The sequence below is a fragment of the Tsukamurella asaccharolytica genome, assembly GCF_007858435.1.
Classification (GTDB): Bacteria; Actinomycetota; Actinomycetes; order Mycobacteriales; family Mycobacteriaceae; genus Tsukamurella; species Tsukamurella asaccharolytica.
This window is the reverse complement of the sequence record NZ_VIGW01000006.1, coordinates 112,695-168,005: the sequence shown is the minus strand read 5'-3', so window position 1 is coordinate 168,005 and position 55,311 is coordinate 112,695. Positions and strand designations below refer to the sequence as shown.

The following is a 55,311-nucleotide window of genomic DNA, read 5'->3' as shown; positions in this document are numbered from 1 at the left end:
CCGGTCCGTGACCCACGCCCGTCGCCGCCGAATCGAACCCGACGGCATGCGTTCGGACCATCATCGCACGCCCCGCCATCGGCGTCCCGAGCACCGATCCTTCGTCCCCGCCCGCCCCGGTCGACCTGCGTTAGGGTAAGGAACGTGGTCCCGAATCAAGTAGTGATCTCGCCGTTGACCCTCGCCGCGATGTTCGTCGTGGTGACAGTCGAAACCGGCCGGGAGGACCACGTCCACGAGTCGCTCGGCGCCCTCTCCGGGCTCACCCGCTCGGTCGCCTTCCGGTATCCGGACAAGCACCTGTCGCTCACGACGTCCTTCGGCTCCGACGCCTGGGACCGGCTGTTCTCCGGTCCGAAGCCGAAGTCGCTGCACCCGTTCATCCCGCTCGACGGTCCGCGGCACAGCGCGCCGTCGACCCCGGGCGACATCCTCCTGCACGTCAAGGCGAGCACTCTCGACATGTGCTTCGAGCTGTCGTGGCGCATCCTGGACGCGTTCGGCGACGCGGTCACCGTGGTCGACGAGGTCCACGGCTTCCGGTTCTTCGACGGCCGGGACCTCCTCGGTTTCGTGGACGGCACCGAGAACCCCGGGGGCGCCGCGGCGGTGGCCGCGACCGCGGTCGGCGACGAGGATCCCGCCTTCGCCGGCGGCAGCTACGTGCACGTGCAGAAGTATCTGCACGACATGTCCGCCTGGCGGGCGCTCTCGGTCGAGGAGCAGGAGCGCGTGATCGGGCGCAGCAAGCTCGAGGACATCGAGATGGCCGACGACGTGAAGCCGGCGAACTCGCACATCGCGCTCAACGTGATCGAGGACGAGAACGGCGAACAACTGCAGATCCTGCGGCAGAACATGCCCTTCGGCGAGCTCGGCAAGGGCGAGTTCGGCACCTACTTCATCGGGTACTCCCGCGACCCCGGCGTCACCGAACAGATGCTGCGCAACATGTTCATCGGCGACCCGCCGGGCAACACCGACCGGATCCTCGACTTCTCCACCGCGCACACCGGCTGTCTGTTCTTCACGCCGACGGGCGACTGGCTCGACGCCCCGCCCGACCTCCCCACCGCCGACGGCGCACCGTCGGCCGAACCGACCGGAACCACCACCCCCGCCCCCGCCGACGGCTCGCTCGGCATCGGCAGCCTGAAGGAAGGTACGTCATGAACAACCTGCACCGTCACCTCGCACCGGTCACCCCCGAGGCCTGGGAGGAGATCGAGACCGAGGCCTCCCGCACGTTCAAGCGGAACATCGCCGGCCGCCGCGTCGTCGACGTGACCGGCCCCGACGGGCCCGAGGCCGCCGCGGTCGGCACGGGCCGCCTGCTGCCCGTCGACGGCCCCGCGGAGGGCGTCCAGGCGCAGCTGCGCGAGAGCCGGCCGCTGGTGCGGCTGCGCGTACCCTTCACCGTCTCCCGCGACGCCGTCGACTCCGTGGAGCGCGGCGCGCAGGACGCCGACTGGGATCCGGTGAAGGCCGCGGCGAAGCAGCTGGCCTACGCCGAGGATCGTGCCGTCTTCGAGGGCTACGCCGCCGCATCGATCGCGGGCCTGCGGGCCTCCTCGTCGAACAAGGCCATCGCGCTGCCGAGCGACCCGGTCGATGTGCCCGACGCCGTCGCGGGCGCACTCGAGGACCTGCGGCTCGCGGGCGTCGACGGGCCGTACTCGGTGCTGCTCTCCGCCGACGTCTACACCTCGATCAGCGAGACCACCGACCACGGCTACCCCATCCGTGAACAGCTCAAGCGGCTGGTGGACGGCGAGATCATCTGGGCGCCCGCGATCGACGCCGGCTTCGTGCTCACCACCCGCGGCGGGGACTACGAGTTGCGGCTCGGCACCGACGTGGAGATCGGCTACCTGAGCCACGACGCGACCACGGTGCAGTTGTATCTGCAGGAGACGTTCACCTTCCTGGCCTACACCGCGGAAGCGTCGGTCCCGCTGACCTCCTGACGGAGCGGGCCGACGGAACGAAGACCGAGCAAAAAAGGATAAGGAGCGACAGCAATGAGTGATACGAAGGACAACGACCTGTCCGGCCTCGCCGAGACGCCGGCCGAGGCCGCCGCGGAGGCGAAGGAGGCCGAACTGGAGGCCCGCGAGGCCGTCGGTTCCGACTTCGACGATGACGACGACGCCGTGATCGAGGAGGAAGAGGGCATCGAGTAGGACCCGCTCGCGGGTGACCCGGTGAACCGACCCCCTAGACCAGGGTGTCGCGGAAGAGCTGGATGACGTCGTCGAGGGCCCGGCGGGTGGGCTGGCCGGGCTCGTCGATGAGGTGCTCGGTGAGGACCGAGTGGGGCGGGGTCACGGCGTCCGGGTTGGCGTCGGCCTTGTCGAGCTCGACGGCGATGAAGCCGTCGCCGAGGCGCTCGCGCAGGAAGTCGAAGCGCTCGCCGGGCACCATGACGTCGCCCCGGAAACGCAGGCCCATGACCTTGAGGCCCTGCTTCGCGCATCGCCCCGCGACGGTGTCGAGGTCCTGCGGGGAGATGTCGATGGTGCGGCCGGTGCCGGGGAGGGGCCGGAACGGCAGCGACGGCTGGCTGAGCACCGGGGCGAGCATCACGTCGTCGACGGCCATGCCGAGCGCGAAGCCGCCGGTGAAGCACATGCCGACCGCGCCGACGCCCTTGCCGCCGCAGCGCTCGTGCTCCTGGCGGGCAAGGGCGCGCAGCCAGATCACTACGGGCGAGGACTTTCCCGTGGCGAGGATGGTGAACTCGCGGCTCACGCACAGGTGCGCGGCGAGCGTGGCCATGCTCTTCGCGGTGCTCGCGTAGCCGATGGCCTTCGGGTTGGCGGCGTCCAGGCCGGGCGTGCCGAACAGGTGCGGCAGCACGGCGGTGAAACCGGCGTCGACGACTTTCCGGGCGAAGTCGAGGACCTTCGGGGTGATGCCGGGGATCTCGGCGATGACGATGACCGCCGGGCCCGATCCCTTCCGGTACACGTCGTGGGTCACGTCGGCGTCGGTGAACGACTCCTTCGTGAAGTCGGTGAGGTTGGCGGCGGCCTCCGCTGTCAGATCCACCGCACCATCGTGCCCGAAAGTCAGATCAACCGCTGCGCAACGGCGTTCTGCGCGGCGGCCCGATCGTCGGCCGCGACGGGACCCTTCCGTCACACCGCCGCGCGCGGAAGGGTCGGCCGGGCCGGGGCGTAGACGGCGCCGGCGACGGCCCGGGCGACCGCCTTCGCCACGTCGCGCACACCGGCCTCGTCGCGCCAGACGACGATGCGGCCACCGTCGACCTCGAAGGTGCCCCGCACCCGGAACTGGACCCGCAGCGGGCCGTAGACGAGGGCGGTGACCCGCTCGGTGACCGCCCCCGCGCGGCCGATCTGCTCTGATGTCAGCAGGACCGCCTGCATCGCGACGCGGGTGCGCGCGTGCCAGCGGAAGTGCCGCGCGATCGCGGCCCGTCCGCGCAGCGGCCGCCCGCCCGTCCGCCGGTAGACGACCTTCTTCGCCAGCAGGTGCTCGGCGATGTCATAGTCACCGCTGCCCAGGGCGTCGACGAAGCGCTCCGCGACGTCCTGCGGCGACCACAACGGGGCGTTGTTCACGGTATCGATGGTGCCGATGGGGCGTGGACTCCGCGCGAACTGGACATGACGTCACGGCGAAGCTTCGATTTCGCTCCTGAGCGGCCCGTTCGGTAGACTGTGCGGCGACCTTCTCGGCGAGGGCGGCCCCGGCCGCCGTGATCGACGCGAACGGCACTTCTCCCGCGGAATCCGTGTGGCGCGGTGCGGACCGCCTCGGCAACGCCGGGGCCGCACCACCGCACCTGAAGGAGTCTCATGTCCGAGACCAACAAGCTCGTCGCCACCGTCCGCACCGAGTTCGGCAAGGGCGCCGCCCGCCGCGCCCGCCGCGACGGCCTCGTGCCCGTCGTCCTCTACGGCCACGGCACCGATCCGCAGCATTTCACGGTCGTCGCCCGCGACTTCGCCGCCATCCTGCGTAAGGACGGCACCAACGCCGTCCTGCACCTGGACATCGACGGCAAGGAGCAGCTCGCGCTGACCAAGCAGGTCGTCGTGCACCCGCTGCGCAACTACATCGAGCACACCGACCTTCTGGTCATCAAGAAGGGCGAGAAGGTCACCGTGTCGGTGCCCGTCATCGTCGAGGGTGACCCCGCGCCCGGCACCCAGATCGCCCAGGATCTCAACGAGGTCGAGATCGAGGCGGACGCGCTGAACATCCCCGAGAACATCGTGGTGAACGTGCACAACTTCGAGATCGGCACCCAGGTCACCGCCGGCGAGCTCACGGTTCCCGCCGGTGTCGAGGTGCTCACCGACGCCGAGGCGCTCATCGTCAACATCACCGAGGTCCTCGCCGCGGACGTCGAGTCCGAGGCCGACCCGGACACGGAGGAGACCGAGGGCGAGTCCGAGGGTGACAAGGCCGACGAGTCCGAGTCCGAGTAGTTCGATGACCGACCGGCCACTGATCGTCGTGGGGCTGGGTAACCCCGGCGAGAAGTACGCCGGGACCCGGCACAACATCGGCTTCGACGTGGTCGACGAGCTCGCATCGCGCGCCCGCACCTCCTTCTCCCGGCACAAGAAGTCGGGGGCGGAGGTCGCGGGCGCGCGGCTCGTCGGCCGCCAGGTCCACCTGGCGAAGCCGCAGTCCTTCATGAACCTGTCCGGCCAGCCCGTCGCAGCGCTGGCCCGGTTCTACTCGGTGGAACCCACCGACGTGATCGCCGTGCACGACGAACTGGACATCGACTTCGGCCTGGTCCGGCTCAAGCGCGGCGGCGGGGAGGGCGGGCACAACGGCCTGCGCTCGCTCACCCAGCACCTGGGCACCAAGGACTACCTGCGGGTGCGCGCGGGGATCGGCCGCCCACCGGGCCGCCAGGACCCCGCGGACTACGTGCTCAAGCCCTTCGCCAAGACGGAGAAGCCCGAGGTGCCGCTGCTGGTCACGAACGCGGCGGACGCCGTCGAGCTGTTGATCCGCGACGGCCTCGAGGCGGCGCAGAACACGGTGCACGCCTGGTGATCACCTTCCGACGGGTCACGCGCGAGGACTTCCCCCTCCTCGCGGCGTGGCTCGCCGAGCCGCACAACCAGCGATGGTGGCACCACGAGACCTCCCCCGAAGCGATCGAACGCGACTTCGGGCCATCGGTCGACGGGGCCGAGCCCTCACTCGACTTCCTCGCGCTGGGCGCCGGGAGCGGAGCGAGCGGACCCGATCAGCTGGGCGCCGGGAGCGGAGCGAGCGGGCCCGATCAGCTGGGCGCCGGTGCCGGGGTCCCCTTCGGGCTGATCCAGCGGCAGCGCTGGATCGACTACGCGGACGAGGCCGAGACCGAGGCGGTCGCCTCCGTCGTCGACCTCGGGCCGGCGGATTACGGCATCGACTACCTGATCGGTTCACTGTCGGAGACCGGGCGGGGCCTGGGGACGGCGATGATCGCGTCGATGTGCTCGGTGATCTTCTCCGAGCTCGGCGGCGAGCGCGTCGTGGTCGCCGTCGCGGCGGGCAACCGCCGCTCCTGGCGCGCGCTGGAGCGCGCCGGCTTCGTCCTCGTCGGCCACGTGGACGTCCCGCCCGACAACCCCGTCGACCCGCCGGAGCACGTGGTGTACGCGCTTTCGCGCCCCGCCTGACCACGACACGATCTACCTGCGGATACGGGTACACTGGCTCCCCGTGAGTTCCATAGCCGACGAGGTTTCCCGCCGCCGCACCTTCGCCATCATCAGCCACCCCGACGCGGGCAAGTCGACGATGACGGAGGCCCTGGCGCTGCACGCCCGGGTGATCAACGAGGCCGGCGCGATCCACGGCAAGGCCGGCCGCAAGTCGACGGTCTCCGACTGGATGGAGATGGAGAAGGCGCGCGGCATCTCCGTCAGCTCGACGGCGCTGCAGTTCAATTACACCTCCTCCACTGCCGCCGAGGACGACGAGCCGACGGTGATCAACCTCGTCGACACCCCCGGCCACGCCGACTTCTCCGAGGACACCTACCGGGTGCTCACGGCGGTCGACGCGGCCGTGATGCTCATCGACGCCGCGAAGGGCCTGGAGCCGCAGACGCTCAAGCTCTTCCAGGTCTGCCGGCACCGCGGTATCCCCGTGATCACCGTCATCAACAAGTGGGACCGGCCCGGCCGCACGCCGCTGGAGCTGCTCGACGAGATCTCCGAGCGCATCGGCCTGACGCCCACTCCCCTGTTCTGGCCCGTCGGGATCGCGGGCGACTTCCGCGGCCTGCGCGACGTGCGCAAGGACGAGTACGTGCACTTCACCCGCACGGCCGGTGGCGCGAAGATCGCTCCCGAGGAACATCTTTCGACCGACGCCGCGCTCGACCGCGAGGGCGACGTGTGGGCCGAAGCGGTCGAGGAGACGGAGCTGATGACCGAGATGGGGCAGGGCCACGACCAGGAGCTGTTCCTGGCGGGCCAGACCTCGCCGGTGATTTTCACCTCGGCGATCCTCAATTTCGGTGTGCGGCAGCTGCTCGAGGCCCTCGTCGAGCTGGCGCCCGCGCCGCACTCGCGCACCGCGATCGACGACTCCGAGCGCGAGGTGACCGATCCGTTCAGCGCCGTGGTCTTCAAGGTGCAGGCGGGTATGGACGCCGCGCACCGGGATCGCCTGGCCTTCATGCGGATCGTCTCCGGCGAGTTCGAGCGCGGCATGGTGGTCCAGCACGCGCAGACCGGCAAGCCCTTCGCGACCAAGTACGCGATGACCGTGGTCGGTCGCGACCGCGAGACCGTCGAGACCGCCTACCCCGGCGACGTTGTGGGTCTGGTCAACGCCAACGCGCTCGCCCCCGGCGACACCCTGTACGACGGCGCGACCGTCCAGTTCCCGCCGATCCCCTCGTTCGCGCCGGAGCACTTCGCGGTGGTCCGCGCGGACTCGGCGGGCAAGTACAAGCAGTTCCGCAAGGGTATCGAGCAGCTCGGCACCGAGGGCGTGGTCCAGTTGCTGCGCAACGACGTCCGCGGCGACGCCTCCCCTGTGATGGCCGCCGTGGGCCCGATGCAGTTCGAGGTGGTGGTCGCCCGCATGAAGACGGAGTTCAACGTCGACGTGCAGGTCGAGCACCTGGGCTACTCGGTCGCGCGGCGCACCGACGCCGCCAGCGCGGACGAGCTCAACCGGCAGCGCGGCGTCGAGGTCTTCGAGCGCAACGACGGCGCGCTGCTGGCCCTGTTCTCGGACAAGTGGCGGCTGCAGTACATCGCGAAGGAGCACCCGTCGCTCACGCTCGAGCCCCTGGTCGCCGCGGCCGACTGAGTGCGTCGCGAGCGCCACAGAGCTACCAGGTCGGCCGACTCGGCGCTCAGACGCGGGCGCGCTGGGGCACCTCGCGGGCGAGGAGCAGGGCGACGACCCCGAGCAGGGTACCGGTGATCCTGCGCTGCCACTCCGCCCACGACGGGCGTCGCGCGATGAGCGCCGCCACCGTGCCCGCGGCGACCACGATCGCGCCGTTGACCAGCATCGACACCGTGATCTGCGCGCCGCCGAGGAGTAGGCCCTGCGCCGCGGTGTACCCGCGCCCGGGGTCGATGAACTGCGGGATCAGCGCGAGGTACATGATCGCCGCCTTGGGATTGAGCAGGTTGGTGAGCAGGCCCATGCGGAAGAGCTTCCCAGCGGAATCACGCGGCAAGCCGGCGGTCTCGAACAGTCCGCGGCCACCGGGGCGCAACGCCTGCCAGGCGAGGTAGCCGAGGTACAGCGCACCCGCGGCCTTGAAGCCCACGAACAGCCACGGCACCGCCACGAAGACCACGGCGAGCCCGACATTGGCGACGACGAGGTAGACGACGAATCCCACCCCGGTGCCGGCCAGCGAGATCAGTCCCGCTGCGCGGCCCTGGCTGATGCTGCGCGAGACGAGGTAGATCATGTTCGGCCCGGGCGTGAGCACCATCGCCAACGCCGTCACCACCATTCCCGCCACCGCGGTCCACGAAACGATCATGGACTCGATCCTGGCGGCGTGGCGGCGCCGGGTACACAGCCAGTCGAGGGTGACTGGCGTGCTCGCGACGGCCCGTGGCGGCGCGACGAGGGCCGCGTGCCGACAGCGCTGGTACCGGAGGGCCCGGTCACCGTCGAACCCGATCCGAGCGCGCCCGGCTGCGGCTGACCCGCTTCGCCTCTCCCTAGCGGGACGTGCAGCGCCCTCGCGTGTCGTGCACTCCCTACGTCCATGGACAGGGGGAGGTGGCCGCCCCTATAGGGGCGCCACGAGCGCAGCGGGCGCCACGAGCGCAGCGAGTGCTGCGAGCGCGGGAGGCGAGGATCAGGGGGCGAGGAGGGCCTCGATCTCGCGCTCGTCGACGTCGTCCATCGACGCGGGCGAGAACTTCGGGTCGCGGGTCTTGTCGATGAGGACCGCGCGGATGCCCTCGACGAAGTCGGGGCGACGGAGGAGGCGGGCGCCCACGACGGACTCCGCGGCGAGGCACTGGGCGAGCGTGCGGCTGCGGGACTCCTGAATGAGGCCGAAGGTGACGAAGACCGAGGTGGGGCAGGCCGTGGACAGCTGCTCGCGGGCGGTGTCCGCCCAGGCGCCGGACGTCGCGGCGAGGCCGGCGAGGATCTCGGTGACCGAGTCCCGGCCGAAGACGTCGGCGATCGCCTCGATCGGCAGCGTCGACGCGGGGGCCCGATCGCCGAAGCGGGCGAGGACGCCGTCCAGCTCGTCGCCCGCGAGGAGGGCGGCCGTGACGTCCGGCATGGCCGACGACGGCACGAAGTGCGTCGCGAGCCCGACGGCCAGCGCGTCGCCGGCGCCGACGCGCGCGGCCGTCATCCCCATGTATTCGCCGAAGCCCTGCGGCAGGCGGCCGAGGATGTACGTGGCGCCCACATCGGGAAGGAAGCCGATCGCGACCTCGGGCATGGCGATGAGGGCCTTCTCCGAGACGACCCGGTGCGAGCCGTGGATCGAGACGCCCACGCCGCCGCCCATGTCCACGCCGTCGATGAGGGCGATCACGGGCTTGGGGAACTCCGCGAGGCGCAGGTTCATCGCGTATTCGTCGCGGAAGAACGGGGTGAAGTCCTCCCCCGCCACCACCTGGTCGCGGATGGCGCGGACGTCGCCGCCGGCGCAGTACGCCTTGGGCGACGACGAGGTGAGGAGGACCCGCGTCACGGCGTCGTCGGTCTCCCACTCCCGTAGGGCCGCATCGATCGCGTGCACCATGTCCGTGGTCAGCGCGTTGAGCGCCTTCGGACGGTTCAGCTCGATGTGGCCGGTGCCCCCGGCCACGGTGGTGACGATCTCGGCGTCGCTCACAGACCACTCCTCCAAACGATTGGTCGCACATCCAACTAAATCAGTATGGCAGGCGCCCGCGTAACCTGGACGCGCGATGGCGAATCTTCTCGGCGCGGACGCGCTGCACCTCGAGTACCCGACCAAGACGGTCTTCGATTCGGTGTCCCTCGGCGTGGGCGAGGGCGACCGGATCGGCATCGTCGGCCGTAACGGCGACGGCAAGTCAAGCCTACTCGGCCTGCTGGCCGGCACCCGCGAGCCCGATTCGGGCCGCGTGACCCGACGGGGCGGCGTCCGGGTGGGCGTGCTCACCCAGACCGACCTCTTCGACGACGAGGACACGGTCGGGCACGCGGTCGTCGGCGACACCCCCGAGCACGTCTGGGCGGGCGACCCGATGGTGCGCGACATCCTCGCCGGCCTGCTCACCGACCTGCCCTGGGACGCCCGGCTCGGCGAGCTCTCCGGCGGGCAGCGGCGGCGCGTGCAGTTGGCGCAGCTCCTCGCCGGCGAACACGACGTGCTCATCCTGGACGAGCCCACCAACCACCTCGACGTCGAGGCCATCGAGTGGCTCGCCGGCCACCTCAAGACCCGCTGGCCCGCCAACCAGGGCGGCCTGCTCATGGTGACCCACGACCGGTGGATCCTCGACGAGGTCTGCACCGCCACCTGGGAGGTGCACGACCGCATCGTCGAGCCCTTCGAGGGCGGTTACGCCGCGTACATCCTGCAGCGCGTGGAGCGCGACCGGCAGGCCGCGTCGATCGAACAGAAGCGGCAGAACCTCGCGCGCAAGGAGCTGGCCTGGCTGCGCCGCGGCGCCCCCGCCCGCACCAGCAAGCCCAAGTTCCGCATCGACGCGGCGAACGCGCTCATCTCCGACGTCCCCGAGATCCGCGACAAGACCGAGCTGCAGTCGCTCGCCGTCTCGCGACTCGGCAAGGACGTCGTCGACATCCTCGACGTGGGCGTCGCGTACGGCGACAAGCAGGTGCTCAGCGACATCGAATGGCGCATCGCCCCCGGCGAGCGCACGGGCATCCTCGGCGTCAACGGCGCCGGCAAATCGACGCTCCTCGGGCTGATCGACGGGGCCGTGCAGCCGACGACCGGCACCGTCAAGCGCGGCAAGACCGTCAAGGTGCAGACGCTGACGCAGCGGCTCGACGAGCTCGAGCAGCACTGGGACGACCCCGTGCGGGTGGTGCTGGCGAACCTCGCCACCAGCTTCACCGTGGGCAGCGGGTCCAAGGCGCAGGACCTGACCCCGTCGCAGCTGCTGGAGCGGCTGGGCTTCGCGAGCGCGCAGCTCTCGACGCCGGTCAAGGACCTCTCCGGCGGGCAGAAGCGGCGGCTGCAGCTGCTTCTCATCCTGCTGGACTCGCCGAACGTGTTGATCCTCGACGAGCCGACCAACGACCTGGACACCGACATGCTGGCCGCGATGGAGGACCTGCTCGACTCGTGGCCCGGCACGCTCATCGTGGTCAGCCACGACCGCTACTTCCTCGAGCGCGTCACCGACCAGCAGTACGCCATCCTGGACCGGCGCCTGCGGCACCTGCCGGGCGGCGTCGACGAGTACCTCGCCCTGCGGCGCGCCCAGCACGGCGCGGGAACCGGTTCCGCCCGTGCGGATTCGACGGTGACCGGCGGCGGCGAGGCCGGACTCAGCGGCGCGGAGCTGCGCGCGGCGCAGAAGGAGGTCACGGCCGTCGAGCGCCGGATGACCAAGCTGACGGAGCAGGTCGAGAAGGCGAAGCTCGCCCTGGCTGAGCACGACCAGGGCGACTACGCCGGCCTCGCGGAGGAGATGAAGAAGATCGCCGCGCTGGAGGACGAACTGGCCGAGCAGGAGCTGCGCTGGTTGGAGCTCTCGGAGGCGCTGGAGTAGGCGCCCGCTAGGGCACGACGGTGGCGCCGGGCACCGGGCCGGAGGCCACGCGCACCGTCCGGCAGACGCCGGCGCCGGCGAGTTCGGTGCCCACGTCGACGGCGTCGTCGGCGCTCGCGCAGAGGAAGGCGCAGGTGGGGCCGCTCCCGGAGACGATGCCGGCCAGCGCCCCCGCCTCGATGCCGGCCCGCAGCGTGCGCCGCAGGCCGGGCTGCAGCGAGAGCGCGGCAGCCTGCAGGTCGTTCGCGAGCAGCGGCGCCAGGCGGTGGGGATCGCCGGAGGCCACGGCGGCGAGCAGCGCGTCCGGGCTGCCGGCGCGCGGCGGGTCGCCGACCTCGCGGAGCCGGTCGAGCTCGCGATACACCGCGGGGGTACTGAGCCCCTCGCGCGCGAGCGCCAGGGTCCAGTGGAACTCACCGCGGGCGAGCGCGGGGATCAGCCGCTCGCCTCGGCCGGTGCCGAGCGCGGTGTGGCCGTGGAGCGAGAACGGGACGTCGGAGCCGAGCGTCGCGGCCACCTCGTCGAGCTCGTCGCGGCCGACGTCGAGGCCCCAGAGGGTGGCGGCGCCGAGCAGCGCGGCGGCCGCGTCCGCGGAGCCGCCCGCCATGCCGCCGGCCACGGGGATGCCCTTCGCGATGTCGATCTGCAGGTACGGGTCCCTGCCGTACCGCTCCGCGAGCGCGGCCACGGCCCGCGCGGCCAAGTTCGTGGCATCGGTCGGCACGTCGCGCACGCCCTCGCCGGTCACCCGCACCGTCAACGCATCGGACGGCGTGAGGGTCACGTCGTCGTGCAGCGAGAGCGCCTGGAAGACCGTGACCAGCTCGTGGAAGCCGTCGGGCCGGAGGTCACCCACCCCGAGGTGAAGGTTCACCTTGGCGGGCGCCCGCACGGTCAGGGAGGTCGGAACCACGGAAAGCACGCGGTCCAGACTACGGTGCCGGGGCCGCAGGACGGGTGGCGGCGAGCGTCGCGAACTGCTCGACGGACAGCTTCTCCCCCCGCTCGCGGGGATCGATACCGGCCGCCACCAGGAGTTCCTCCGCAGCGGCGGGCGATCCCGCCCAGCGCGCGAGAGCGGCGCGCAGGGTCTTGCGGCGCTGCGCGAAGGCGGCGTCGACGGCGGCCCACAGGCGGTCACGGTCCACGTCGGGCCGGCCGTCGGGGCCGTGCAGGTCGATCCGCACCAGGCCGGACTCGACGTTGGGCTCGGGCCAGAAGACGGCCCGCCCGACGGTGCCGGCCTTGCGTACCCGCCCGTAGTAGGCCGCCTTGACCGACGGGACGCCGTAGACGCGCGAGCCCGGGGCCGCGGCGAGCCGGTCGGCCACCTCGAGCTGCACCATCACCAGCACGGTGCGCAGCGTCGGGACCTCGGCGAGCAGGTGCAGCAACACCGGCACCGAGACGTTGTACGGGAGGTTCGCGACGAGCACCGTCGGGGATCCCGCGACGGACACCTGCGCACCGGAGACCGTGAGCGCGTCCTCGCCGATCACGGTGAGGTTCTCGGCGAGCTCGGGCGCGCGCTCGGCCACCGTCTTCGGAAGTTGTTCCGCGAGAACGGGATCGATCTCGATGGCCGTGACGGATGCGGCGACGTCGAGCAGCGCGAGCGTGAGCGAGCCTAGGCCCGGGCCGACCTCGAGCGCGATGTCGTCGGGACGCACGTCGGCCGCGGCGACGATCTTGCGGACCGTGTTCGGATCGTGCACGAAGTTCTGCCCCAGCGTCTTCGTGGGACGAACGGACAACTGCCCGGCCAGCGCGCGGATCTCCGCGGGGCCGAGCAGTCGTGCCTGATTCTTGAATTCGGCGCCGGTCACAGGAGGTGACTCTACTGCGACTACTCCGAGTTGCCGGAGAGCCCGAGGCGCGCCGAGCAGGACGGCCACGCGCCCCAGCCCTGCGCCTTGAGCGTCTTGCGGGCGATCTCGATCTGCTCCTCGCGGGTCGCGAGGTCGGCGCGCGGGGCGTACTTGCCGCCGCCGTGGCGCAGCCAGGTGCCGTAGTCGAACTGGACGCCGCCGTAGAAGCCGTTGCCCGTGTTGATCGACCAGTTGCCGGTGGACTCGCACATCACGAGCCGATCCCAGACGGAGCCCGGAGCGACGTACGGCGCGCCCGGAGCGGTGCCGACCGCGGTGACGCCGGCGACGCCCGGGTCGATGACCTTGGCGCCGACCTTCTCGCGGGAGACGACCTTGCCGTCCACCACGTTCTCGCGGTACTGGACCTCCTGCGTACCCGGCTTGCCCGGGTCGGTGACCTGGGTCTTGCCGTTGGTCAGCTTCGGGTCGTCGACCTTCTTCGGCGGAGCGGTGTACGGCTCGGTGACCGTGACGGTGGACGTCCGGTTCCGGCTGACCGCGATGGTCATGCCGGGGGTGACGGGGGTGTTGGCACTCGGCTTGACGGAGTCCTGCTGGATCAGCGGGGTGCCCAGCTTCGCGAGGTACTCGCCGACGGTGCGGCCGGCTGCGGTGGCGGCGACCCTGCCGCCCGCGTCGACCACGGTGGTCGCGATCGGCGTGACCACCGAAACCGCGGCGCCGTCGAGCGGGACCTGCGCGTCGAGCGGGACGGAGACGAAGTTCCGCGCGTCGCCGAGGCCGGCCGAGGCGAGCGCGGCGCCCATCGTCAGGTCGGTGGTCTTGACGGTGCGGACCGTGCCGTTGACGTTGACCGCGACGTCGCGGGCGTGCTGCACGGTGATGGGCTGGCCGGGCTTGACGGACTCGCCGAGTCCGGGGCTCACCCGGTCGGCGGCGTCGGCCTCGACACCGGCGGAGCCGAGGATCGACTTCACCGAGCGGCTCATCGTGGAGACCTCGTGGGTCTGCCCGTCGACGGTGACGGTGAAGTCCTGGTACAGCGCCGCGGCGGTGCCGCCGGTGGCCATGAGGGCGACCAGCATGGCGCCAGTGACGGCGCGAACGGGGGTGTTCTCGAGCTTGGCAGACAGGCCCGTGAGAACGCCGGAGCTGCCGTCGTCGTCCTTGGCCTGCGCAGCGGGGGCCTCGTCGGCGTCGCCCTGCGGGTGCTCCGCGGCGTACTGCTGCTCCGCGGCGAGGGCCAGGCCCTCGGCCTCCGCGACGGCGTCGTCGCCGTAGACCTCGGCCTCGAGGTCGATGATCTCGCGGTCCGCCTCGGGGTCGAGCGGAGTGCCGGGGAACCGGGCGAAGACCTGGGTCACGTCGAACTCGGCGGTCCGCTCCCCGGTGGCGCCGAAGGCACCCGCGCGCGGATGCGTGGTGTTCTGATCCACCGTGGTGGTGGTGTCGTCTGCGTCGAGCTCAGGCACTGGTGACTATCCCTACGGAGGCTGCGATGGACTGCCGGTCGGGCGACGTTTCGGTCGCCGTTGCATCACAGTACGGTAACGGAGAAGTGGGTGGCGTGCCAGTTTCCGTTCATTTCGCTGCAGAGAATGTGGCGCCGAACACACGGTCGGCCGTCGTCGTGGTGGCGGCGGCGAGCTCCTCCGCCGCGACTCCGCGCAGGTCAGCGAGGTATCGGGCGGTGTAGGGGATGCAGTACGACTCGTTGGGGGTACCGCGGTACGGATGGGGCGTGAGGAACGGCGCGTCGGTCTCGACGAGCAGTTGACTGTCCGGAACGAGACGCGCCGCCTCCTGCAGTTCGGTGGCGTTGGTGAACGTGACGGTGCCCGAGAAGCTCAGCACGTAGCCGCGGTCCACGCACTCGCGTGCCATCGCCGCGTCGCCGGAGAAGCAGTGGAAGATCACCGTCTCCGGGGCGCCGAACCGCTCGAGATCCTGCAGGATGTCGGCGTCCGCCTCGCGGTTGTGGATCATCAGCGGCTTGCCGAGCCGCTTTGCCAGGTCGATGTGCCATTCGAAGGCGGCGTGCTGCTGCGCCGGCGTCGCCACGTCCTCCCGCTTGCCGAGCCAGTACCAGTCCAGACCCGTCTCCCCGATCGCCACGCAGCGCGGGTCGGCGGCCAGGCGCTCGAGCTCCGCCGGCGCACCGTCGGTCTCGAGCTGGTGCGCGTCGGTCGGGTGCAGGGCCACGGCGGCGAAGACCCGGTCGTCCCAGCGGCTGGCCTCGATGACGAACCGCGCCTGGTCCAGATCGCAGGCGACGGTGACCACGCGGTCGACGCCGACGGACGCCGAGCGGTCGACCAGCTCCCGCACGGCCTCGGGCGTGCGGGCGCGGCAGCCGTCGAGATGCGTGTGCGCGTCGACGAGGCCGGGCAGCGGCGCGGGCAGCGGAGGCGGCGGCTTCTTCTTCCCCATGATCTCCATTGTCCCGGTGCCGCCGCGCGCCCTGCGCCCGGGACCGTGCTTAATACTTCGTTAAGCAGCCGCGAAGACGCACCTGGTGTACTCGTGCGGTGTCCGACCGAGGAGAACGCATGAAGAAGTCCGTCCAGGCCTGTGCCGTCGTCGCCGGCGTCGCCGTACTCGCGGCCTGCAACACCACCGGCGGGGAGCCCGTCGCCGCGTCCTCGTCGGGGGCGCCCGCCGCGTCGTCGCCGGCGTCGACCCGCGCCTCCGCCGGCCCGACGGTGCCGGTCCCCGCCGGCCTGGACTTCGGCGCCTACCCGTCGCGGGCCCGCACGATCACGACCTCCGAGAACCGGTCGTGGGTCGTCGAGGGCAACCGGATGGGCGATGAGGCGCTGATCCAGGCGAACGAGGTCGACCCGCGCCTGATCATCGGCGGCGCGGGCCTACGCTCCTTCCCCGTGCTCGACGGCGACGGCCTCCGTAGCCGCGTGCCCGACGCGACCGCCACCGCCTTCCACGAGAACACCATGCGCGTGGGTATGACCACCACCCGCGGCGATGCCCTCGACAAGCCCACCGTCGCGGTACGCATCGGCCTCTACCGCTTCGACTCCCCCGAGGCCGCGAAGAAGGCCGTCGACGCGATCCGCACCGCCACGGCGTCCGCGCGCAAGGTCCGCGTCACGGCCGACGGTGCGCCCGACGTGGTCGCGACCGAGTTCAAGCCCGGCACCGTCGACGCCTACGTCGCGCAAGGCGCGTTCGTCGTGAACGTCAGCGGCACCGGCCCGACCACCGACCAGGGCGCGCAGTTCGTGACCAAGGCCTACGGCCTGGAACTGCCGAAGCTCAAGGCCTTCACCCCGACCCCCGTCGACCGGATTCGCACGCTCGACCTCGACCGGGACGGCATCCTTTCGCGGACCCTCCCGGCGGCGGGCGAGCTGGATCCGACCGCCCAGGAGAACTGGTACACCTGGAATGGTCAGTTGCACCGGATCCAGGACATCACCAAGACCGAGACCTATCTCGCCGCGGGCATCGACCTGATCGGCAACACGGGGAGCGGCAGCGTCGTCTACCGCACGCGCGACGCGGCGGCCGCGACCACGATGGTGCAGACGATCGCGGGCAAGAACCCCGCCGTCGCCGGAATTCCCCAGCTGCCCTCGGTGAAGTGCATGACCGGCGGCGACCTCACGTACTGCTGGATCCCCGTCGGGCGCTACGTCGCCTCGGTCTACGACACCAACGCCGCCCTCGCGCGGCAGAAGGCCGCCGCCCAGTTCTCGATCCTCGCGACCACGCCGTAGCCCCGCCGCGGCTACTCGGCCTCGGGCTCGACGTACCGCGGGAAGACGCCCTGCGGTTTGGGCAGCGCGGTGCCCGCGGCGAGGCGGGTGCCGACGGCCTCGAAGGTGCGCCGGTCCTTGGGCTGCTCCAGCAGGGTGAGCAGCTCCTCCGCCGACTCCGGCATCACGGGCTGCAGGAGCAGCGCCACCTGGCGGACCACCTCGGCGGTCGTGTAGAGCACCGTGCCCATGCGCTCGGGGTCGGTCGACTTGAGCTTCCACGGCTCCTGCGCCGAGAAGTACCGGTTGGTCTCCGCGAGCACCTCCCAGATCGCCTCGAGGTAGAGGTGCAGCGCCTGGTCGCCGACGTGCCGGCGGGACGTCGCCAGCAGGCCGTCGGCCCGGGCGAGGAGGGCCTCGTCGGCGGGCGTGAACGGGCCCGGCGTGGGGACCGTGCCCGCGCAGTTCTTGTTGATCATCGACAGCGACCGCTGCGCGAGATTGCCGAGCTCGTTCGCGAGGTCGGCGTTGATCCGCCCGACGATGGCCTCGTGGCTGTAGCTGCCGTCCTGGCCGAAGCTGACCTCGCGGAGCAGGAAGAAGCGCAGCGCGTCGAGGCCGTACTCGGCGATGAGGGCATGCGGGTCGACGACGTTGCCGACCGACTTGCTCATCTTCTCGCCCTTGTTGAACAGGAAGCCGTGGGCGAAGACGCGCTCGGGCAGCTCGATCCCGGCGCTCATCAGGAACGCGGGCCAGTAGACGGCATGGAAGCGGATGATGTCCTTGCCGATGATCTGCAGCTTCGGCGGCCAGAACGTCCGGAACTGCTCCGAGTCCGTATCGGGGTAGCCGGCGCCGGTGAGGTAGTTGGTCAGCGCGTCGACCCAGACGTACATGACGTGGTCCGGGTCGCCCGGCACGGGCACGCCCCAGTCGAAGGTGTCGCGGCTGATCGACAGGTCCTTGAGGCCGCCCTTGATGAAGCTGACGATCTCGTTGCGGCGCGTCGCGGGCTCGAGGTAACCGCCCTCGCGGTCCAGCAGCGCGAGCAGCCGGTCCTGGTAGGCCGACAGCTTGAAGAAGTAGGACGCCTCCTCGGTCCACTCGACCTCGGTGCCGGTGTCGGTGGAGACGCGGGTGCCGTCCTCGGTGACGGTGGTCTCGTCCTCGGAGTAGTACGCCTCGTCGCGCACGGAGTACCAGCCCGAGTACTTGCCCAGGTAGATGTCGCCGGCGTCGACCATCTTCTGCCAGATGGCCTTCGACGCCTCGTAATGGTCGGCGTCGGTGGTGCGGATGAACCGGTCGAAGGTCGAGCCGACGGCGCGCTGCAGCGCCTCGAAGGCGGCGGCGTTGCGGTCGGCGAGGGCCTTGGTCTCGATGCCCTCCTTGGCTGCGGTCTGCTGCATCTTCAGGCCGTGCTCGTCGGTGCCGGTGAGGAAGAAGACCTCGTAACCGTCGAGTCGCTGGAACCGCGCGATCACGTCGGTGGCGATGTACTCGTAGGCATGCCCGATGTGGGGTACGCCGTTCGGGTAGGCGATCGCCGTGGTGATGTAGAAAGCCTTGTCTGCAGCCATGGTGGGCCCAGCTTATCGGTGCCGGCCCGGGAGGATCGGGTGCCGTTGCCGTAGAGCTATACAGAAAGTGAATACCACCAGTTCGCGTCGGTGGCTACGTTCTCAACCAGCAGTTATTCAGTTTCTGTATGACCTCGGCGGCGACACCTGCCGACTCCCGCAGTCGGCGCCGGGATCGCGACGCTCGTCAGCCCGCGAGTACGGACGGCGGCACCGCGTCCAGCGCGAGGACCGCGCCGGACTCGTCAAGGCGGAAGCGGGCGATGGCGCGGCCGTAGCGGACGTAGACGACGTCGTAGTCCACGCCGATGACCTCGGTGTCGACGGTCGGCAGCGCGGTCGCGGTACCCGCGTACTCGCCGTCCGCGTAGAACCGGACCTGGCTGCGCTCGCCGTGGGCGACGTGCACCCAGGCCAGCCGCCCGCCGAGGGCCGTGCCGCCGTCGATCACCGGGTTCATCGTTGCTCCTCCGTCGTTCGGGTGGCTGGCGGATCGGGTGGGTGGGAGAGATCCGCCGGCCGAGACCCACTCTTCCGGCCCGGCCCGTCCGGGCACATCCGGTGAATCCCCCATTCCTCCCCGAGATCGCCCGGCGCGACCGGCGTCGGGCCGGGACGGGGCCGTGACAGGATGACGCAGTGCAACCGGTCGACATGCTGCGGGCGCTCCGCGAGCGCGGCCACCGGCCCGCGGCGCTGCTCGGCACGTGGGGCGGCTTCCGCGCGGTGGTCGCGCCGTCGCCGCGGCTGGCCCCCGGCGTCGCGCCCGACGGTGCGCCGTGGCTGGGCGTCGTCGGCTACCCGGACACGACCGGCGAGCCCCGCCTCGTCCCGGAGATCCTCGGCGGGGACCCCGGGCCGCTGCTCCTGTTGGACCACGACGGCCACTGGGCCTGCACCGACCCGGCGTTCCCCGTCCCCGACCTCGCGCCCGCCCCGCGGTCGTGGGCCGCCACCTGGACCCCGCCCGACCGGGCCGACCACCGCGCCGCCGTGCTCGCCTGCCAGGACGCGATCCGCGCGGGCGACGTCTACCAGGTGAACGTGTGCACCCGGTTCGACGGCGCCCTCACCGGCGACCCGCTGGACCTGTTCGCCGACATCGCCGCCGCCACCCGGCCGGCGAAGGCCGCCTACCTCGAGGGCGACTGGGGCGCGATCGCCTCCTTCTCCCCCGAGACCTTCCTCACCGAGCGCGACGGTGCGCTCACGGAGCGGCCCATCAAGGGCACGCTGCCACTGACCCGGCCGCCGGAGGACCTGCGCGCGAGCGTCAAGGACGTCGCGGAGAACGTGATGATCGTCGACCTGGTACGCAACGACCTCAGCCGTGTCGCCGCGACCGGCACCGTCCGGACGCCGGAGCTGCTGCGGGTCGAGCCCGCGCCCGGCGTCTGGCACCTGGTCTCGACGGTGACCGCGACGCAGCGGCCCGGCACCACCCGGGCCGAGCTGCTGGACGCGACCTTCCCGCCCGCGTCGGTCACGGGCACGCCGAAGCTCTCCGCCCGCGAGCGCATCACCGCGTGGGAGCGGCACACCCGCGGCACCTATTGCGGCGCGATCGGCATCGACCACCCGCTGACGGGCCTGGACCTGAGCGTCGCGATCCGCACCGTCGAGGCGCGGGGCGGTGCGCTGCGGCTCGGTGTGGGCGGCGGCATCACCATCGACTCCGAGCCCGACGCGGAGTGGCGCGAGTGCCTGGACAAAGCCGCGTCGATCGTGGGCTACCGGGCGGCGAGCGCCGCCTCGTAGAGCTCCCGCTTGGACGCGCCGGTCTCCGCGGCGACGGCGGCGCAGGCGTCCTTGAGTCGCTCCCCCGCGTCGACGCGGCGCAGCACCGCGGCGATGTGGTCCTCCGGGTTCGCGGAGACCGGCGCGGCGCCCTCGACCACGACGGTGATCTCGCCGCGGACCCCGTCGGCGGCCCACGCCGCGAGCTCGCCCAGCGTGCCGCGACGGACCTCCTCGTAGGTCTTGGTCAGCTCGCGACACACCGCGGCGCGACGCCCGGTTCCGAGGACCTCCGCGGCGTCGGCGAGGGTCTCCGCGAGGCGGTGCGGCGACTCGAAGAAGACCGCCGCGCGACGCTCCGCGACCAGATCGGTGAGCCACGACCGGCGGGCACCGGACTTGCGCGGGGCGAACCCGTCGAACAGGAACCGCTCGACGGGCAGCCCGGACAGGGCCAGCGCCGTGGTGACGGCCGACGGGCCCGGCAGGCAGGTGACCCGGTGCCCCGCCTCGACGACCGCCGCGACCAGGCGATATCCGGGGTCGGAGACCGACGGCATGCCGGCGTCGGTGATGAGCAGGACGGTCTCGCCGGCGTCGAGCGCGGCCAGCAGTTGCGGGATGCGTCCGGCCTCGTTGTGGTCGTAGAAGCTGAGGATCCGCCCGCGCGGTTCGACGTCGAGCGAGGCGGCCAGGGACCGGGCCCGGCGGGTGTCCTCGGCGGCGATGACGTCGGCGGAGCCGAGCGCCGCGACGAGCCGCGCGGTGGCGTCACCCGGGTTGCCCATCGGCACCCCTGCGACGATCAGTGCCCCACGTGCGTCCTCTGATCCCACGGCACACACCCTACGATGGGTCGGGTGACGGCTGTGGCGATGCCCGAGGGGCGTAGCGAGGACCGCGAGATGGTGAGCCCGGGCCCGCGGCTCCCGCCCGCGGTGTTCGGCGCCACCGACCGCGCCTTCGGCTGGACCGTGACGCTCGTGCTGACCGCGGTCGCGGCGGCCACCCGGTTCTTCAACCTGGGCTACCCCAGCAACACCGGCTTCATCGGCAGCACGCCCGTGCAGACGCCGGTCTTCGACGAGAAGCACTACGCACCGCAGGGCTGGCAGGTGCTCTCGGGCGGGCAGTGGATCGAGGACAACCCCGGCTTCGGGCTCATCGTCCACCCGCCGGTGGGCAAGTGGATGATCGCGATCGGCGAGTGGCTGTTCGGGTACAGCCCACTGGGTTGGCGGTTCATGTCGGCCGTGTGCGGAACGCTGCTGGTCTTCCTGGTGATCCGCGCCGCCCGGCGGCTGGCGCGGTCCACCCTGATCGGCGGGCTGGCCGGCCTGTTCCTCATCTGCGACGGCCTGACGATGGTCTCCTCGCGCGTGGCGCTGCTCGACATCTTCCTCGTCGTCTTCGGTTTCGCGGCGTTCGCGATGATCCTCGTCGACCGCGACCAGATGCGGGAGCGGCTGCACCGCGCCGCCCTCGAGGGGCGCATCACCGACTCGCTGTACGGGCCGCGGCTGGGCTTTCGCTGGTGGCGTTTCTCCGCCGCGATCATGCTGGGGCTGGCGTGCGGGGTGAAGTGGTCGGGCGTCTACTTCCTCATCGGCGTGTTGGCGCTGTCGCTGGCCTTCGACGTGGCGAACCGCCGCCAGTACGGCGTGCCACGGCCGTGGCGGGGCGTGCTGCTCCGCGACCTCATCCCGTCGGGGATGTCGCTCGGCGTGGTGCCGGTCCTGGTGTACCTCGGCACCTTCTGGCCGTGGTTCTCCTCGGAGACCTCGGTCTACCGGTACGCGGTGGGCAACCAGATCGGCGACGGCGGGCCGTTCGCGTGGGTGCCCGCGGCGCTGCGGTCCCTGTTCTACTACGAGTCCGCGATCCTCGACTTCCACGACGGGCTGACCAACTCGGCCGGCAACCACCACCCGTGGGAGTCGAAGCCGTGGACCTGGCCGATGGGCCTGCGGCCGATGCTCTACCACTACACCGCGGACCAGTCCGGCGGCATGTGCGGCGACGGGCCGTGCGTGCGCGCGGTGATGGCGGTGGGCACACCCTCGCTCGCGTGGCTCGCCGTGCCCGTGGTGCTGTGGGCCCTGTGGAAGATGGTCGTGAAGCGGGACTGGGCCTACGCCGCGCCCGTGACCATGTACTTCGCCACCTACCTGCCGTGGTTCCTCAACCTGGACCGGCAGATGTACTACTTCTACGCACTCACCCTGATGCCCTTCCTGTGCATCATGATCGCGCTGATCTGCCGCGAGGTCCTGGGCCTCGACGGCCGTGCGCGCTACTTCGGCTTCGAGCGGCTGCAGCTCGGCCGCTGGCTGGTGGTGCTCTACGCGACGATCGTGGTGCTCAACTTCGCCTGGCTGTGGCCGATCCTCACCGCCACGCCCATCCCGATGTGGTGGTGGCGCCTGGAGCTCTGGCTGCCGAGCTGGCAGTAGGCCACCGCCACCGCCGGGGCGGCGAGGGGAGCACTACTCGCGTGCGATCGACTCTCGGTTTCCGTCCGGTTCGGACAGCCTGTCCGAGGCGGACGGAAACCGAGAGTCGTCGTTGCGGAGCACATGGCCGACCGCACGACCGCGGCAGGGCCGGGCACTCAGACGGTCGCGGCGCGGGTCTCCCGGGCCAGCATCCAGGCGACGGCGGCGAGGACGCACAGCGCCGCGGTGACCGCGAAGGCCCAGGTGAAGCCGAAGTACTGGGCGATGGCCCCGGCCAGCAGCGGACCGGAGATGGTGCCCGCGTCCTGCGCCATCTGGTACGCCGAGAGCGCGCCGCCGCTGCGGCCCTTGCCCTGCAGCACGTCGGCGAGGGACGCCTGCATCGTCGGCGCGACGAGTCCCGTCCCGATGCCGGCGACCGCGGTGACCAGGAACGCGACGAGCACCGAGTCGGTGAAGCCCAGCGCCGCCGTACTCACCGCGATGACGAGCATGCCGGTCACGATGAAGGGCCTGCGGCCGTAGCGGTCGGAGGCGCGGCCCGCGGGGAACATGGCCAGCACGTCGCCCGCGGCGTACGCGGCCAGCGCGTAGCCGGCGATCGCGGCCGGCTGGTCGAGCACGGCGGCGAAGAACAGCGGCAGCAGCGAGACCCGCATCGAGTACACCCAGCCGAAGACGACCGCGGTCAGCAGCGCGGCCCGGTAGGCGGAGTCCGCGAGGGCCTCGCGCACCGTCGTGCCCGGTTCGGTGGAGGCCTCCTGCCGGCCCGCGAGGGAGCTCCCGCGCAGTGCGATCCCGACGACGAGCGTGGCGACGACCAGCGCGAGGGCGTAGACGACGAAGGGCACCCGCAGCCCGAAGCCGACGAGCGCCCCGCCCAGCAGCGGCCCGCAGATGCTGCCGAGCACGAAGCTCGACGAGTAGACGCCGCTCACCCGCCCGCGGATCTCGGCGGGCGCGATGCGGATCATCAGGCCCATGGCGGAGACGGTGAACATCACCGAGCCGACGCCGCCCAGCCCGCGGAAGAGCATGAGCTGCCAGTAGCTCTGCGCGAAGGCCACCGCGAGCGTCGAGGCCGCGACGATGAGGAGCCCCGCCATGTAGATCCAGCGCTCGCCGAAGGCCCGCACCAAGGGCCCCGTCGCCGGCGCGAAGGCGAGCCGCATGATGGCGAAGGCGCTGACGACCGCGGAGGCGGCGCCGATGCCCACGTCGAAGGTGCGGGCGAAGGCGGGCAGCGCGGGTGCGACGACGCCGTAGCCGAGGGCGATCACGAAGCTCGCGGCCACGAGGACCCAGACCTCCGGCGGCACCCGCCGGCTCGTCTGCGCGGCGCCCGCGGCGGGTGATTCAGTCACCGAATCATCATCCGCTAAGAAGGCGTTAAGACCCGCATCGGGGGCGTTAACGCGGCGCGAGAACCGGCGTTCCCGGTGGTCCAGTGGACCCCATGGACCTCTCCAATGCGCTGGCACTCGCCGCGACGATCCTCACCCTGGCGTACCTGCTGTACGCGCTCCTTCGCCCGGAGCGCTTCTGATGAGCGACACCCTCTCCGGGCTGCTGACGATCGGCACGCTCGTCGCGGCGCTCGCGATCGCCTACCGACCGCTCGGTGACTACCTGGCGCACGTCGTCACCACGCCGAAGCACTGGCGCGTCGAGCGCGTCATCTACCGTCTCGTGGGCGCCGACCCCGAGGCCGAACAGGGGTACCGCACGTACGCGGTGGCGGCGCTCGCGTTCAGCGCCGTCAGCATCATCGCGCTCACGATCCTGCTGCTCGCGCAGGGGTGGCTGCCCGGCGTCGAGCCGAAGCAGTGGCGCTTCGACGAGGCGCTCAACACGGCGATCTCCTTCGTCACCAACACCAACTGGCAGTGGTACGGCGGCGAGAGCGCCATGAACCTCATCGCGCAGGCCATCGGCCTCGCGGTGCAGAACTTCGTCTCCGCGGCCGTCGGCATCGCGGTCGCGGTCGCGCTGGTCCGCGGCTTCGTTCGCTCTCGCACCGACCGGCTCGGCAACTTCTGGGTGGACCTCACCCGCATCACGCTGCGCGTGCTGCTCCCGATCGCCGTGATCGGCGCCGTCATCCTCATGGCGCAGGGCGTGGTGCAGACGCTGTGGCAGCGGCAGGAGATCGTCGGGCTCGACGGGCAGAAGCAGGTGCTCACCGGCGGCCTCGTCGCGAGCCAGGAGGTCATCAAGCTCCTCGGCACCAACGGCGGCGGCTACTTCAACGCCAACTCGGCGCACGCCTTCGAGAACCCGACGGCGGCCACGAATCTGTTCCAGATCTTCCTCATCCTGCTGATCCCCGTCGCACTGCCCCGCATGCTGGGGAACCTCGTCGGCAACCACCGGCAGGGCTACGCGATCCTCGGCTCGATGGCGGTGATCTTCGCCGTCTCCACCGCGATCTCCATCGGCGCCCAGCTGGGTAACCAGGGCACGGCCGGCCAGGCCGCCGGCGCCGCCCTCGAGGGGCAGGAACTGCGGATCGGCCAGTGGGGCACGGGCCTGTTCGCCACCGCCACCACCAGCACGTCGACGGGTGCGGTGAACGCCGCCCACGACAGCCTCACCCCCGGCGCCGGCGGCGCGGCCCTGGTGAACATGCTGCTCGGCGAGATCAGCCCCGGCGGCGTGGGATCCGGCCTCTACGGCATGCTCGTCATCGCCGTGCTCACGGTCTTCCTCTGCGGCCTCATGGTGGGCCGTACCCCCGAGTACCTGGGCAAGAAGATCGGCCGCACCGAGATCACCCTCGCCGCGCTGTACATCCTCGTGATGCCCGCGCTGGTGCTCGTCGGCACCGCCGCCACGGTGGTTCAGGGGCAGGGCGTCGCCGCGATGGCCAACGACGGGGCGCACGGCCTGTCCGAGGTCCTCTACGCCTACGCCTCGGCCGCGAACAACAACGGCAGCGCCTTCGCCGGCCTCGCCGTCGACACCCCCTGGTTCAACTACACCCTGGGCGCGGCGATGCTGCTCGGCCGGTTCGCGCCGATGGTCGCGATCCTCGCCCTCGCCGGCGCGCTCGCCGAGCAGCACCCCGTGCCCGCCACCGCGGGCACCATTCCCACCCACCGCCCGCTGTTCGTGGGCCTCACCGTGGGCGTCGTGGTCCTGGTGGCCGGATTGACGTTCGTCCCCGCCCTCGCGCTCGCACCGATCTCGGAGGTCACCCAGTGACGAACACGCTGACCGGCACCCCCACCCCGTCGGACCCGAAGGCCGTCACCGCGGCGCCGAAACGGCGCTCCGCCTTCTCGCTCGCCGAGCTCCGCTCGGCGCTGCCCCGCGCGGTCGCGAAACTCGACCCGCGCACGCAGATCCGCCAGCCCGTGGTCTTCGTGGTGTGGATCGCCTCGGTGTACACCACCGCGCTGGCGATCGTGAACCCGTCGGTGTTCGCGTGGTCCGTCACCGTCTGCCTCTGGGCGACGGTGCTCTTCGCGAACCTCGCCGAGGCCGTCGCCGAGGGCCGCGGCCGCGCACAGGCGGAGTCGCTGCGCCAGGCCAAGACCGAGACCGTGGCGCGCCTGCGCACCGAGACCGGCGAGAAGCAGGTCCCCGGCTCGGAGCTCAAGGTCGGCGACCTCGTGATCGTGGACGCCGGCGAGGTCATCCCCGGCGACGGCGACGTCGTCGAGGGCATGGCGACCGTCGACGAGTCCGCGATCACCGGCGAGTCCGCCCCCGTCGTGCGCGAATCCGGCGGCGACCGCTGCTCCGTCACGGGCGGCACCCGGGTGCTCAGCGACCGCATCGTGGTCGAGATCAAGACCGAGCCCGGCAAGAGCTTCATCGACCGGATGATCGGCCTCGTCGAGGGCGCGAACCGGCAGAAGACGCCCAACGAGATCGCCCTGAACATCCTGCTCACGGTGCTCACGATCATCTTCCTGCTGGCCGTCGCGACGCTGCAGCCGATGGCGATCTACTCGGGCGGCGCGGTCGACGTGGTGGTGCTGGTGGCGCTGCTCGTCTGCCTCATCCCCACGACGATCGGCGCGCTGCTCTCCGCGATCGGCATCGCCGGCATGGACCGGCTGGTGCAGCGCAACGTGATCGCCAAGTCGGGCCGCGCAGTGGAGGCCGCGGGCGACGTCTCGACGCTGCTGCTCGACAAGACCGGCACCATCACCTACGGCAACCGCCGCGCCACGTCGTTCCACCCCGTCGCGGGCATCGAGGTACACACCCTCGCCGAGAGCGCGCTGCTCGCCTCGCTCGCCGACGAGACGCCCGAGGGGCGGTCCATCGTCGACCTGGCGACCGAGCACGGCCACAGCGCGGCGAACCGCGACTCCGCTGCCGGCCCGACGGCCCTCGGTTCCTTCGTGCCGTTCACCGCCCAGACGCGCATGTCCGGCGTCGACCTGCCCGACGGAACCCGCATCCGCAAGGGCGCGTCGTCGGCGGTCCTGGCCTGGGTCGCCGCGGAGCACCGGGGCGACGGGGACGGGGCGGTCGGCGAGGCCCTCGGCACCGTCGACGTGCGGCTGGCCGTCGACGAGATCTCCGCCTCCGGCGGCACCCCGCTGGTCGTGGCGCACGCCGAGCCCGGCGCCGCCCCGACGCTGCAGGGCGTGGTGCACCTCAAGGACGTGGTCAAGACCGGCATGCGGGAGCGCTTCGCGCAGCTGCGCGCGATGGGCATCCGCACCGTCATGATCACCGGCGACAACCCGCTCACCGCGAAGGCCATCGCCGAGGAGGCCGGCGTCGACGACTACCTCGCCGAGGCCACCCCGGAGGACAAGCTGGCGCTGATCAAGCAGCAGCAGGAGGGCGGCCGCCTCGTCGCGATGACCGGCGACGGCACCAACGACGCGCCCGCGCTCGCGCAGGCCGGCGTGGGCGTCGCGATGAACACCGGCACCTCCGCCGCGAAGGAGGCCGGGAACATGATCGACCTGGACTCCGACCCGACGAAGCTCATCGAGATCGTGGAGATCGGCAAGCAGCTGCTCATCACCCGCGGCGCGCTGACCACCTTCTCCATCGCCAACGACATCGCCAAGTACTTCGCGATCATCCCGGCGATGTTCGTCCCCCTGGCGCCCGGCCTCGACGTGCTCAACGTGATGCGGCTGCACAGCCCGCAGTCGGCGATCCTCTCGGCGGTGATCTTCAACGCGCTCATCATCGTCGCGCTGATTCCGCTGGCGATGCGCGGCGTGAAGTACACCGCGAAGTCGGCCGACAAGCTGCTGGCGCGCAACCTCACCATCTACGGTCTCGGCGGCATCGTCGTCCCCTTCCTCGGAATCAAGCTGATCGACCTCGTCGTCCAGCTGATCCCCGGGTTGTCCTGAAAGGCACTGACATGTTGAACTCCACACCGCGCCAGCTGCTCGCCGGCCTGCGCATGCTGATCGTCATGACGGTCGTCCTCGGTGCCCTGTTCCCGCTGGCGATCTGGGGTGTCGGGCAGGTCGCCTTCAGCGCGAAGGCGAACGGCTCACAGGTCGAACGCGGCGGCACCGTCGTCGGATCGGAACTGCTGGCCCAGAAGTTCGACGGTCCGCAGTGGTTCCACCCGCGCCCGTCCGCCGGCGGGTACGACACGCTCGCCTCGGGCGGCACGAACCTCGGACCGAACAGCGAGAAGCTGGTCGCGCTCATCGCCGAGCGCCGCGCCGCCGTCGCACAGGAGGACTCGGTACCAGGGGCGGCCGTGGCGCCGTCCGACGTCCCCCCTGACGCGGTCACCGCGAGCTTCTCCGGGCTCGACCCGCACATCTCCCCCGCCTACGCGCGACAGCAGACGGCGCGCGTCGCCGCGGCCCGCGGCCTCGCCCCGGACCGGGTGACCGCGCTGGTCGCCGCGCACACCGAGGGGCGTCAGCTCGGCTACCTCGGCGAGGAGCGGGTTAACGTGGTGAACCTGAACCTCGCGCTCGCCGAGCTCGCCGCGCCGAGGTAGCCGGTCCGACAGGAGGAGGGAGGACGATGCCGAAGGGGCAGCTGCGCATCTACCTCGGCGCTGCACCCGGCGTGGGGAAGACCTATGCGATGCTCACCGAGGGGGCGCGTCGCGCCTCCCGCGGCACGTCGGTGGTCGTCGGCTACGTGGAGACCCACGGCCGGCCGCACACGGAGGCGCAGGTCCAGGGCCTGCAGGTGATCCCGCGGCGGAAGGTCGAGTATCGCGGCGCGGTGCTCGAGGAGATGGACGTCGACGCCGTGATCGCCGCGCACCCGACCGTGGCCCTCGTCGACGAGCTCGCCCACACCAACGCCCCCGGATCGAAGAACGAGAAGCGCTGGCAGGACATCGCGGAGCTGCTCGACGCCGGGATCACCGTGGTCACCACCGTCAACATCCAGCACCTGGAGTCGCTCGGCGACGTGGTCGAGTCGATCACCGGCGTGCGGCAGCGCGAGACGATCCCCGACACCGTCGTCCGGCGCGCCGAGCAGGTGCAGCTCGTCGACATGACCCCCGAGGCCCTGCGGCGGCGCATGGCGCACGGCAACATCTACCACCCGTCCAAGGTGGACGCCGCGCTCTCCCACTTCTTCCGCATCGGGAACCTCACCGCGCTGCGCGAACTCGCGCTGCTGTGGCTCGCCGACCGCGTCGACGAGCGGCTCGAGCAGTACCGCTCCGAGCAGGGCATCTCGGCCGCCTGGCCCACCCGCGACCGCACCGTCGTCGCGCTCACCGGTGGCCCGGAGGGCGGGACGCTGCTCCGGCGCGGCGCCCGGATCGCGGCGAAGGGCGCCGGCGGCGAGCTGCGCGCGGTGTACGTGGCGCGCAGCGACGGCCTGTCCGGTGCCTCTCCGGCTTCGCTGACGCAGCTGCGCCAGCTCACCGAATCTCTGGGCGGCACCTTCCAGATCGTCACCGGCGACGACGTTGCCGCGGCGATCCTGCAGTACGCGACCTCGGTCAACGCCTCGCGGATCATCCTCGGAAAATCCCGGCACCGGGCGCTGACGTCGGTGGCGCGCCGGCCGGTCGCGGACGCGGTGATCGAGGGCTCCGGCGACATCGACGTGCAGGTGGTCACGCACGAACGGGCCGCGGGAGCGGGCCGCCGCCGGCTCCTCCCCCGCATCGACGGCCCCGACCCCGTTCTGCTGGGCAGGCGGCGCACCATCGCCGGATGGGTGCTCGCCATCGTCGGGCCGGTGATCCTCACCGCGGTGCTCGCGTACACCCGGCCGTGGCACTCGCTGCCCACCGAACTGATGCTGTTCCTCATGCTGACGGTGAGCGTGGCCCTGGTCGGTGGGATCCGGCCCGCGGTGCCCGCGGCGCTCCTCGGCTCGGTGTTGCTCAACTACTACTTCGCGCCGCCACTCGAGACGTTCACCGTGGCCTCGGGCGAGAACATCTTCGCCGTCGTGATGTTCGTGCTCACGGCGATCGCGGTGGCGTCGGTGGTCTCGCTCGCGGCCCGGCAGACGGCCCGCGCCGCCCGGGCGCGCGCGGAGGCCGACGTGCTCAGCGGCCTCGCCGACACGCTGCTGGCGACCGAGAACGCCGACGACGAGATCCCCGCCCTGCTCGACGAGGCCGTCGTGACCTTCGGGCTGCGCGGCGCCTCCGTGCTGCGGCGCGACGACGCCGACTCCCCCTGGCAGTTGGTGGCGGGCCGCCGGGAGTCGCCGCTCACCCCGGAGAGCGGAACCGACACGGCGATGGTCGGCGACAACGTGGCCCTGGTGGTCAACGGGCAGCCGCTCACCGCCTCCGAGCACGGGCTGCTCGTCGCCTTCGCCGCGCACGCGGCGGCCCGGCTGGACCGGGAGGCGCTCAGCGCCGAGGCCCAGCAGGCCCGCACGCTCGCCGAGGGCAACCGCGCGCGGACCGCCCTGCTCAGCGCGGTCTCGCACGACCTGCGGACGCCGCTGGCGGGGATCAAGGCCGCGGTCTCGTCGCTGCGCAGCGACGACGTGGAGTGGTCCGACGAGGACGAGTCCGAGCTGCTCGCCACCATCGAGGAGAGCGCCGACCGGCTCGATTCGCTCGTCGGGAATCTGCTCGACATGTCGCGGCTGCAGTCCGATTCGTTGACCCTGCTCACACGCGAGGTGGGGATCGAGGAGGTGCTGCCCGCGATCTGGACCGCCCTCCCCGACGCCGATCTGGCCTTCGACTTCGCCTGCGACGACACCGACGCGACGCCCACCGCGCTCGCCGACCCCGGCCTGCTGGAGCGGGTGCTGGCGAACCTCGTGGAGAACGCCGTGCGGCACTCGCGGGGCGGGCCGGTCACGGTCGGCGTCTCCGGCGCGCACACGCCCCACGGGGACCGGCTGCAGGTGCACGTCCGCGATCACGGGCCGGGAGTGCCGCAGGAGCAGCGCGAGGCGATGTTCAAGCCCTTCCAGCGGATGGGCGACGCCCCGTCCGGCACCGGCGTGGGGCTGGGGCTCGCGGTGGCGCGGGGGCTCACCGAGGCGATGGGCGGAACGCTCACCGCGGAGGACACGCCCGGCGGCGGCCTGACGATGATCGTGGACCTGCCCGCCGCGCACCCGGTGTCGAGTGATGAAGTGGTCTCGTGACGTTCGTTCTGGTGGTCGACGATGAGCCCGCGATCCTGCGCACCCTGCGGATCAATCTCAAGGCCCGCGGCTACGAGGTGGAGACGGCCTCCGACGGCCGCTCGGCGCTGCAGATCGCCCGGGAGCGGACGCCCGACGTGGTCATCCTCGACCTGGGCCTGCCCGATATCGACGGCACCGCGGTGCTGGCGAAGCTGCGGGAGTTCTGCACGTCGCCGGTGATCGTGCTCTCGGCGCGGCACGGCAGCGACGACAAGGTGGAGTCGCTCGACATCGGCGCCGACGACTACGTCACGAAGCCCTTCGGAATGGACGAGTTCCTCGCCCGCGTGCGGGCCCAGGTGCGGCGGACGGGCCTCGTCGACGCCCCCGCCCCCGCGAAGACCGAGGCCTTCGAGGTGAACTTCGAGGCGCGGACGGTGACCCGCGACGGCACGACGGTGCGCCTGACCCCCACCGAGTGGAAGATCGTGGACGTGCTGGTCCGCAACGCGGACCGGCTCGTCTCCCAGCAGACCCTCCTGCACGAGGTGTGGGGGCCGTCGTATTCGCGCGAGACCAACTACCTGCGGGTGTACATGGCGCAGTTGCGCCGCAAGTTGGAGCCGGACCCGTCGCACCCCCGCTACTTCGTCACCGAGCCGGGGATGGGCTACCGCTTCATCCCGTAGCGCCCGGGCGCCGAGCGCGGTTCGGCAGGGACGCGTACCGCCCGCCGGGTCTGACGGTGCTCCTGCCGCGCGGCTCTCCGATTCTGTCCGGCACGGACACGACGGCCGTGAGCGCATCGAACGCGCGGGCGCGAGCCGCCGCGAGGTCGGCCTCCGCGGACGCCGCCGGTCCGAAGCCGCGCGCGGCGCGGTAGTGGGCGGCCCCGAGCTCGCCGACCATCGGTTCCAGCTCCCGCGCCACGGCGCTGAAGGCGGCCGCCGCGGCCGCTCCCCCGGTGGCGTCGAGGCCGAAGACGCGAGCCAGCTTCGGCGCCAGCGCATCCGCCCAGGCCGCCGCCGCGAGCGCGAGCCACGCCCCGACCTCCGGCCGCTCCGTGCGGAGCTCGCCGACCCACGGGAGGTTCGCCGCCCACCCGGTCGCGACGAGGTGGCCGGTGAGCACGGCGTGCAGGTCGTGGAGCAGGTCGCGGAGGGCGATCGGCTCCGGCGAGGCGTGGGCGAGGTCTCCGAGCGGATCGTCGATGCCGGCGTCGGTGAAGAAGGCGGCGTCCGGCCACGTGTCGTCGGTGCGACCGTCCTCGCAGGCGCACCCCGCCGGTCGATCCCGCGGGTCGCGGGCGGGCACGCCGCCCTCGCAGCGGCAGTCGTCGACGACGGCCGCTGCCGCCTCCGCGGCCGCGCCGCCCGGCCACACCGGCCCCTCCGTGCGCCGCGGGCGCGGCGCCAGGACCGCACGCACCGCATCCGCGGGGTCGGGCATCCACCACGGCGTGCCGAACAGCAGCCGCGCGGTACTGCCGTACCTGCGCCGCAGGGTCCGCTCGGACACCCGCTCCGCGCCGGGTAGCCGGAGGCGCTGCGCTACCGCCGTCAGGGTCGCGCGGTCGAGCCCGTCGCGCGCGACCAGCTCCAGCGCGGCCCGGACCGCCGCCTCGTGCAGCGCCCGATCGCGGATCGGCATCGCTCGTTCCCGGAAATTGTGCATGGCTCCCCCCGAAGTCCACGTTCCCCTACCTCGACGCTACGGCGACGGCCCGCCGGGCGGGTGGGGATCGCGAAAACCGCGGGAACGCGCGCCGCACGATCGCGCACGCAGGTCATCCTCGAGTAGGGCAGTACATCGCGCGCGGGACTCTCCGATTCTGTCCTCGTCGGACAGCGTGTCCGACGAGGACAGAATCGGAGAGTCCCGCAGTCGGCACGTCCTCCCACACTGTGACGGTCGCGGCGCGTCACCGCGCAGCGCCGTTCGCCGACCTCAGCGCAACTCGGTCGGCAGGCCGGCGAGGGCGAACAGGTCCGCCGGGTCGAGGAAGGCGGAGACGTGCGTGAGCGCGCCGTCGGTGAAGGTCAGCACGTCCAGCTGGAAGGGCAACCAGACATCGCCCGCACGCAGGTACATCGCGGCGGCGGGCTGGCCGTTGCACACGGTCGGGATCATGCGCAGATCCCCGGCGACCCGGGCGGGGCACTGGGTCCGGGACAGCTCGCCGATGGCCTCGGCGCCGCGGTACCAGCCGGGGATCGGCGGCATCTCCCACGTGGCGTCGGCGGCGAGGATCCGGACCACCCCGTCGATGTCGTGTCGCTCGAAGGCGGCGCAGAACTCGTCCCACACCCTCTTCTCGTGCTCGGACAGCGCGGCGGCCCTGCGGCCCTCGCGCGCGGCACCGTCGCCGATGGAGGCCCGCGCCCGCTGCAGCGCGCTGTTCGCCGAGGCGACGGAGGTCTCGAGCGCCGCGGCGGTCTCGGTCGCGGAGAACTGCAGCACGTCGCGCAGGATCAGCGCGGCCCGCTGCTTGGCGGGCAGCACCTGCAGCGCCGCGACCATCGCCAACCCGATGCCCTCGCGCGCGACCGCCGCCTCCTCCGGATCACCGAGCGCGCGGTCCGGCAGGGGCTGCAGCCACAGCACCTCGGTCGACGGCGCCACCGGCTCCAGCGGGTTCGACGGCTCGCCGCCGAGCCCGACGGGCAGCACCCGCCGGGCGGTGGCGGCGGTGAGGCAGACGTTGGTCGCGATGGAGTACATCCACGTGCGTACCGACGACCGGCCCTCGAAGCGGTGGAACGCCTTCCACGCGCGCAGGTAGGTCTCCTGCACCAGGTCCTCCGCGTCGGACGCGGAGCCCGACATGCGGTAGCAGTGCGCGAGCAGCTCGGCGCGGAGCGGCGCGGTGACCTGATCGAAGCCGGGGTCGGTGACGGTCATGTCAGCCCTGCGTGCCGACGTGCTCAGGACCGGCTTCGGCCGCGGCCGGGTCCATCCACATGATCTCCCAGCCGTGGCCGTCGGGGTCGTCGAACGAGCGGCCGTACATGAAGCCGTGGTCCTCCGAGCGTCCCTCCTTGCCGCCGGCGGCGACGGCCCGGTTCACGATCTCGTCGACCTCCTCGCGGCTCTCCGCGCTCAGGGCGATGAGGGTCTCCTTCACGCCCGGCGCGGCGGTGGTCGCCTCGTGGAAGGTTCCGAAGAAGTCGGTCTTGAGCAGCATCGCTGCGATGTTCTCGCCCAGCTCCACCGAGATGGCGTTCTCGTCGCTGAACTTCTCGTTGATGGTGTAGCCCACGGCGGTGAAGAATTCGCGCGAACGCTGAACGTCGGCGATGGGCAGGTTCACGAAGATCATCGTGTGCATGGCGTTGCTCCTGGGGTCTGCGGCATCCGTCTGTCGAACACCGTCACATGGTTAGACGGGCCTCGTCGCCGAAACTCATCGGTTCCGCCGAAAATTCTTCGCGCGGACTCCGGAACTACCCGCGCAGCGCCCCGTCGAGGATCTCGAGGCCCTCGTCGATCTCGGCGTCCGTGGCGGTGAGGGGCGGGGCGATGCGGAAGATCGAGCCCATCCCGGGCAGTTGCACCACGTTCATGTGCAGGCCGCGGTCGTAGCAGCGCTGCGTCACCGCGAGCCCCAGCTCGGTGGCCGGCTCCTTGGACTCGCGGTCGCGGACCAGCTCGATGCCCTGCATGAGGCCGCGGCCGCGCACGTCGCCGATCGCCTCGTGCCGGGCGGCCAGCTCGTCGAGCCCGGCGCGCAGCCGCGCCCCGCGGGCCGCGACGTCCCGGGCGACGCCGCCGGCGACCCCGTCGCCGAGCACGTCGAGCACCGTGGTCGCGACGGCGGCCACCATCGGATCGCTGACGTGCGTGGTGAAGAACAGGAAGCCCCGCTCGTGGCAGACGCGCTCGATCTCCGCCGTCGTCACGACTGCCGCGATGGGCAGGCCCGCGCCGAGCGTCTTGCTCAAGGTGAGGATGTCGGGCACGATCCCGTCGCGTTCGAAGGCGTACGCGGCGCCGGTGCGCCACAGGCCGGTCTGAGCCTCGTCGACGATGAGCAGCATCCCCCGCTCCTCGCACTTGCGCTTGAGCGCGGCGAGGTACCCGACGGGCACGTCGATGATCCCGCCGGAGCTGAGGATCGGTTCCACCAGGCAGGCGGCCAGGGAGCCCGTGGACTGCGCGTCGATGAGCTCGAAGCCGAAGTCCAGCTCCGACTCCCAGTCGTACTTCCCGTCCGGGGAGACGAACCGCGAGCGGTAGGCGTTCGGCGTGGGTAGGGCGAAGTTCCCGGGGGCGGTGGGCCCGTAGCCCTTGCGCCCCGACGAGTAGGTCGCCGCCGCGGCGCCGGCCGTCATACCGTGCCAGGACTTCGAGAAGCTGACGATCTCGTGCTTGCCGGTGTACAGCTTGGCCATCCGCAGCGCGGCCTCGTTGGACTCGGCGCCGGTGGTCAGCTGCAGGACGTGGCTCAGCGGGTCCGGCACGGTGGCCGCGAGCCGCTCGGCCAGCGTCACCACCTGCGGCGAGAGCATCCCCGAGAAGAGGTGGTCGAGGGTCGCGATCTCGCGCTGCACGGTCTCCACGATCGCCGGATGACTGTGCCCCAGAATGGCGCTCATCTGACCGGAGGTGAAGTCGAGCCAGCGGCGGTCGCCGCTGTAGACGTACGTGCCCGCGGCGCGGTCGATGGGCAGGGGCGCGAAGGTGCCGCCGTAGCGCACGACGTGCGCGGCGACCGATTCCGAGAAGCTCACGCGCTCACAGTAGCCGCCCGGCCAGATACGCCTGCGCGACTTCGACGGTGCCGTCGGCGAATCCGGGATCCGCCTCCAGCGCGTGCCCGTGGGTGCCGAGCCATCCGAGCAACTGCAGGCGCCGGAGCAGCACGAAGTCGGGCAGGAGCGCGGCGTGCGCGGCGGGCAGCGCCCGACGGTGCCGGTACGCCGCCGCCCACGCCGCCGCCCACTCCGGCAGCCGCGGGTCGGTCTCGACGAACGAGGTGGCGGCCGCGAACTCGAAGAGGTGCCAGCCGAAGCCGGAGTCGTCGAAGTCGATCACGGTGAAGCCCGCGCCCGGCGTGATGAGGTTGGCGGCCCGCAGGTCGCCGTGGATCAGGCCGAACCGGTCGGCGGTCCGACCGAAGCCGTCGATCCGGCTCGCCGCGCGGTCGGCCGCCGGCGCGATCGCCCGACGGTGCGCCTCCCCCACCGCGAGCCCGTCGCGCCAGGATCCCCAGCGGGGCCGCGGTCCGATCGTCTCCGCCACGCCCCAGGTGAAGCGCGTGAAATCGGCGGGCCGCCGCCAGGTCTCGGCGTGCTCGTGGAAGACCGCGGCGATCTCGCCGAGCGCGGCGAAGTGCGCGACGTCGAGCGCCTCGTCGGGCACGTGGCCGCCGGGGAGTTCCGCGAACAGCACCGCGCGGCGTCCCGTCGGCGGGTCGACGAGCACCCCGCTCAGTGGCTCCACCACGGGCACCGCGGTGTCGCGGCGCAGGGCGGCGATCCACGCCAGCTCCGAGGCGATCGCCGCGTCGTCCTGATACCCCGGGCGGTGCAGCCGCAGCACGGCCGGCCGTGGCCCGCCGTGCACGCGGAAGGTGGCGTTCTCGCTGACCAGCAACGGCAGGACGGTCGCGCCGGGGAGGGCACCGTCGACGATGCGCTGCGCGACCCGCCCGTCGCGCACCGCCTCATCCATTGACTGGCCGATCGAGCGCATCCACGCGAGAAATACTGCCACGCGGCAGGTGGCAACTGAGTTGCCCGTCCGGACCGCGGGAAGGCAGACCGTACCGGCTGCGTGACTCTCGGATTCTGTCCTTGATGGACATCGAGTCCGAAACGGACGGAATCGGAGAGTCGATCGGCGGAGGATACGACGGGGCCCGCCCCACCGGTCGGTGGAGCGGGCCCGGGCGCGTGTCCGGAACTACGGGGTGAGCGGTGCCACCTGGCCGCCGGAGAGGCGACGGTAGGCGTAGACGACCAGCAGCGCCGCGATCGGTCCGGCGATGAGCAGACCGACGGCGCACAGGCATACACCGACCGCACCGATGAGGAAGGCGATGACGTACGTCAGGATCGAGCTGCCGAGGTCGCGCTGGACGGTCGCGAAGCCCTGCTTGATGCCGTCGATGGCGGGGAGACCGCGGTCGACGATCGTGGGGATGGCGAACATCGTCAGGAATCCGACGACGATGGAGAGGATGGATCCGAGGAACGGGATCAGGCTCAGGATGGCGGTCACGACGCCGATGAGCACGGCGGCGAGCGCGACCTGGGCGGTGTTGCGCGGCTTGAAGAAGGAGCCGATGTCGACGGGCTTGCCGTCGGCGATGTCCAGCAGGCCCGAGTAGAACGAGGCCTGGATGATGCAGCCCACGATCGCTGTCACCAGGAGCAGTACCGCGAAACCGACCACCGCGCCGATCGAACCGCCGGTGGAGATCTCGGTGAAACCTTCGGCGTCGACGCTGGACGAACCGAGGATGATCGATCCCAGCAGGAGGTACCCGAGGCCGAGGATCGCGCCGAGGACCAGCGTGTACACGAGCACGGCGACGATGAGCGCCAGGGCGTTCTTCGTGAACTTGTTCCAGGCCCAGGAGAAGGCGTCACCGATGTTGAAGGGCTGCTGCCCGCCGCCGTACTGCGGGCCGCCGAAGCCGCCCGGAGGCGGCGGAGGGAAGCCGCCCTGGGGCGGGGGCGGAGGGAAGCCCTGGCCGCCCTGCCCGTAGCCGGGATCCTGGGGCGGCGGGAAGCCGCCGGCGGGGGGCGGGAAGCCGCCGGCGGGAGGCGGGAAGTCGCCGCCCTGCTGCCCGTACCCCGGCTGCTGCGGGGGCTGCTGGGGGTATCCCCCCTGCGGGTATCCGCCTGGCTGCGGATCCTGCGGGTTCTGCGGGTAGCCGCCCTGGTTGTCACCAGGGTAGTTCGGCGGCTGCGTCATGGTCTCCTCCTCGTTCATGAACGAACCCGGCAAACCTACCAACCCCGCGAGCCATGCGCACCGTAGCTGGCTGCTCAACCGGCATGAGACGGACGTTTCGCCCGTCGGATCAGTAGGCGACCGAGAACCGCTCGCGCTCGTGCACGGGAGTGAGGACCTCGTCGACGAAGGCGATCGCGTAGTCGGCGCCGGAGATCTCGGACTTCCCCTCGGCATCGGTGAGCAGCAGATCGCCGCCCGTGCGGAACGTGCCGCGCTTCTCGCCGGGGTTGAACGAGCCGTAGTTCGCGGCGGGGCTCAGATAGAACCAGTCCACGTCGTCGACGGTGCGCAGGTAGTCCAGCGCGCGGTCGTGCTCCTGGGCGATCGGCCTGACCGCGTCCGGGAACGACGGGGTGTCGACGAGCTTGGGGCCGCCCTCCGCGACGAGCAGGCTTCCGGCACCGCCGACCACGCCGAGGCGGGCACCCGTGGCGCGCACGGCGTCGACCAGGTTCTCCAGGGCGGTGGGCAGGTCCGCACCGTCGCCAGACGGCGCCGCAGTCGGCAACGCCGAGACCACCACGGCGGCGCCGTCGACGACGCGGGCCACGAAGTCGGGGTCCGTCACGTCGCCAGCCTCGGCGGCGGCGCCGGCCGGGACTTTCGTGGCATCGCGCGCGATGCCGACGACCTCGATGCCACGACCGAGCGCCTCGGCGGTGATGTGGCCGCCGGAGTAGCCGGAGGCGCCGAAGACGGCGATCCTCACTTGGCGCCCTCCAGCCTCTTCTTGAGCAGCAGGCCGTCGATGCCCAGTTGCGCCTGCGGGGCAGCGGCGACGGCGAGCAGGCCGGCGATCAGCACGAGGGGCAGCTCGTAGCCGCCGGCGGTGGCGAAGAGGCCGCTGTCGATGTGAACGAAGAAGATGGCGCCGAGCATGTTGATGATCAGCACGATCGCGACGAGCGGGACGGCGAAGCCGACGATGAGCAGCGCGCCACCGATCAGCTCGGCGAGACCGGCGAACCAGGCCGACAGCGTGGGCGCGGGAATGCCCATGCCCTCGAAGGCCGTGCTGGTGGCGCTGAGGCCGTTGGTCACGACCTTCTGCCAGCCGTGAGCGAAGAAGACGACGCCGAGGATGACCCGGGCGATGGTGAGCAGGGTGAACTGGGTACCGGCCAAGCTCTTGACCATGAGAACTCCTAAGATAGTTGAAGCTTCAAGCAACTGTCGCTACCATCGAAACACACTCGATTAGCAAGTGCAATACGTCCGAATCGGATCGGCCTCAGGCCTCGTCCGCCTCCCGGAAGGGATGCCATGACCACCACGCCCGCGCTGTTCCTCAGTCACGGCGCACCGCCGCTCGTCGACGACGAGCGCTGGGTCGCGCAGCTGCGCCGGCTCGCCGCCGACCTGCCGCGCCCCGAGCAGATCCTCGTCGTCTCCGCGCACTGGGAGGCCGCGCCGCTCACCGTGGGCGCCACCGATGCTCGGGTCCCCCTCACCTACGACTTCGGCGGATTCGACGAGCGGTACTACCGCACCGTCTACCCCTCCCCCGGCGCGCCCGAGCTGGCGGACCGGATCGCGGCGATGGCGCCCGACGATCAGCCCGTGCACCGGGACGGGCGGCGCCGGCTCGATCACGGCGCGTACGTGCCGCTCACGGTGATGTACCCGGAGGCCGACATCCCCGTCCTGCAGATCTCGCTCCCCACGCTCGAGCCCGAGGCCCTGTTCGGCCTCGGTCGGCGCCTGGCCGAGCTCCGCGAGGAGGGCGTGATGATCATCGGATCCGGGTTCACCACCCACGGGCTGCCCTTCCTCACCGACCCGCGGCCCGACGCCGTCGCGCCCGGCTGGTCGGTCGAGTTCGACGCCTGGGCGCACGAGCGGTTCGCCGCCGGCGACGTGGACGGGCTGCTGCGATTCCGCGAGGAAGCGCCGGGCATGCCCTACGCGCACCCGCGGATCGAGCACTTCGCGCCGCTGTTCGTCACGCTCGGCGCGGCGACGGATCCCGAGGCCGCGCCTGAGGAGCCGATCGACGGGTTCTGGATGGGCCTGGCCAAGCGCAGCATCATCGCAGCCTGACGCCGCGCTGCGCCCCGGCGAGCGGGGTCATGGCCGGCCGGGTCGTGACCGACGGGGGCCGTCAGGGGACGGCTTTGGCGACCAGCGCCGCGATCCGCGCCTCGGTCTCCGCGTCGAGTGCGGTGATGTTCCAGACGATCGGGTGCATGGTTGCTCCCTCCTCGAACGCCGGATTCACCGTCTCACCGAAGCCGAAAGCCACATACGTCTCTCCGGGCTTGATGTAGCAGATGTCCTCGCCACCGCCCACGTAGAACGGCAGGCCCCAGCGCACCACAGGCTCCAGGCCGGGCGCGTTCGTGCGGATGATCGAGTGCAGGCGCTCGCCGATCTCGGCGTAGGGGGTGGGCATGACGCGAAGCTTGGCAAGAACGGCGGCGTCGCCCTTCTTGGTGAACATGATGCGGCAGGCCTCCTCGGCGTGGTTCGACCCGCTCACGCTACCCCGGCGCCTACCCCCGGGTCGAAAGTCGGCAATCGCGTAGTCAGTGCCGTTACGGAAGCCATCTAGCGACGCCGCCGTGTCCGGAGCATGCTCCGCGTCCGGTGGCGGTGCTCGTGGATCCGTCCTTGCAGATGGCTCCGGTATGTCCGCCCGAACCGGCCCCGGAGCCGCTGCCGGAGCCCCCGCCGCCACTGTTACCACCTCCGGTCGCGCGCGGTGGCGTGTACGCGGGCGCAGGTTGATCTTCCGTCGTGGTGGTCGGCGGCGCATACAGGCGCGGTGGAGGCGCCACCTGAGTCGTCGTCGTGGGAACGGACCGCACCGGCGGGAGCGTTGTCGTCGTGGTCGTCGCGACTGTAGTCGTGGTGGTGGGCGTCGACGAACGCGATGAGCTGCTGGTCATCGACGACGGCTGCGTCGACGAGGTCGCGGAGGTCGTCGTGGTGGTGGCGACGTTCGAGGTCGACGGCGACACCGTGGTGAGCGACGCCGGCTGCTCCTTGGCCGTATCGGGGGCCAGCACCCCTCCGCCGATGACGCCCAGGATCGCGACCGGTGCCGCGACCTTCCAGCTGAGGAAACGCCAGATCAGAACTGCGCCGATCAGGATCATCGCGCCGCCGAGGAGGACCGCGGTCAAGGGGCTCTCGCTGCCGATGCCACTGATGATCATGAGCACACCGACTGCGATCAATAGCCAGCCGATGACCTTGGCGACGACCCCGGGACCGGTCGACGGCGGGGTGGGTGGTTGTGGTGCGGACATGGTGAGCCTCCTGGGCTTGAAGGGTCAGCGGGGTGGTCTATTCGCAGGCGATTCCGTCGCCGTCGCGGTCGAGCTTGCGGCTGTATCCGGGTTGCCCGGCGTAGATGGGTGCGGCTCCGGCTGCTCGCGCTGCTGCACAGTTGCTGTATCCGCCGGCGGACGCTGCCACCGCTGGCCGTGGCGCGGCGGTCGCGGCAGCCGCGGACGGCAGGGGTGGTGCTACCGGCGCCGCGGTCGGAGCGGGGGTGGCGCCGCAGTCGCCCAGCAGGCGTCCGAGGGCGTTGGCCTCCGCCTGGGTCACCCAGAGCCCATACAGGCGCTTGACCTCGACGATCTGCTGCGCGTAGTCGCAGCGATAGGCCTTGTTGCTCGGAAGCCAGGTAGCGGCGTCACCATCCCCCTTCTGCCGGTTCGCACGGCCGTCGACCGCGCGGAGGTTGCGGGGGTCGTTGGCGAAGTCGCGACGCTTCTCCGCGGTCCACTGTTGCGCGCCCTTCTGCCAGGCGTCGGACAACGGCACGGTGTGGTCGATCTGGACATCGGCGAGGTCGACGGTGCTTCCGGTGAACGGGTCGCGCAGACTGCCGGCGAGCACCTTGCACCCGTTGGTTCCGGCCTTGAGCTGCACGTTCACGAGGTCGCGCCGGAGGATGTCGTTGCGGGTGTCGCACCCGTTGCGGCCGTACTCGACGGTGACGTCGTCGGACCATGCTTGGCCGAATTGGGAACGGGCGTAACCGGTCTTCGGCGCTCGGCCCTTCACGGCGAGCGTCGTCAGTGCGGCTTCCGCCGCACTCGCGCCGATCGGCGCGGACGGTGGCTCAGCGGAGGCCGCCGGCGGTGCGACCAGCGCCACGGCGACCAGCACCACGGCGACCGCGCATCGATTGCTCATGTCGCAGAAGAGTAGCGCCGGACACGCGGGTGCGACGCCGTCCTGCGACTACCTAGACGTTCGAAACACGCACTGGCACAGATGATTCGCTGTTGGTTTCGAATAGTTAAATTTGATTTTCGTACGTGTATCTGCCCCGGCCACATCTTCAGCAACTGCACAAAACGGAACCTTCGGACACTGCCGCGTCGAACCGACCCCGACGACACCTGACTCAAGTCCAGGTTGAGACTTTGCTCGAGCGGACAAACGACCGCAGGCCAGGAGGAAGAATCCTCCTGGCCTGCGGCGTTCCTGGGTGGAGCTAAGGGGAATCGAACCCCTGACCTCCTCGATGCGAACGAGGCGCGCTACCAACTGCGCTATAGCCCCTTGCGGAACTCGGATACCTTACCAAGGCCCACGGCGAAACTGTTAACCGACCTTGCGCTCGTACGGTTCCCGCACGTCAGCGGGGCGATCGAGGAAGTCGAACTCCTCCGCGCGGTAGCGCGGCAGGTGATCGAAGGCCGGGTCCTCGTCGTCGATCTCCATGACGATGCAGCCGCCCCGACGCAGGTGCGCGGGCACCCCGTCGCGCAGCTCGGCCTCCCGGGCGCGCTCGCGGCGCGCACGCTCGAGCCGGGCCAGGCGGCGGCGACGGATCTCGGTCTCGATCCGCACCGTCCGGCGCAGGTACACCAGGTAGACGACCAGCGCGAGCACCACGGCGCCGAGTCCGTACCAGGCGAAGGGGACGTTCATCAGGCCCGCGCCCAGCGCGACCACGGCGAGCACGCCCAGCACCAGCGTCACGCGCTGCCGGAACCGGAACCGCGCCTCGGTGATGCGGGCGTCGTTCTCGGGGTCGTAGCCGCCGCGCCGGCGCCGCGGCTCGGCGTCGACGTCCTCCTCCTCATCGAGCAGGGCCGCCGGGCGGGCGACGGGGTCGAGCTCCTCCGTGAGCTGCTCGTCCGCAGGGACGTCGTCCAGCGCCGCCGGATCGTCGACGCCCTCATCGACGGTCTCGTCGGCGTCCTTCTCCGCCGCGACGTCGGCCTCGGGTGCCACGTCGGCCTCGGGTGCCACCTCGGCCTCGGGTGCCACCTCGGGCTCGGGCGCGGAGACGCGCCGGACGATCGGAGCGGCCTCGTCGTCGAGGCGGTCGAGGTCGACGACCTGCTTCTGCGCGGCCATCGCCGCCCGCTCGACAGTGGGGATCGGGGTGGTGTCGCCGTCCATCGGGCTGGATCCGTGCAGGTCGTCGACGTCAGAGTCCACGTAGGCGTGCGCCTCCGCCTCCTCGTCGGCGAGCTCGACGGTCGCCGCGGGGGCGGCCTTGCCGAGCACGATCCGGCCGTCCTCGACATCCTCGGCGGCGACACCCTCGGGAGCGGCATCGTCAGCGGCCTCGCCGGAGCGCTTCTCGGCGACGGTGGCCGCCGGGCGGATGCGGCGTCGCACGGCGCGGCCGGCGGAGCCGCCGCGGTGCAGCAGGCGGGTCTTCAGCGTCGCGTCGGACACCTGGTTCACCTTGGGATGCCGCGCGGCGAGCATCGGAACGAGCACCACCAGCCACGCGACGATCAGCCCCACCCAGAGCAGTGTCTGCGGGATCATCTCGGCTCCCTCCAGCATTCAGCGAGCACGGATCACATCCGTGTAAGTCGCCTTGAAGGCTATTTCAACTGCACGAATAAGCACGGCCGACGCGCCGTAGGCAAACCCCAAAAATCTCAACCAGTCACTTCAGTCACACGATCAGAAGCGGGCGCGCCCGGATCGAACCACGCGCGCGACCATCGAATCCGCGACTTCCTCGGCCGTGATCGCGACGAGCAGGTGGTCGCGCCAGGCACCGTCGACGTGCAGGTAGCGGCGCAGCAGGCCCTCCTCGCGGAAACCCGAATGCCGCAGCACGGCAAGAGAGCCGGCGTTCTCCGGACGCACCGTCGCATCCACGCGGTGCAGCTGCAGCGCCCCGAAGCAGTGGTCGACGGCCAACGCGACCGCCGCCGTCGCCACCCCGCGACCGGTCACCTGCCGGTCCACCCAGTACCCGACCCACGCGCTGCGCAGCTGCCCGCGGGTGATGTTGCCGATGGTGATCTGGCCGGCGTAGGCACCGTCGACCTCGATGACCATGGGCACGATCTGGCCGGACCGGGCCTGCGCGCGGAGCGAGGCGCACAGCGGTGTCCACTGCGAGGCGGTGTGCCGGCGCTGCCAGCTCACCTCGTCCGACGGTTCCCAGGGCTCGAGCTCCGCGCGGTTGAGCAGCCGCAGCCGCGACCACTGCCGGCCGTCGCGGGCCCGGATGGGCCGCAGCCGCACGACGCCCGCAGCCGTCGTGAGCGGGCCCAGTTCGACCTGCCAGTCCCTTCCGAAGAGCACGTCAGCCGCGCTGGGCGAGGAAGGCGACGACGACGTCGTCGCCCGCGCGGACCTCGGTGACCTCCGGTTCCACGACGATGAGACAGTTCGCCTCGGCCAGGCTCACCAGCAGGTGGGAGCCGTTGTCGGGGATCGGCGCGACCATGAATTCGCCGGTGTCCTCGTCGCGCATGAGCTGGCCGCGGACGTACTCGCGCCGGCCCACGGGCGACTGGTGCGACGCCGCGCTCTTGGCCGAGACCAGCCGGCGCATCGGCTGCCGCTTACCGAGCGCGATGCGGATCAGCGGCCGCACCATGACCTCGAAGGCGACCAGCGCGCTCATCGGGTTCGAGGGCAGCAGGAAGGTGGGCACCTGATCGTCGCCGAGCGTGCCGAAGCCCTGCACCGACGCCGGATGCATCGCGACGCGTTCCACCGCGAGGTCGCCCAGGTCGGCGAGCGCGGTGGTGATGTCCTCGGAGGCGGTGCCGCCGAGCGCGGAGGTCACGATCACGACCTCGGAGCGCTGCAGCTGCGCCTCGACCGCCTCCCGCACCCCGTCGGTGGTGACGATGCCCACGCGGTGCACCTCGGCGCCGCAGTCGCGGGCGGCGGCGGCCAGCGCGTAGGAGGCCACGTCGTAGACCTGGCCGGCGCCGGTGTCCCGGTCGATGTCGACCAGCTCGCGGCCCACGGAGATCACCGCGACGCGCGGCCGCGGGTGCACGGAGACCTTGTCGCGCCCGACGGCGGCGAGCAGGCCCACCTGCGCGGGCCCGACGACGGTGCCGCGGCGGACGGCCACGTCGCCCGGCTGCACGTCGTCGCCGGTACGCCGGACGTACTGGCCGGACCGGACCGAGTGTCCGACACGGACTTTCGACAGGCCACCGTCGGTCCACTTATCGGGGAGGACGGCGTCGGCGAGCGTCGGCAGGGGCGCACCGGTCTCGACCTTGACGGCCTGACCGGGCTGCAGCCGGATGGGCTGGCGGTTGCCCGCGCGGACCTCGCCCACGACGGGGAGCGAGACCACGATCTGCTCGCCGGTCTCCTCGTCGGTCTCGCCGGCGCGCGCCACGTCCACGGAGCGCACGGCGTAGCCGTCGATGGCGGCCTGGTCGAAGGCGGGGAGGGCGCTCTCGACGACCACTTCCTCCGCACACATGAGGCCCTGCGCCTCGGAGATACCCACACGCACCGGCCGCGGCGCCACCGCCGCCGCTGTGACCCGTGCCAGATGGTCCTCCACGGAGCGCATGTCGTCGGCCTCCCTATCGGTTGAGTCGACCCTCGAGCCACGCCCGCAGGTCGGGACCGTAGTCATCGCGGTCCAACGCCAAGTCAACCGCAGCCTTGAGGTAGCCCCCGGGATTTCCGAGGTCGTGTCGGGTTCCGCGGTGCACCACGACGTGCACGGGATGCCCCTCGCTGATGAGCAGTGCGATGGCGTCGGTCAGCTGGATCTCGCCGCCCGCGCCCTTGCCGATGCGGCGCAGCGCGTCGAAGATCGCGCGATCCAGCAGATAGCGGCCGGCCGCCGCGTAGTTCGACGGGGCGTCCTCGGCCTTCGGCTTCTCGACCATGCCGTTGACCTTGAGCACGTCGGGGTTGGCGGCGTCGGGCACGATCTCTACGTCGAAGGCGCCGTAGCTGCTGATCTGCTCCGGGGTGACCTCGATCGCGCACAGCACCGAGCCGCCGCGCTTCTCGCGGACCTTCGCCATCGTGGTGAGCACGCCGTTGGGCAGCACCAGATCGTCGGGCAGCAGGACGCTGACCGCGTCCTCGTCGTCGTCCAGGGCGGGCTCGACGCAGGCCACGGCGTGCCCCAGGCCGAGCGGCTTCTCCTGGATGACGGCCTCGGCGTGGATGAGGTTCGGGGCGCGGCGCACCTTGTCGAGCATCGCAGTCTTGCCGCGCTTCTCCAGCGTGCCCTCGAGCACCAGGTCCTCGACGAAGTGGGCCACCACCCCGTCCTTACCCGGGCTGGTCACGATGCACAGGCGCTCCGCGCCGGCGGCCGCGGCCTCCTCGGCCACCAACTCGATGCCGGGAGTGTCGACCACCGGGAGCAGTTCCTTCGGCACCGTCTTCGTCGCAGGGAGGAAGCGGGTGCCGAGGCCTGCGGCCGGGACGATCGCGGTCTTCGGGATGGACGGGACTGTGGTCATTGCACCACCATAAGCTAGGGCTCATGGAGGTAACCGATCCGCGTGGCTGCGTGTTCACCGCATGAGCGCTGCATCCAAGGCCGAGTGGCGTGCGCGTTTCCGCCGCGGGCGAGCGGCGATGACCTCGGCCGAGAGGGCCGCGGCCGGCGCGGCGTTGACGTCCGTTCTGGCCGCGGCGGACCTGGGCGAGGTGGTGGCGGCGTACGTGCCGGTGGGTACCGAGCCGGCGTTCACCCTGGACCGTCGGGTATTGCTGCCGGTCACCCCGCCTGAGCCCGGCCCGCTGGACTGGGCCTGGTCGGGATCGTTGGCCCCCGGGCCCTTCGGGCTCCTCGAACCCGCGGGGCCGCGGCTGGGCGTTGATGCTGTGGCCTCGGCGTCGACGGTGCTGCTGCCCGCGCTGGGCTGCTCCCGCGCGGGTGTGCGGCTGGGGCGCGGGGCGGGCTACTACGACCGTTCGCTGGTGGCGGGGCCGCGGCTGATCGCGGTGGTCTACGACGACGAGCTGGTCGACTTCCTGCCGTCGGAGCCCACGGATGTGCCGGTGCATGCGGCACTGACCCCGTCGGGGTTGGTGGACTTCGTGTCGTGAATCCGCGGCTGAGAGCGTCAGGAGGCCGGATCTGGCTTCGTGACGCTGTGGGCCGTGGATTGACGGCGCCGGTCTACACCAGGAGGCGGGTGACGTACTTCTCGCCGTACGCCCGCAGCGCGTCGGTATCGCTGATGTCCAGGCCGGTGGGCGGGTTGGACAGCAGCGAACCCGTGATCCGCAGGATGAGGTCCACCACGGAGCAGAGCTCCGCGTAGTCCTGCTCAGCGCCGGAGTTGCGCAGCCGGATCACGATGCCCTGAATGAGCAGGTCCCACACGCCGCGCGGGATGCGCAGGAAGTACTCGGGCTCGGCGGCCAGCACCTTCGAGACGGCCATGTTCGCCTCGGCCTGCTCGATGCTCAGGACGAACACCTCGACCAGGGTCTGCTGCGGCGTGTACCCCACGATCGTCTTGTCGAGCTTGCGGCGCAGCGTGCGGATCTCGATGGCCACGACGCGGGCGATCAACTGGTCGCGGTTGGGGAAGATCCGGTACAGCGTGCTGCGGGAGACGTGCGCCTGCTTGGCCACCTGATCCATGCTGACGCCGGGGATGCCGTTCGCGGCGATCACCTCGCGTGCCGCGTCCACGATGCGCCGCGCGGGTGAGGGAGCCGTCATGCCGGTATCGTATCCGCTCACACCCCTGGCACTCGAATCGCACGAGTGCTAATCCGCGAGGTAGAATCGGCAGCGTGCCTACCTATTCGTATCAGTGCAAGGAGTGCGGCGAGGCCTTCGACGCCGTCCAGTCCTTCTCCGACGATTCGCTGACCGAGTGCCCCCACTGCGGCGGACCGCTGCGGAAGCTGTTCAACTCCGTCGGCGTAGTCTTCAAGGGCAGCGGCTTCTACCGCACCGATTCGCGCAGCTCCAAGGCCGATACAGCGGCCACGTCGGAGAAGAAATCGGAGAAGAAGCCCGACACCTCCACGAAGGCCGACAAGGCGACCAGCTCGTGACGCACGTCTTCGACGAGGCGACGGCTCTCGAGCCCGTCGACGGCGGCTTCCGCGCGCACACGCACCCGGCCTACAACAACATGGTCGGGCCGTTCGGCGGGATCACGGCCGCCGCGGTGGTCGCCGCGTTGCAGGCGCACCCCGAGGCACACGGGCACCCGCTGAGTCTCACGCTCAACTTCGCCGCCCCGATCACGAACGGCGCCTGGGACCTCGCGATCACCGTGCTCCGCACGAACCGCACCAACCAGCACTTCACGTTCGTCATCAGTCAGGACGACGGTGCCGTCGCCTCCGGGACCGCGGTGTTCGGCACCCGCCGCGACACCTGGAGCGACACCGAACTGGACTTCCCGCCCGTCCAGGGCCCCGAGGATTACCCCGAGCTGTCGCTGCCGGAGTTCGTGGAGTGGGCGAAGAACTACGAGACCCGCTTCGTCGAGGGCAGCCTGGAGATGGACGGCCCGCAGGAGGGCTCGACGACCACCATGTGGCTGCGCGACAAGCCCGCCCGCCCGCTGGACTATCCGGCGCTCGCCTCGATCGCCGATTCCTTCTTCCCGCGGATCTTCCTGCGCCGCGGCACGTACGTGCCGGCCGGGACGATCTCGCTGACGACGTACTTCCACGCGAGCCCCGCGGAACTCGAGCAGCAGGGCGATGATCACCTGCTCGCCTCCGCCCGCGCCGCCCGGTTCGGCCACGGCCACTTCGACCAGTACGGCCAGCTCTGGGGCCGCAACGGCACCCTCCTGGCGACGACGCACCAGATCGTCTACTACAAGGATCCGAAGGCCTGATCGGGGCCTTCCTCCACAGGTTCGGGGTTATCCACAGGCACCCCTTCTCCGACGGTGCCGCGACGGCGCACCGTCGTAGCGTCCTGGCATGGACTCCTTGCAACCGACCGGGGCGGAGAGGCTGCGGGCCGCGCTGCGACCCGGCTGGGCGCGCACGCTGACGGCTCGACGGGCCGTCGCCGCGGTCCTGGCCGCGCTCGCGCTCGTCATCGCCGTCACCAGCCGGCCCAGCGGGCCGCAGGCGCAGGTGCTCGTGGCCGCCCGCGAGCTGGGGCCGGGTGGCCGGCTCTCCGGCGACGACCTGGCGGTGCGCACCGTGCCCGCCGAGCTCGCGCCGCAGGACGCGCTGACGGGGCCCGACGATGCCGTCGGCCGGTCGGTGACGGGCCCGGTGGCCGCGGGCGAGATCCTCACGGGCCGGCGGGTGCTCACCGACCGCACCGCCGGGCAGATACGCCCCGGCGCGCGGCTGGTGCCGGTATCGCTGCACGACCCGGCCACGATGGACCTGCTCCGCGCGGGCGACGTGGTGGACGTGGTGGCCCAGCGCAAGGACGACTCGCCCGCGGTGCTGGCCCGCTCGGCGACGGTGGCGGTGGCCGCGGCCCCGCAGGCCGGGCGGCAGCAGGCGCGCACCGCGATGCTCGCGATGTCGGAGTCGGAGGCGCACGCGGTGGCCGCCGCGGCGCTCAGTTCGCCGCTGTCGGTGGTCTTCCGGTGAGGGTCAGCCGAGGCGCTGGGTCAGCTCGCGGATCAGCCACCTCTGCCGCTCCCGCGCGACATCGGCGAACGCGGGGCCGTAGTAGTGGCGCAGGTACTCCTGGCCTGCGCGACGGAGGGCCCGGGTGGGCAGCGTCGCGAGCTCGGCGGGCGGGGCGAGCGCCGCCGCTTCGGGCGTACCGATGGCGCCCTGGAGCCATCGGCGCTGGTCGAGGATCATCCACCACCAGGCCGCGCCGAGGAGGGTGAGGGTGACCGCGCATTTGAGCAGGATCAGGGCGAAGGCGAGCATCGGGTCGTCACCGCCGGGGGCGTTCCACCAGAAGTGCAGGAGGTACGACAGCGCCACGGCGAGGACTGCCAGCGCCGGGCGGCTGCGCAGCAGTGCGAGTCCCAGCGCGAAGAACCCGGTGTACACCCAGTGCGATTGGAAGCCGAACAGCGCGCGCAGCAGGGTCACGGTGAGCGCGCCGGCGACGTCGGACTGCGCGTCGCGCAGCGCGAAGGTGATCGCATAGCTGAGGTTCTCCACCACCTGGAAGCCGAGGCCCGCGAACGCGCCGACGGCGAAGATCTGGAGGGGGCGGCGCAGCCGGTCGCGGAAGATCACGAGCAGCAGGGCCACGCCGGCACCTTTGATGGTCTCCTCGTTGAGCGGGCCGACGAGGGCGGCGCCCCAGTACGTGGCGCCGGGGTCGTCGAGCACGTCGCTGACGGCGTCGGAGGCGAAGCCGTTGATCTGCAGCGCCAGCCCGCACGCGCCGATCGCGCCCCAGGCGAAGGCGAGCGCCCACGCGCTGCGGACCTGGGCGTCGGACCGGTCGAGGGCCCAGATGATCACCGCGACCGCGGCGGCCGCGAGCACGATGATCGGCGCCGCCGCGGCCATGGCGGCGCCGGATTCGCCGAACCGCGGCAGCATGTCGCGCGCGAGCACGTAGCCGCCGAGCACCAGGCCGGCCGCGAACACCCAGAAGGAGATCGTGGTCATCCGCGCGCGCATCACACCTCCCGCATCGATCGGACGAGCGCGGCCAGGTCGGGCGCGGCACCGTCGGGCGGGCGCAGGGCGAGGAGCGTGACCAACAGCGAGTCCCGCCCGACGACGGCGCACTCCCCCGATCGTCCGCCGCCGGTGGTGGCGGTGCAGGTGCGCCCGGAGAAGCGCGTACCGCGGAGGTCGCCGGTGAAGCGCGCGTCGACGCCGCCCGCCTCGAATTCGCGCAGGCGGCGCGGCGCCGCGGTGTCGAAATCGGTCATTCCGGTCGTGAGGAGGACCGTGAGCGAGCTGCCGGTCGCGTGGACGAAACGTGCCACGTCGGCGCGGCCCGACGGCACCTTCTCCCAGCCCAGCGGCGCGCGGAAATCGACTCCGGCGTAATCGTTCCCGATGCGGTAGTCATGCTCGGCGACGGGCGTGCGTGGCGTGGGGACGGCGCGTTCGATCCCGAACCAACCGGCGGCGAGGCCGCCGACGGCCAAGATCACAACGGCCGAAACGCCCGCGTCCACTGCGCGGATTCGATTCATACGGCTAGCATAAGTCCGAAAATTCATCATGCGTCACTGGCGTTACAAACTCACGAAGGACACTCGATCATGCTCAAGGGATTCAAGGACTTCCTCCTCAAGGGCAACGTGCTGGACCTCGCGGTCGCCGTTGTCATCGGTGCCGCGTTCACCGCGATCGTCACCGCCTTCACCGACAACGTCGTCAAGCCGCTCATCGCCTCGATCGGCGGCGGCAAGGACGTCAAGGGCCTCTCGTGGCAGATCGTCGACGGCAACCCGGCCACCACCATCGATCTCGGCGCGGTGCTCACCCAGGTGATCAACTTCATACTGGTCGCGGCGGTCGTCTACTTCATCCTGATCCTGCCGTACGAGCGCATGAAGGCCCGCCTCGCGCCGGAGAAGGCGTCGGAGGACGAGGTGGACGTGCTCGTCGAGATCCGCGACCTCCTGGCCGCGCAGACCGCGCGTCCGCAGGGCGGCGCGCACTCGGCCGCCGAGCTCCCGCCGACGGGTCAGTTCCCCTCGCAGAAGCCGCAGATCTGACGTCACCGACCCACGAAGCCGGCCTCCCGCACTCGCGGGAGGCCGGCTTTCGTTTCCCAGTCCGACGGTGCGGTCAGCCGAGGGTGAAGCGATCGCCCCAGAGGACGACGCGCCCCTTGGTGTCGCCCACCTCGGCACGCACGATCACGTACAGGCGGGCCTGTGCGTAGCCGGCGCAGCCGTCGACGCCGATCGTCTGGTCGCTGTAGGTGAAGCTGCCGCTCGAGCCGGTGAAGTCGAAGCTCGTCGACGGCGCCGACCAGTCCGGATCGATCTCATCGCCCGGCTTCGGCCAGGTCGCGCGATCGTAGGTGAGCGACTGCGTGCCGATCGACCCTGCCGCGAGGGAGAGGGAGGCGCCCGTACTCGCGGTCACCGAGGGCTGAATCGTCGGACCGTTGAAGTCGACCGAGGCACCAGACGCCGCCTCGACGCCCGCTTCGACACCGGCCGATCCGACATCGATCTGGCAGCCGACGGCGTAGCCCGCCTCGATCGAGCCGCCGTCGGCCGCAGCCCCGTTGACCTTGACGCTGACGACCCCGGATACCCACGCATTGCGCGTGGTGGGCAGCGCGACCATGCCGGGCGACAGCTTTGCGCGCTGGGCCTTCACGCTGACAGTGATGGTGCCGGCGCCTGCCTTCACCGATTGCGTCACGTCCCGCAGGGGAATGACGGTGTCGGCGCTCGCGGTGGCGGGTGCGAGCAGCGTGGCCGCCAGCGCACCCGCGCTGGCGACCGCCGCCGCGGTAACGGAGATTCTCGGGGTCATGTACCCAGTCCTTTCGATACGCCGGCCGTGCGTCGTCGGCGCTTGAGAAAGGAAGGTACCAGCCGGAAACAGGTCGAATCGCCCGTGGAAACACTGAGTTAACACTGAGGGGAAGCTGTAACAGGATCGGCACCCAGCGTTGGTTTCCCCGGGGTCTCCTGCCGCCACGGTGCGCTCGAGCGCCCGCCGACTTCTGCACAAAAGGCGCATCGCGCGCCCCGGGAAGTCCCAGGACGCGCGATGCGCTGCTGTGAAAGCGGAGGGCTACTTGGCGCCCGACTCCGACGTGGAGTTCGACGTGTTCGTCGAATCCGGCGTCGTGGAATCCTTCTTGCTCGACTGCTCCGGCTCGACGGTCTTCGTCTCGACGGTCTTCGTCTCGACGACCTTCGGCTCGACAACCTTCGGCTCCACGACCTTCGGCTCGACAACCTTCGGCTCGACAACCTTCGGCTCGACAACCTTCGGCTCCACGACCTTCGGCTCGACAACCTTCGGCTCGACAACCTTCGGCTCGACAACCTTCGGCTCCACGACCTTCGGCTCCACGACCTTCGGCTCGACAACCTTGTCCGCCTCGGCCGACAGGTTCTGAGCGACCGAGGTCTTGTCCTCGTCCGCGGACGTGGCAGAGACCCGCGACACCGCGTCCTTCGGCGTGACGGTCGGCGCCGGGGCGGGCGGGGTCAGCAGATCGATGAACGTGTCGATCTTGTCCTGCGCTGCGGCGATCTGGGTGGCCGGGAAGGTGACGATCGTGTTCACCGACTTGTTCACGGCGTCCACCACGAGGTTCACGGCGTCGCCGAACTTACCCTGGAAGACCGCCTGGGGAACCGAGGTCAGCAGGCCGTAGAAGTTCTTGTAGATCGACAGCGCCGCCTGGCCGCCGGCGAACGCCGTCGCCACCGGGATGCCCAGCACGTCGAGCCCGGCGGTGAACAGGTTCGGTGTGGGGGTCGAGTCCGAAGCCGTCGTGACCTCAGTCGTGAGCGACTTGGTCGTCGTGGGCGCCTTCGGGCCCGCGCCGGTGGCGATCCACGTCAGCGAGTCCTGGGCAGCCTTCCGGAACAGCTCCGGAACGGCGCCGAACTCGCCGCGGAAGATCGCCTGCGGCACGGAGGTGAGCATCTTGTACCAAACGGTGTACACACCCTGGCTGGTCTGCAGGACCCGGTAGACGGCCTGAACCGGCAGCCCCGCGAGGTTGAGCAGATCGGTGACGGCCTTCGGGACGGTCGGCAGCTCGATGGCAGTGGCCTGCGCCGTAGCGTTCTGCACGGCGGCCGAAGCGCCCTGCACGGCCTCGTCGGTCACGACGACGAAGGCGCCGAGCGCGTCGGAGGCGGCCGAGGTGGCGGTCGCGGCGGCGGGAATCGCCGAGGCGACGTTCGCGGCGGCGGGGACCGCGGCGATGTTCTTGAGGACTGCCGAGGGGGTCGCGGCAGCGTTCACCACGGCGGCGGCCGGCGCGGCGGCGGGAGCGGCGGTCGTGATCGCGCCGGAGACGGGCGCGATGGCGACGGCGGCGGCGGCCACGATCGCGGTGGCGGAGGTGAGGGTGGTTGCCTTCGTATTCATTGGTGTCAGCTTCCTTGAGAGCGGATGCAGCGCCTGAGGATTCGCGTGGTACGCCTCGGGCGGCGCCGTGCCCGATTTGTACGTTAGTACCAATCAAACGAGACGCAGAAGGCGGCGCCCGAACGGACACCGCCTTCTAGCGCGTGATGGGGATCAGCCCAGGGTGAAGGGCTTGCCCCACAGGACGACCGTCGACTGCGTGTTGCCCGACTTCACCTTGACCTTGGCGAAGAAGCGAGCCTGCGCGTAGCCGGCGCAGCCGTCGACGCCGATGGTCTGCTCGGTGTAGGCGAGCGAGCCCGAGGCACCCTTGAACTTGAAGCTGGTGCTGGGATCGGCCCAGTCGGGGGCGACCTCGTCGCCGGGCGACGGCCAGGAGGCGCGGTCGTAGGTCAGCATCTGCGTGCCGATGCTGCCCGCGGCGAGCGAAATGGTGGCACCGGTGGTGGCAGTCACCTTCGGCTGGATGGTCGGGCCGTTGAAGTTCACGCTCGCGCCCGAGGCGCCGGTCACGCCAGCGGTGACTTCGGTCTTGCCGACGTCGACCTGGCAGCCCACGGCGTAGCCGGCGGAGATGGAGCCGCCGTCGGGCTTGCCGCCGTTGATCTTCGCGGAGACGACGCCCGAGACCCACGCGTTGCGGGTGGTGGGCAGGGAGACCATGCCGGGCGAGAGCTTCGCGCTCTGGTTGGTGATGCTCACCGTGACGGTCGAGTCACCCACCTTGTTGGTGACGCTGTCGTTGGGCAGCGGGATGAAGGTGTCGGCGTTGGCCGCACCCGTGGAGAGGGCGCCGAGCGCCACGCCGGCCGCGGCGGCAGCGATGGCGCCACGGATCGCGATCTTCTTCATTGAATGTATTCCTTCGGGAATCGCCGCCCCGAGGGGCGGGCAAGAGAGAGTCAGGTCGGTCGGAGGATCAGCCCAGCGAGAACGGCGCGCCGTACAGGAAGCCCTGGATACGGTTGCTGCCCTTGATCTCGACCCAGGTCACGACGCGCGCCTGCGCGTAGCCCGAGCAGTGCTTGATGTCGATGTTCTGGTCCTTGATCGACACGTTGTACGTGCCGGCCTTGGTGAACTTGATCGAATCGGTGGAGCCCAGCTGGTCCGCGCGGCCGTACCCGGAGACG

Annotated in this window: 57 protein-coding genes and 1 tRNA gene (1 of these 58 cut by a window edge); 23 read left to right on the top strand and 35 right to left on the bottom strand. The window is 71.1% G+C overall.

Annotated elements, in window-relative coordinates:
- The first annotated feature begins 144 nt into the window (after window positions 1-144).
- The 3 genes from FK529_RS13285 to FK529_RS20050 are packed head-to-tail and all read left to right on the top strand — an operon-like array spanning window position 145 to window position 2,183.
- On the top strand, window positions 145-1,173 hold the full coding sequence (locus tag FK529_RS13285) for a Dyp-type peroxidase (protein ID WP_269432093.1): 1,029 nt from the start codon (window positions 145-147) through the stop codon (window positions 1,171-1,173).
- On the top strand, window positions 1,170-1,967 hold the full coding sequence (locus FK529_RS13280; RefSeq protein WP_146561875.1) for a family 1 encapsulin nanocompartment shell protein: 798 nt from the start codon (window positions 1,170-1,172) through the stop codon (window positions 1,965-1,967). The genes FK529_RS13285 and FK529_RS13280 overlap by 4 nt, the downstream gene beginning before the upstream one ends.
- Before the next feature lie 54 nt (window positions 1,968-2,021).
- A complete protein-coding gene (locus FK529_RS20050; protein WP_158635116.1) occupies window positions 2,022-2,183 on the top strand; it encodes a hypothetical protein in 162 nt (53 codons plus the stop codon).
- 34 nt (window positions 2,184-2,217) lie between these two features.
- On the opposite strand, the gene FK529_RS13275 is transcribed toward FK529_RS20050, so the two are convergent.
- The gene (locus tag FK529_RS13275; RefSeq protein ID WP_438947199.1) at window positions 2,218-3,051 is read right to left on the bottom strand and encodes a dienelactone hydrolase family protein; all 834 of its coding nucleotides are present in this window, start codon (window positions 3,049-3,051) and stop codon (window positions 2,218-2,220) included.
- Between the two features lie 89 nt (window positions 3,052-3,140).
- Complete coding sequence (locus FK529_RS13270) at window positions 3,141-3,587, bottom strand: limonene-1,2-epoxide hydrolase family protein (RefSeq protein ID WP_158635115.1); 447 nt, start codon at window positions 3,585-3,587, stop codon at window positions 3,141-3,143.
- 237 nt (window positions 3,588-3,824) lie between these two features.
- Between FK529_RS13270 and FK529_RS13265 the strand changes: the two genes are divergently transcribed.
- The 4 genes from FK529_RS13265 to FK529_RS13250 are packed head-to-tail and all read left to right on the top strand — an operon-like array spanning window position 3,825 to window position 7,305.
- A complete protein-coding gene (locus FK529_RS13265; protein ID WP_146561871.1) occupies window positions 3,825-4,460 on the top strand; it encodes a 50S ribosomal protein L25/general stress protein Ctc in 636 nt (211 codons plus the stop codon).
- Between the two features lie 4 nt (window positions 4,461-4,464).
- Entirely contained in the window at window positions 4,465-5,043 is a 579-nt protein-coding gene (pth, locus tag FK529_RS13260) for an aminoacyl-tRNA hydrolase (RefSeq protein WP_146561869.1), read from the top strand.
- Window positions 5,040-5,657, top strand: coding sequence for a GNAT family N-acetyltransferase (locus tag FK529_RS13255; RefSeq protein WP_146561867.1), 618 nt, complete (start codon window positions 5,040-5,042; stop codon window positions 5,655-5,657). The genes pth and FK529_RS13255 overlap by 4 nt, the downstream gene beginning before the upstream one ends.
- 43 nt (window positions 5,658-5,700) lie before the next feature.
- Window positions 5,701-7,305 (top strand): peptide chain release factor 3, encoded by a 1,605-nt coding sequence (locus FK529_RS13250; protein WP_146561865.1) that lies wholly within the window; start codon window positions 5,701-5,703, stop codon window positions 7,303-7,305.
- A 46-nt stretch (window positions 7,306-7,351) separates the two neighbouring features.
- Here FK529_RS13250 and FK529_RS13245 read toward each other — a convergent pair whose 3' ends face one another.
- Both FK529_RS13245 and FK529_RS13240 read right to left on the bottom strand, forming a co-directional pair.
- Window positions 7,352-7,996, bottom strand: coding sequence for a LysE family translocator (locus FK529_RS13245; RefSeq protein WP_146562065.1), 645 nt, complete (start codon window positions 7,994-7,996; stop codon window positions 7,352-7,354).
- A gap of 327 nt (window positions 7,997-8,323) precedes the next feature.
- Window positions 8,324-9,325 carry an enoyl-CoA hydratase/isomerase family protein gene (locus FK529_RS13240; RefSeq protein WP_231703069.1) on the bottom strand — a complete coding sequence of 334 codons (1,002 nt, stop codon included), beginning with the start codon at window positions 9,323-9,325 and terminating at the stop codon, window positions 8,324-8,326.
- A gap of 76 nt (window positions 9,326-9,401) precedes the next feature.
- Between FK529_RS13240 and FK529_RS13235 the strand changes: the two genes are divergently transcribed.
- Window positions 9,402-11,204 carry an ABC-F family ATP-binding cassette domain-containing protein gene (locus FK529_RS13235; protein WP_146561861.1) on the top strand — a complete coding sequence of 601 codons (1,803 nt, stop codon included), beginning with the start codon at window positions 9,402-9,404 and terminating at the stop codon, window positions 11,202-11,204.
- 7 nt (window positions 11,205-11,211) lie between these two features.
- Here the strand turns inward: FK529_RS13235 and FK529_RS13230 are convergent, their stop codons facing one another.
- The 4 genes from FK529_RS13230 to FK529_RS13215 form a co-directional block, all read right to left on the bottom strand.
- Window positions 11,212-12,126 carry a 4-(cytidine 5'-diphospho)-2-C-methyl-D-erythritol kinase gene (locus tag FK529_RS13230; RefSeq protein WP_146561859.1) on the bottom strand — a complete coding sequence of 305 codons (915 nt, stop codon included), beginning with the start codon at window positions 12,124-12,126 and terminating at the stop codon, window positions 11,212-11,214.
- Between the two features lie 10 nt (window positions 12,127-12,136).
- The gene (gene rsmA / locus FK529_RS13225) at window positions 12,137-13,030 is read right to left on the bottom strand and encodes a 16S rRNA (adenine(1518)-N(6)/adenine(1519)-N(6))-dimethyltransferase RsmA (protein WP_146561857.1); all 894 of its coding nucleotides are present in this window, start codon (window positions 13,028-13,030) and stop codon (window positions 12,137-12,139) included.
- A gap of 20 nt (window positions 13,031-13,050) precedes the next feature.
- On the bottom strand, window positions 13,051-14,508 hold the full coding sequence (locus tag FK529_RS20730) for a resuscitation-promoting factor (RefSeq protein ID WP_146561855.1): 1,458 nt from the start codon (window positions 14,506-14,508) through the stop codon (window positions 13,051-13,053).
- A gap of 109 nt (window positions 14,509-14,617) precedes the next feature.
- Window positions 14,618-15,466 carry a TatD family hydrolase gene (locus tag FK529_RS13215; RefSeq protein ID WP_146561853.1) on the bottom strand — a complete coding sequence of 283 codons (849 nt, stop codon included), beginning with the start codon at window positions 15,464-15,466 and terminating at the stop codon, window positions 14,618-14,620.
- A gap of 119 nt (window positions 15,467-15,585) precedes the next feature.
- Between FK529_RS13215 and FK529_RS13210 the strand changes: the two genes are divergently transcribed.
- A complete protein-coding gene (locus FK529_RS13210) occupies window positions 15,586-16,773 on the top strand; it encodes a DUF7373 family lipoprotein (RefSeq protein ID WP_146561851.1) in 1,188 nt (395 codons plus the stop codon).
- Window positions 16,774-16,784: 11 nt separating this feature from the next.
- Here the strand turns inward: FK529_RS13210 and metG are convergent, their stop codons facing one another.
- Together metG and FK529_RS13200 are read right to left on the bottom strand one after the other, a co-directional pair.
- Window positions 16,785-18,335: a methionine--tRNA ligase gene (gene metG / locus FK529_RS13205; RefSeq protein WP_146561849.1), complete on the bottom strand. Its 1,551-nt coding sequence runs from the start codon at window positions 18,333-18,335 to the stop codon at window positions 16,785-16,787.
- Between the two features lie 187 nt (window positions 18,336-18,522).
- Entirely contained in the window at window positions 18,523-18,795 is a 273-nt protein-coding gene (locus FK529_RS13200) for a hypothetical protein (RefSeq protein ID WP_146561846.1), read from the bottom strand.
- 179 nt (window positions 18,796-18,974) lie between these two features.
- On the opposite strand from FK529_RS13200, the gene FK529_RS13195 reads away from it, so the two are divergent.
- Window positions 18,975-20,093, top strand: coding sequence for an aminodeoxychorismate synthase component I (locus tag FK529_RS13195; RefSeq protein ID WP_231703068.1), 1,119 nt, complete (start codon window positions 18,975-18,977; stop codon window positions 20,091-20,093).
- Here the strand turns inward: FK529_RS13195 and rsmI are convergent.
- Complete coding sequence (rsmI, locus tag FK529_RS13190; protein ID WP_146561844.1) at window positions 20,066-20,908, bottom strand: 16S rRNA (cytidine(1402)-2'-O)-methyltransferase; 843 nt, start codon at window positions 20,906-20,908, stop codon at window positions 20,066-20,068. The genes FK529_RS13195 and rsmI overlap by 28 nt on opposite strands.
- 15 nt (window positions 20,909-20,923) lie before the next feature.
- Here rsmI and FK529_RS13185 point away from each other — a divergent pair, with 15 nt between their 5' ends.
- Window positions 20,924-22,525: a dolichyl-phosphate-mannose--protein mannosyltransferase gene (locus FK529_RS13185; RefSeq protein ID WP_193559703.1), complete on the top strand. Its 1,602-nt coding sequence runs from the start codon at window positions 20,924-20,926 to the stop codon at window positions 22,523-22,525.
- Window positions 22,526-22,683: 158 nt separating this feature from the next.
- Here the strand turns inward: FK529_RS13185 and FK529_RS13180 are convergent, their stop codons facing one another.
- On the bottom strand, window positions 22,684-23,892 hold the full coding sequence (locus tag FK529_RS13180; RefSeq protein WP_146561842.1) for an MFS transporter: 1,209 nt from the start codon (window positions 23,890-23,892) through the stop codon (window positions 22,684-22,686).
- 92 nt (window positions 23,893-23,984) lie between these two features.
- Here FK529_RS13180 and FK529_RS13175 point away from each other — a divergent pair, with 92 nt between their 5' ends.
- Genes FK529_RS13175 through FK529_RS13150 form a run of 6 tightly spaced genes read left to right on the top strand, consistent with a single transcriptional unit; the run spans window position 23,985 to window position 31,737 of the window.
- Window positions 23,985-24,074 carry a potassium-transporting ATPase subunit F gene (locus tag FK529_RS13175; RefSeq protein ID WP_146561841.1) on the top strand — a complete coding sequence of 30 codons (90 nt, stop codon included), beginning with the start codon at window positions 23,985-23,987 and terminating at the stop codon, window positions 24,072-24,074.
- Entirely contained in the window at window positions 24,074-25,732 is a 1,659-nt protein-coding gene (kdpA, locus tag FK529_RS13170; RefSeq protein ID WP_146561839.1) for a potassium-transporting ATPase subunit KdpA, read from the top strand. The genes FK529_RS13175 and kdpA overlap by 1 nt, the downstream gene beginning before the upstream one ends.
- Entirely contained in the window at window positions 25,729-27,861 is a 2,133-nt protein-coding gene (gene kdpB, locus FK529_RS13165) for a potassium-transporting ATPase subunit KdpB (protein WP_438947198.1), read from the top strand. Before kdpA ends, kdpB begins: the two co-directional genes overlap by 4 nt.
- 11 nt (window positions 27,862-27,872) lie before the next feature.
- Window positions 27,873-28,472: a potassium-transporting ATPase subunit KdpC gene (kdpC, locus tag FK529_RS13160; RefSeq protein WP_146561836.1), complete on the top strand. Its 600-nt coding sequence runs from the start codon at window positions 27,873-27,875 to the stop codon at window positions 28,470-28,472.
- A gap of 26 nt (window positions 28,473-28,498) precedes the next feature.
- Window positions 28,499-31,066: an ATP-binding protein gene (locus FK529_RS13155; protein ID WP_146561834.1), complete on the top strand. Its 2,568-nt coding sequence runs from the start codon at window positions 28,499-28,501 to the stop codon at window positions 31,064-31,066.
- On the top strand, window positions 31,063-31,737 hold the full coding sequence (locus tag FK529_RS13150) for a response regulator (protein WP_146561832.1): 675 nt from the start codon (window positions 31,063-31,065) through the stop codon (window positions 31,735-31,737). Before FK529_RS13155 ends, FK529_RS13150 begins: the two co-directional genes overlap by 4 nt.
- Here the strand turns inward: FK529_RS13150 and FK529_RS13145 are convergent.
- The 8 genes from FK529_RS13145 to FK529_RS13110 form a co-directional block, all read right to left on the bottom strand.
- Complete coding sequence (locus tag FK529_RS13145) at window positions 31,727-32,722, bottom strand: hypothetical protein (RefSeq protein ID WP_146561830.1); 996 nt, start codon at window positions 32,720-32,722, stop codon at window positions 31,727-31,729. The genes FK529_RS13150 and FK529_RS13145 overlap by 11 nt on opposite strands.
- A 273-nt stretch (window positions 32,723-32,995) precedes the next feature.
- Entirely contained in the window at window positions 32,996-33,949 is a 954-nt protein-coding gene (locus FK529_RS13140; RefSeq protein ID WP_146561828.1) for a sigma-70 family RNA polymerase sigma factor, read from the bottom strand.
- 1 nt (window position 33,950) lies between these two features.
- Entirely contained in the window at window positions 33,951-34,376 is a 426-nt protein-coding gene (locus FK529_RS13135; RefSeq protein ID WP_146561825.1) for a VOC family protein, read from the bottom strand.
- Between the two features lie 115 nt (window positions 34,377-34,491).
- Entirely contained in the window at window positions 34,492-35,778 is a 1,287-nt protein-coding gene (locus FK529_RS13130) for an aspartate aminotransferase family protein (protein WP_146561823.1), read from the bottom strand.
- Window positions 35,779-35,782: 4 nt separating this feature from the next.
- Window positions 35,783-36,763: a phosphotransferase enzyme family protein gene (locus FK529_RS13125; RefSeq protein WP_146561821.1), complete on the bottom strand. Its 981-nt coding sequence runs from the start codon at window positions 36,761-36,763 to the stop codon at window positions 35,783-35,785.
- A 189-nt stretch (window positions 36,764-36,952) separates the two neighbouring features.
- On the bottom strand, window positions 36,953-37,969 hold the full coding sequence (locus FK529_RS13120; protein ID WP_146561819.1) for a hypothetical protein: 1,017 nt from the start codon (window positions 37,967-37,969) through the stop codon (window positions 36,953-36,955).
- Window positions 37,970-38,078: 109 nt separating this feature from the next.
- Window positions 38,079-38,720, bottom strand: a complete 642-nt coding sequence (locus FK529_RS13115; protein WP_146561817.1) for an NAD(P)-dependent oxidoreductase — start codon at window positions 38,718-38,720, stop codon at window positions 38,079-38,081.
- On the bottom strand, window positions 38,717-39,148 hold the full coding sequence (locus tag FK529_RS13110) for a DoxX family protein (RefSeq protein WP_146561815.1): 432 nt from the start codon (window positions 39,146-39,148) through the stop codon (window positions 38,717-38,719). The genes FK529_RS13115 and FK529_RS13110 overlap by 4 nt, the downstream gene beginning before the upstream one ends.
- Before the next feature lie 126 nt (window positions 39,149-39,274).
- On the opposite strand from FK529_RS13110, the gene FK529_RS13105 reads away from it, so the two are divergent.
- Window positions 39,275-40,051 (top strand): dioxygenase family protein, encoded by a 777-nt coding sequence (locus FK529_RS13105; protein ID WP_146561813.1) that lies wholly within the window; start codon window positions 39,275-39,277, stop codon window positions 40,049-40,051.
- A gap of 61 nt (window positions 40,052-40,112) precedes the next feature.
- On the opposite strand, the gene FK529_RS13100 is transcribed toward FK529_RS13105, so the two are convergent.
- The 8 genes from FK529_RS13100 to FK529_RS13065 all read right to left on the bottom strand — a co-directional run bounded on the left by FK529_RS13100 (window position 40,113) and on the right by FK529_RS13065 (window position 46,686).
- Entirely contained in the window at window positions 40,113-40,490 is a 378-nt protein-coding gene (locus FK529_RS13100; RefSeq protein WP_231703067.1) for a DUF1801 domain-containing protein, read from the bottom strand.
- 55 nt (window positions 40,491-40,545) lie between these two features.
- Entirely contained in the window at window positions 40,546-41,262 is a 717-nt protein-coding gene (locus tag FK529_RS13095) for a DUF3761 domain-containing protein (protein WP_146561811.1), read from the bottom strand.
- Between the two features lie 37 nt (window positions 41,263-41,299).
- Window positions 41,300-42,157 (bottom strand): GmrSD restriction endonuclease domain-containing protein, encoded by an 858-nt coding sequence (locus FK529_RS13090; protein WP_146561809.1) that lies wholly within the window; start codon window positions 42,155-42,157, stop codon window positions 41,300-41,302.
- A gap of 299 nt (window positions 42,158-42,456) precedes the next feature.
- A tRNA-Ala gene (locus FK529_RS13085) sits at window positions 42,457-42,529 on the bottom strand.
- A 42-nt stretch (window positions 42,530-42,571) separates the two neighbouring features.
- Window positions 42,572-43,756, bottom strand: a complete 1,185-nt coding sequence (gene sepX, locus FK529_RS13080) for a divisome protein SepX/GlpR (RefSeq protein ID WP_146561806.1) — start codon at window positions 43,754-43,756, stop codon at window positions 42,572-42,574.
- Between the two features lie 141 nt (window positions 43,757-43,897).
- A complete protein-coding gene (locus FK529_RS13075) occupies window positions 43,898-44,530 on the bottom strand; it encodes a GNAT family N-acetyltransferase (protein WP_146561804.1) in 633 nt (210 codons plus the stop codon).
- 1 nt (window position 44,531) lies between these two features.
- The gene (gene glp, locus FK529_RS13070) at window positions 44,532-45,773 is read right to left on the bottom strand and encodes a molybdotransferase-like divisome protein Glp (RefSeq protein WP_146561803.1); all 1,242 of its coding nucleotides are present in this window, start codon (window positions 45,771-45,773) and stop codon (window positions 44,532-44,534) included.
- Window positions 45,774-45,786: 13 nt separating this feature from the next.
- Window positions 45,787-46,686 (bottom strand): UTP--glucose-1-phosphate uridylyltransferase, encoded by a 900-nt coding sequence (locus FK529_RS13065; RefSeq protein ID WP_146561801.1) that lies wholly within the window; start codon window positions 46,684-46,686, stop codon window positions 45,787-45,789.
- Window positions 46,687-46,747: 61 nt separating this feature from the next.
- Between FK529_RS13065 and FK529_RS13060 the strand changes: the two genes are divergently transcribed.
- Window positions 46,748-47,278 (top strand): 5-formyltetrahydrofolate cyclo-ligase, encoded by a 531-nt coding sequence (locus FK529_RS13060; RefSeq protein ID WP_146561799.1) that lies wholly within the window; start codon window positions 46,748-46,750, stop codon window positions 47,276-47,278.
- A gap of 73 nt (window positions 47,279-47,351) precedes the next feature.
- Here the strand turns inward: FK529_RS13060 and FK529_RS13055 are convergent, their stop codons facing one another.
- Window positions 47,352-47,903 carry a TetR/AcrR family transcriptional regulator gene (locus tag FK529_RS13055; protein ID WP_146561797.1) on the bottom strand — a complete coding sequence of 184 codons (552 nt, stop codon included), beginning with the start codon at window positions 47,901-47,903 and terminating at the stop codon, window positions 47,352-47,354.
- Window positions 47,904-47,977: 74 nt separating this feature from the next.
- Between FK529_RS13055 and FK529_RS13050 the strand changes: the two genes are divergently transcribed.
- The 3 genes from FK529_RS13050 (at window position 47,978) to FK529_RS13040 (ending at window position 49,765) form a co-directional block, all read left to right on the top strand.
- On the top strand, window positions 47,978-48,244 hold the full coding sequence (locus tag FK529_RS13050) for an FmdB family zinc ribbon protein (protein ID WP_146561795.1): 267 nt from the start codon (window positions 47,978-47,980) through the stop codon (window positions 48,242-48,244).
- Window positions 48,241-49,044 (top strand): acyl-CoA thioesterase, encoded by an 804-nt coding sequence (locus FK529_RS13045; RefSeq protein WP_146561793.1) that lies wholly within the window; start codon window positions 48,241-48,243, stop codon window positions 49,042-49,044. The genes FK529_RS13050 and FK529_RS13045 overlap by 4 nt, the downstream gene beginning before the upstream one ends.
- An 88-nt stretch (window positions 49,045-49,132) precedes the next feature.
- Window positions 49,133-49,765 carry an SAF domain-containing protein gene (locus FK529_RS13040; RefSeq protein ID WP_146561790.1) on the top strand — a complete coding sequence of 211 codons (633 nt, stop codon included), beginning with the start codon at window positions 49,133-49,135 and terminating at the stop codon, window positions 49,763-49,765.
- A gap of 3 nt (window positions 49,766-49,768) precedes the next feature.
- On the opposite strand, the gene FK529_RS13035 is transcribed toward FK529_RS13040, so the two are convergent.
- Window positions 49,769-50,755 carry a PrsW family intramembrane metalloprotease gene (locus tag FK529_RS13035; RefSeq protein WP_158635114.1) on the bottom strand — a complete coding sequence of 329 codons (987 nt, stop codon included), beginning with the start codon at window positions 50,753-50,755 and terminating at the stop codon, window positions 49,769-49,771.
- A gap of 11 nt (window positions 50,756-50,766) precedes the next feature.
- On the bottom strand, window positions 50,767-51,294 hold the full coding sequence (locus tag FK529_RS13030) for a hypothetical protein (protein WP_146561786.1): 528 nt from the start codon (window positions 51,292-51,294) through the stop codon (window positions 50,767-50,769).
- 69 nt (window positions 51,295-51,363) lie between these two features.
- Here FK529_RS13030 and mscL point away from each other — a divergent pair, with 69 nt between their 5' ends.
- Window positions 51,364-51,822: a large-conductance mechanosensitive channel protein MscL gene (gene mscL / locus FK529_RS13025; RefSeq protein WP_146561784.1), complete on the top strand. Its 459-nt coding sequence runs from the start codon at window positions 51,364-51,366 to the stop codon at window positions 51,820-51,822.
- Window positions 51,823-51,895: 73 nt separating this feature from the next.
- On the opposite strand, the gene FK529_RS13020 is transcribed toward mscL, so the two are convergent.
- From FK529_RS13020 to FK529_RS13010, 4 genes are all read right to left on the bottom strand, one after another.
- On the bottom strand, window positions 51,896-52,483 hold the full coding sequence (locus tag FK529_RS13020) for an MspA family porin (RefSeq protein ID WP_231703066.1): 588 nt from the start codon (window positions 52,481-52,483) through the stop codon (window positions 51,896-51,898).
- Between the two features lie 378 nt (window positions 52,484-52,861).
- Complete coding sequence (locus FK529_RS20045; RefSeq protein WP_158635113.1) at window positions 52,862-54,178, bottom strand: hypothetical protein; 1,317 nt, start codon at window positions 54,176-54,178, stop codon at window positions 52,862-52,864.
- 153 nt (window positions 54,179-54,331) lie between these two features.
- Window positions 54,332-55,030 carry an MspA family porin gene (locus tag FK529_RS13015; protein WP_146561782.1) on the bottom strand — a complete coding sequence of 233 codons (699 nt, stop codon included), beginning with the start codon at window positions 55,028-55,030 and terminating at the stop codon, window positions 54,332-54,334.
- A 67-nt stretch (window positions 55,031-55,097) separates the two neighbouring features.
- Window positions 55,098-55,311 carry the final stretch of an MspA family porin gene (locus FK529_RS13010; protein ID WP_146561780.1) on the bottom strand. It continues 446 nt past the right edge of the window, so 214 of the gene's 660 nt are visible here — the last part of the coding sequence; its start codon lies beyond the right edge, outside the window; it ends in the stop codon at window positions 55,098-55,100.

What these genes read in the sequence shown, in the direction of transcription:
- FK529_RS13210 (WP_146561851.1), top strand. Translation starts at nt 15,586, where the DNA reads ATGAAGAAGTCCGTCCAGGCCTGTGCCGTCGTCGCCGGCGTCGCCGTA.
- FK529_RS13235 (WP_146561861.1), top strand. Translation starts at nt 9,402, where the DNA reads ATGGCGAATCTTCTCGGCGCGGACGCGCTGCACCTCGAGTACCCGACC.
- kdpA (WP_146561839.1), top strand. Translation starts at nt 24,074, where the DNA reads ATGAGCGACACCCTCTCCGGGCTGCTGACGATCGGCACGCTCGTCGCG.
- FK529_RS13035 (WP_158635114.1), bottom strand. Translation starts at nt 50,755, where the DNA reads ATGACCACGATCTCCTTCTGGGTGTTCGCGGCCGGCCTGGTGCTCGGC.
- FK529_RS13200 (WP_146561846.1), bottom strand. Translation starts at nt 18,795, where the DNA reads ATGAACCCGGTGATCGACGGCGGCACGGCCCTCGGCGGGCGGCTGGCC.
- FK529_RS20045 (WP_158635113.1), bottom strand. Translation starts at nt 54,178, where the DNA reads ATGAATACGAAGGCAACCACCCTCACCTCCGCCACCGCGATCGTGGCC.
- pth (WP_146561869.1), top strand. Translation starts at nt 4,465, where the DNA reads ATGACCGACCGGCCACTGATCGTCGTGGGGCTGGGTAACCCCGGCGAG.
- FK529_RS13065 (WP_146561801.1), bottom strand. Translation starts at nt 46,686, where the DNA reads ATGACCACAGTCCCGTCCATCCCGAAGACCGCGATCGTCCCGGCCGCA.
- FK529_RS13185 (WP_193559703.1), top strand. Translation starts at nt 20,924, where the DNA reads ATGGGTCGGGTGACGGCTGTGGCGATGCCCGAGGGGCGTAGCGAGGAC.
- FK529_RS13215 (WP_146561853.1), bottom strand. Translation starts at nt 15,466, where the DNA reads ATGGGGAAGAAGAAGCCGCCGCCTCCGCTGCCCGCGCCGCTGCCCGGC.
- FK529_RS13120 (WP_146561819.1), bottom strand. Translation starts at nt 37,969, where the DNA reads ATGACGCAGCCGCCGAACTACCCTGGTGACAACCAGGGCGGCTACCCG.
- mscL (WP_146561784.1), top strand. Translation starts at nt 51,364, where the DNA reads ATGCTCAAGGGATTCAAGGACTTCCTCCTCAAGGGCAACGTGCTGGAC.
- glp (WP_146561803.1), bottom strand. Translation starts at nt 45,773, where the DNA reads ATGCGCTCCGTGGAGGACCATCTGGCACGGGTCACAGCGGCGGCGGTG.
- FK529_RS13040 (WP_146561790.1), top strand. Translation starts at nt 49,133, where the DNA reads ATGGACTCCTTGCAACCGACCGGGGCGGAGAGGCTGCGGGCCGCGCTG.
- FK529_RS20050 (WP_158635116.1), top strand. Translation starts at nt 2,022, where the DNA reads ATGAGTGATACGAAGGACAACGACCTGTCCGGCCTCGCCGAGACGCCG.
- FK529_RS13280 (WP_146561875.1), top strand. Translation starts at nt 1,170, where the DNA reads ATGAACAACCTGCACCGTCACCTCGCACCGGTCACCCCCGAGGCCTGG.
- FK529_RS13155 (WP_146561834.1), top strand. Translation starts at nt 28,499, where the DNA reads ATGCCGAAGGGGCAGCTGCGCATCTACCTCGGCGCTGCACCCGGCGTG.
- metG (WP_146561849.1), bottom strand. Translation starts at nt 18,335, where the DNA reads ATGGCTGCAGACAAGGCTTTCTACATCACCACGGCGATCGCCTACCCG.
- FK529_RS13135 (WP_146561825.1), bottom strand. Translation starts at nt 34,376, where the DNA reads ATGCACACGATGATCTTCGTGAACCTGCCCATCGCCGACGTTCAGCGT.
- kdpC (WP_146561836.1), top strand. Translation starts at nt 27,873, where the DNA reads ATGTTGAACTCCACACCGCGCCAGCTGCTCGCCGGCCTGCGCATGCTG.
- FK529_RS13060 (WP_146561799.1), top strand. Translation starts at nt 46,748, where the DNA reads ATGAGCGCTGCATCCAAGGCCGAGTGGCGTGCGCGTTTCCGCCGCGGG.
- FK529_RS13090 (WP_146561809.1), bottom strand. Translation starts at nt 42,157, where the DNA reads ATGAGCAATCGATGCGCGGTCGCCGTGGTGCTGGTCGCCGTGGCGCTG.
- FK529_RS13105 (WP_146561813.1), top strand. Translation starts at nt 39,275, where the DNA reads ATGACCACCACGCCCGCGCTGTTCCTCAGTCACGGCGCACCGCCGCTC.
- FK529_RS13265 (WP_146561871.1), top strand. Translation starts at nt 3,825, where the DNA reads ATGTCCGAGACCAACAAGCTCGTCGCCACCGTCCGCACCGAGTTCGGC.
- FK529_RS13145 (WP_146561830.1), bottom strand. Translation starts at nt 32,722, where the DNA reads ATGCACAATTTCCGGGAACGAGCGATGCCGATCCGCGATCGGGCGCTG.
- sepX (WP_146561806.1), bottom strand. Translation starts at nt 43,756, where the DNA reads ATGATCCCGCAGACACTGCTCTGGGTGGGGCTGATCGTCGCGTGGCTG.
- FK529_RS13015 (WP_146561782.1), bottom strand. Translation starts at nt 55,030, where the DNA reads ATGAAGAAGATCGCGATCCGTGGCGCCATCGCTGCCGCCGCGGCCGGC.
- FK529_RS13175 (WP_146561841.1), top strand. Translation starts at nt 23,985, where the DNA reads ATGGACCTCTCCAATGCGCTGGCACTCGCCGCGACGATCCTCACCCTG.
- FK529_RS13110 (WP_146561815.1), bottom strand. Translation starts at nt 39,148, where the DNA reads ATGGTCAAGAGCTTGGCCGGTACCCAGTTCACCCTGCTCACCATCGCC.
- FK529_RS13055 (WP_146561797.1), bottom strand. Translation starts at nt 47,903, where the DNA reads ATGACGGCTCCCTCACCCGCGCGGCGCATCGTGGACGCGGCACGCGAG.
- FK529_RS13095 (WP_146561811.1), bottom strand. Translation starts at nt 41,262, where the DNA reads ATGTCCGCACCACAACCACCCACCCCGCCGTCGACCGGTCCCGGGGTC.
- FK529_RS13140 (WP_146561828.1), bottom strand. Translation starts at nt 33,949, where the DNA reads ATGACCGTCACCGACCCCGGCTTCGATCAGGTCACCGCGCCGCTCCGC.
- FK529_RS13030 (WP_146561786.1), bottom strand. Translation starts at nt 51,294, where the DNA reads ATGAATCGAATCCGCGCAGTGGACGCGGGCGTTTCGGCCGTTGTGATC.